The organism is Fuscovulum sp., assembly GCA_035192965.1.
Taxonomy (GTDB): Bacteria; Pseudomonadota; Alphaproteobacteria; order Rhodobacterales; family Rhodobacteraceae; genus Paragemmobacter.
This window is the reverse complement of sequence record CP136571.1, coordinates 650021-705914: the sequence shown is the minus strand read 5'-3', so window position 1 is coordinate 705914 and position 55894 is coordinate 650021. Positions and strand designations below refer to the sequence as shown.

58 protein-coding genes and 1 other RNA gene (2 of these 59 cut by a window edge) are annotated in these 55894 nt (G+C 64.2%); 24 read left to right on the top strand and 35 right to left on the bottom strand.

Translation table 11 applies throughout. From position 1 onward, the window contains the following. From RSE12_03490 to RSE12_03470, 5 genes are all read right to left on the bottom strand, one after another. Positions 1-856: the 5' portion of an ABC transporter ATP-binding protein gene (locus tag RSE12_03490; GenBank protein ID WRH63410.1), read on the bottom strand. Its footprint begins 740 nt before the window's first position; only the first 856 of its 1596 coding nucleotides appear in the window; it begins with the start codon at positions 854-856; the stop codon falls past the left edge of the window. Then, entirely contained in the window at positions 853-1965 is a 1113-nt protein-coding gene (locus tag RSE12_03485; GenBank protein ID WRH64728.1) for an ABC transporter permease, read from the bottom strand. The genes RSE12_03490 and RSE12_03485 overlap by 4 nt, the downstream gene beginning before the upstream one ends. Before the next feature lie 14 nt (positions 1966-1979). Next, the gene (locus RSE12_03480; protein WRH63409.1) at positions 1980-3128 is read right to left on the bottom strand and encodes a microcin C ABC transporter permease YejB; all 1149 of its coding nucleotides are present in this window, start codon (positions 3126-3128) and stop codon (positions 1980-1982) included. Between the two features lie 49 nt (positions 3129-3177). Further along, positions 3178-5040 (bottom strand): extracellular solute-binding protein, encoded by a 1863-nt coding sequence (locus tag RSE12_03475; GenBank protein ID WRH64727.1) that lies wholly within the window; start codon positions 5038-5040, stop codon positions 3178-3180. A 259-nt stretch (positions 5041-5299) separates the two neighbouring features. Next, positions 5300-5824, bottom strand: a complete 525-nt coding sequence (locus RSE12_03470; protein ID WRH63408.1) for a cytochrome c family protein — start codon at positions 5822-5824, stop codon at positions 5300-5302. Between the two features lie 125 nt (positions 5825-5949). Between RSE12_03470 and RSE12_03465 the strand changes: the two genes are divergently transcribed. Further along, the gene (locus RSE12_03465) at positions 5950-6783 is read left to right on the top strand and encodes a prephenate dehydratase (protein WRH63407.1); all 834 of its coding nucleotides are present in this window, start codon (positions 5950-5952) and stop codon (positions 6781-6783) included. Here the strand turns inward: RSE12_03465 and RSE12_03460 are convergent. Together RSE12_03460 and nudC are read right to left on the bottom strand one after the other, a co-directional pair. Further along, positions 6780-7253: an SRPBCC family protein gene (locus RSE12_03460; protein WRH63406.1), complete on the bottom strand. Its 474-nt coding sequence runs from the start codon at positions 7251-7253 to the stop codon at positions 6780-6782. The two genes, RSE12_03465 and RSE12_03460, sit on opposite strands and share 4 nt — an antisense overlap. A gap of 85 nt (positions 7254-7338) precedes the next feature. Then, on the bottom strand, positions 7339-8292 hold the full coding sequence (gene nudC, locus RSE12_03455) for an NAD(+) diphosphatase (protein ID WRH63405.1): 954 nt from the start codon (positions 8290-8292) through the stop codon (positions 7339-7341). Positions 8293-8502: 210 nt separating this feature from the next. Here nudC and RSE12_03450 point away from each other — a divergent pair, with 210 nt between their 5' ends. From RSE12_03450 to ffs, 3 genes are all read left to right on the top strand, one after another. Next, positions 8503-10299, top strand: a complete 1797-nt coding sequence (locus RSE12_03450; GenBank protein WRH63404.1) for a bifunctional 2',3'-cyclic-nucleotide 2'-phosphodiesterase/3'-nucleotidase — start codon at positions 8503-8505, stop codon at positions 10297-10299. Between the two features lie 35 nt (positions 10300-10334). Further along, on the top strand, positions 10335-10961 hold the full coding sequence (locus RSE12_03445) for an HAD family phosphatase (GenBank protein WRH63403.1): 627 nt from the start codon (positions 10335-10337) through the stop codon (positions 10959-10961). 76 nt (positions 10962-11037) lie between these two features. After that, positions 11038-11136, top strand: an RNA gene (gene ffs / locus RSE12_03440) — signal recognition particle sRNA small type. Positions 11137-11303: 167 nt separating this feature from the next. Here ffs and RSE12_03435 read toward each other — a convergent pair. Then, positions 11304-11708 carry a hypothetical protein gene (locus RSE12_03435; protein WRH63402.1) on the bottom strand — a complete coding sequence of 135 codons (405 nt, stop codon included), beginning with the start codon at positions 11706-11708 and terminating at the stop codon, positions 11304-11306. Between RSE12_03435 and RSE12_03430 the strand changes: the two genes are divergently transcribed. Continuing rightward, positions 11686-15912 (top strand): Hint domain-containing protein, encoded by a 4227-nt coding sequence (locus tag RSE12_03430; GenBank protein WRH63401.1) that lies wholly within the window; start codon positions 11686-11688, stop codon positions 15910-15912. The genes RSE12_03435 and RSE12_03430 overlap by 23 nt on opposite strands. Positions 15913-16023: 111 nt before the next feature. Here RSE12_03430 and RSE12_03425 read toward each other — a convergent pair whose 3' ends face one another. From RSE12_03425 to RSE12_03405, 5 genes are all read right to left on the bottom strand, one after another. Then, a complete protein-coding gene (locus RSE12_03425) occupies positions 16024-17529 on the bottom strand; it encodes a tripartite tricarboxylate transporter permease (protein ID WRH63400.1) in 1506 nt (501 codons plus the stop codon). A 10-nt stretch (positions 17530-17539) separates the two neighbouring features. After that, positions 17540-18007, bottom strand: coding sequence for a tripartite tricarboxylate transporter TctB family protein (locus RSE12_03420; GenBank protein WRH63399.1), 468 nt, complete (start codon positions 18005-18007; stop codon positions 17540-17542). A 62-nt stretch (positions 18008-18069) separates the two neighbouring features. Next, the gene (locus RSE12_03415) at positions 18070-19047 is read right to left on the bottom strand and encodes a tripartite tricarboxylate transporter substrate-binding protein (GenBank protein ID WRH63398.1); all 978 of its coding nucleotides are present in this window, start codon (positions 19045-19047) and stop codon (positions 18070-18072) included. 205 nt (positions 19048-19252) lie between these two features. Further along, a complete protein-coding gene (locus tag RSE12_03410) occupies positions 19253-20596 on the bottom strand; it encodes a sigma-54 dependent transcriptional regulator (protein ID WRH63397.1) in 1344 nt (447 codons plus the stop codon). Then, entirely contained in the window at positions 20593-22428 is a 1836-nt protein-coding gene (locus RSE12_03405) for an ATP-binding protein (protein ID WRH63396.1), read from the bottom strand. Before RSE12_03405 ends, RSE12_03410 begins: the two co-directional genes overlap by 4 nt. Positions 22429-22588: 160 nt before the next feature. On the opposite strand from RSE12_03405, the gene RSE12_03400 reads away from it, so the two are divergent. The 4 genes from RSE12_03400 to recR all read left to right on the top strand — a co-directional run bounded on the left by RSE12_03400 (position 22589) and on the right by recR (position 25780). After that, positions 22589-24358, top strand: coding sequence for a DNA polymerase III subunit gamma/tau (locus tag RSE12_03400; GenBank protein WRH63395.1), 1770 nt, complete (start codon positions 22589-22591; stop codon positions 24356-24358). Continuing rightward, positions 24334-24732, top strand: coding sequence for a hypothetical protein (locus RSE12_03395; protein ID WRH63394.1), 399 nt, complete (start codon positions 24334-24336; stop codon positions 24730-24732). Before RSE12_03400 ends, RSE12_03395 begins: the two co-directional genes overlap by 25 nt. Before the next feature lie 81 nt (positions 24733-24813). Beyond that, positions 24814-25167 carry a YbaB/EbfC family nucleoid-associated protein gene (locus RSE12_03390; GenBank protein WRH63393.1) on the top strand — a complete coding sequence of 118 codons (354 nt, stop codon included), beginning with the start codon at positions 24814-24816 and terminating at the stop codon, positions 25165-25167. 1 nt (position 25168) lies between these two features. Next, positions 25169-25780 (top strand): recombination mediator RecR, encoded by a 612-nt coding sequence (gene recR / locus RSE12_03385; protein ID WRH63392.1) that lies wholly within the window; start codon positions 25169-25171, stop codon positions 25778-25780. 69 nt (positions 25781-25849) lie between these two features. Here recR and RSE12_03380 read toward each other — a convergent pair whose 3' ends face one another. Then, the gene (locus tag RSE12_03380; protein ID WRH63391.1) at positions 25850-26599 is read right to left on the bottom strand and encodes a cell cycle transcriptional regulator TrcR; all 750 of its coding nucleotides are present in this window, start codon (positions 26597-26599) and stop codon (positions 25850-25852) included. 124 nt (positions 26600-26723) lie between these two features. Between RSE12_03380 and RSE12_03375 the strand changes: the two genes are divergently transcribed. Next, positions 26724-27371: a ribonuclease T2 gene (locus tag RSE12_03375; protein WRH63390.1), complete on the top strand. Its 648-nt coding sequence runs from the start codon at positions 26724-26726 to the stop codon at positions 27369-27371. A gap of 79 nt (positions 27372-27450) precedes the next feature. Then, positions 27451-27906 (top strand): host attachment protein, encoded by a 456-nt coding sequence (locus RSE12_03370; protein ID WRH63389.1) that lies wholly within the window; start codon positions 27451-27453, stop codon positions 27904-27906. A 1-nt stretch (position 27907) separates the two neighbouring features. Here RSE12_03370 and RSE12_03365 read toward each other — a convergent pair whose 3' ends face one another. Continuing rightward, positions 27908-28897 carry an NAD(P)H-quinone oxidoreductase gene (locus RSE12_03365; GenBank protein ID WRH63388.1) on the bottom strand — a complete coding sequence of 330 codons (990 nt, stop codon included), beginning with the start codon at positions 28895-28897 and terminating at the stop codon, positions 27908-27910. A 24-nt stretch (positions 28898-28921) separates the two neighbouring features. Beyond that, entirely contained in the window at positions 28922-29620 is a 699-nt protein-coding gene (locus RSE12_03360) for a COQ9 family protein (protein ID WRH63387.1), read from the bottom strand. A gap of 108 nt (positions 29621-29728) precedes the next feature. On the opposite strand from RSE12_03360, the gene rpsU reads away from it, so the two are divergent. Continuing rightward, complete coding sequence (gene rpsU, locus RSE12_03355) at positions 29729-29935, top strand: 30S ribosomal protein S21 (GenBank protein ID WRH63386.1); 207 nt, start codon at positions 29729-29731, stop codon at positions 29933-29935. 402 nt (positions 29936-30337) lie between these two features. Here the strand turns inward: rpsU and RSE12_03350 are convergent, their stop codons facing one another. Then, complete coding sequence (locus tag RSE12_03350; GenBank protein ID WRH63385.1) at positions 30338-30799, bottom strand: Lrp/AsnC family transcriptional regulator; 462 nt, start codon at positions 30797-30799, stop codon at positions 30338-30340. A gap of 158 nt (positions 30800-30957) precedes the next feature. Between RSE12_03350 and ald the strand changes: the two genes are divergently transcribed. Then, positions 30958-32076 (top strand): alanine dehydrogenase, encoded by a 1119-nt coding sequence (gene ald / locus RSE12_03345; GenBank protein WRH63384.1) that lies wholly within the window; start codon positions 30958-30960, stop codon positions 32074-32076. A 55-nt stretch (positions 32077-32131) separates the two neighbouring features. On the opposite strand, the gene mscL is transcribed toward ald, so the two are convergent. The 4 genes from mscL to mobA all read right to left on the bottom strand — a co-directional run bounded on the left by mscL (position 32132) and on the right by mobA (position 35240). Beyond that, positions 32132-32542: a large conductance mechanosensitive channel protein MscL gene (mscL, locus tag RSE12_03340; GenBank protein WRH63383.1), complete on the bottom strand. Its 411-nt coding sequence runs from the start codon at positions 32540-32542 to the stop codon at positions 32132-32134. 177 nt (positions 32543-32719) lie between these two features. Next, complete coding sequence (locus RSE12_03335) at positions 32720-33298, bottom strand: GNAT family N-acetyltransferase (GenBank protein ID WRH64726.1); 579 nt, start codon at positions 33296-33298, stop codon at positions 32720-32722. Continuing rightward, the gene (gene mobB / locus RSE12_03330; protein ID WRH63382.1) at positions 33298-34653 is read right to left on the bottom strand and encodes a molybdopterin-guanine dinucleotide biosynthesis protein B; all 1356 of its coding nucleotides are present in this window, start codon (positions 34651-34653) and stop codon (positions 33298-33300) included. Before mobB ends, RSE12_03335 begins: the two co-directional genes overlap by 1 nt. After that, positions 34650-35240: a molybdenum cofactor guanylyltransferase MobA gene (gene mobA / locus RSE12_03325; protein ID WRH63381.1), complete on the bottom strand. Its 591-nt coding sequence runs from the start codon at positions 35238-35240 to the stop codon at positions 34650-34652. The genes mobB and mobA overlap by 4 nt, the downstream gene beginning before the upstream one ends. A 69-nt stretch (positions 35241-35309) precedes the next feature. On the opposite strand from mobA, the gene RSE12_03320 reads away from it, so the two are divergent. Then, a complete protein-coding gene (locus RSE12_03320) occupies positions 35310-36011 on the top strand; it encodes an AzlC family ABC transporter permease (GenBank protein WRH64725.1) in 702 nt (233 codons plus the stop codon). Continuing rightward, on the top strand, positions 36008-36334 hold the full coding sequence (locus RSE12_03315; protein WRH63380.1) for an AzlD domain-containing protein: 327 nt from the start codon (positions 36008-36010) through the stop codon (positions 36332-36334). The genes RSE12_03320 and RSE12_03315 overlap by 4 nt, the downstream gene beginning before the upstream one ends. A gap of 22 nt (positions 36335-36356) precedes the next feature. Here RSE12_03315 and RSE12_03310 read toward each other — a convergent pair whose 3' ends face one another. The 4 genes from RSE12_03310 to RSE12_03295 form a co-directional block, all read right to left on the bottom strand. Then, complete coding sequence (locus tag RSE12_03310) at positions 36357-36965, bottom strand: hypothetical protein (GenBank protein ID WRH63379.1); 609 nt, start codon at positions 36963-36965, stop codon at positions 36357-36359. Positions 36966-37007: 42 nt separating this feature from the next. Beyond that, a complete protein-coding gene (locus tag RSE12_03305; GenBank protein WRH63378.1) occupies positions 37008-37154 on the bottom strand; it encodes an aa3-type cytochrome c oxidase subunit IV in 147 nt (48 codons plus the stop codon). Positions 37155-37260: 106 nt separating this feature from the next. Further along, complete coding sequence (locus RSE12_03300; GenBank protein WRH63377.1) at positions 37261-38313, bottom strand: MBL fold metallo-hydrolase; 1053 nt, start codon at positions 38311-38313, stop codon at positions 37261-37263. Continuing rightward, positions 38310-40013, bottom strand: a complete 1704-nt coding sequence (locus RSE12_03295) for an acyl-CoA dehydrogenase (protein WRH63376.1) — start codon at positions 40011-40013, stop codon at positions 38310-38312. The genes RSE12_03300 and RSE12_03295 overlap by 4 nt, the downstream gene beginning before the upstream one ends. A 157-nt stretch (positions 40014-40170) precedes the next feature. Between RSE12_03295 and RSE12_03290 the strand changes: the two genes are divergently transcribed. Beyond that, positions 40171-41124, top strand: coding sequence for an L-threonylcarbamoyladenylate synthase (locus tag RSE12_03290; GenBank protein ID WRH63375.1), 954 nt, complete (start codon positions 40171-40173; stop codon positions 41122-41124). A gap of 75 nt (positions 41125-41199) precedes the next feature. Here the strand turns inward: RSE12_03290 and RSE12_03285 are convergent, their stop codons facing one another. After that, positions 41200-42222 (bottom strand): hypothetical protein, encoded by a 1023-nt coding sequence (locus tag RSE12_03285; protein ID WRH63374.1) that lies wholly within the window; start codon positions 42220-42222, stop codon positions 41200-41202. Between the two features lie 29 nt (positions 42223-42251). Then, entirely contained in the window at positions 42252-42722 is a 471-nt protein-coding gene (gene greA / locus RSE12_03280; GenBank protein WRH63373.1) for a transcription elongation factor GreA, read from the bottom strand. A 308-nt stretch (positions 42723-43030) separates the two neighbouring features. Here greA and RSE12_03275 point away from each other — a divergent pair, with 308 nt between their 5' ends. The 3 genes from RSE12_03275 to RSE12_03265 all read left to right on the top strand — a co-directional run bounded on the left by RSE12_03275 (position 43031) and on the right by RSE12_03265 (position 47349). Next, entirely contained in the window at positions 43031-44680 is a 1650-nt protein-coding gene (locus tag RSE12_03275) for an electron transfer flavoprotein-ubiquinone oxidoreductase (GenBank protein ID WRH63372.1), read from the top strand. Positions 44681-44810: 130 nt separating this feature from the next. Continuing rightward, entirely contained in the window at positions 44811-46520 is a 1710-nt protein-coding gene (locus RSE12_03270) for a tetratricopeptide repeat protein (GenBank protein WRH63371.1), read from the top strand. Further along, a complete protein-coding gene (locus tag RSE12_03265) occupies positions 46507-47349 on the top strand; it encodes a 4-(cytidine 5'-diphospho)-2-C-methyl-D-erythritol kinase (GenBank protein WRH63370.1) in 843 nt (280 codons plus the stop codon). The genes RSE12_03270 and RSE12_03265 overlap by 14 nt, the downstream gene beginning before the upstream one ends. Here the strand turns inward: RSE12_03265 and RSE12_03260 are convergent. The 3 genes from RSE12_03260 to RSE12_03250 all read right to left on the bottom strand — a co-directional run bounded on the left by RSE12_03260 (position 47334) and on the right by RSE12_03250 (position 49185). Further along, positions 47334-47660: a hypothetical protein gene (locus tag RSE12_03260; protein WRH63369.1), complete on the bottom strand. Its 327-nt coding sequence runs from the start codon at positions 47658-47660 to the stop codon at positions 47334-47336. The genes RSE12_03265 and RSE12_03260 overlap by 16 nt on opposite strands. 81 nt (positions 47661-47741) lie before the next feature. After that, the gene (locus tag RSE12_03255) at positions 47742-48086 is read right to left on the bottom strand and encodes a hypothetical protein (GenBank protein WRH63368.1); all 345 of its coding nucleotides are present in this window, start codon (positions 48084-48086) and stop codon (positions 47742-47744) included. 97 nt (positions 48087-48183) lie between these two features. Continuing rightward, complete coding sequence (locus RSE12_03250) at positions 48184-49185, bottom strand: polyprenyl synthetase family protein (protein ID WRH63367.1); 1002 nt, start codon at positions 49183-49185, stop codon at positions 48184-48186. 55 nt (positions 49186-49240) lie between these two features. Here RSE12_03250 and RSE12_03245 point away from each other — a divergent pair, with 55 nt between their 5' ends. From RSE12_03245 to RSE12_03235, 3 genes are all read left to right on the top strand, one after another. Further along, positions 49241-49459, top strand: coding sequence for a DUF2007 domain-containing protein (locus tag RSE12_03245; protein ID WRH63366.1), 219 nt, complete (start codon positions 49241-49243; stop codon positions 49457-49459). 10 nt (positions 49460-49469) lie between these two features. Then, complete coding sequence (locus tag RSE12_03240; GenBank protein WRH63365.1) at positions 49470-50243, top strand: methyltransferase; 774 nt, start codon at positions 49470-49472, stop codon at positions 50241-50243. A 92-nt stretch (positions 50244-50335) separates the two neighbouring features. Beyond that, entirely contained in the window at positions 50336-50503 is a 168-nt protein-coding gene (locus RSE12_03235) for a DUF465 domain-containing protein (GenBank protein WRH63364.1), read from the top strand. Positions 50504-50507: 4 nt separating this feature from the next. On the opposite strand, the gene RSE12_03230 is transcribed toward RSE12_03235, so the two are convergent. From RSE12_03230 to RSE12_03215, 4 genes are all read right to left on the bottom strand, one after another. Continuing rightward, positions 50508-51377: an EamA family transporter gene (locus RSE12_03230; GenBank protein WRH63363.1), complete on the bottom strand. Its 870-nt coding sequence runs from the start codon at positions 51375-51377 to the stop codon at positions 50508-50510. A gap of 136 nt (positions 51378-51513) precedes the next feature. Then, positions 51514-52239 carry an acetoacetyl-CoA reductase gene (gene phbB, locus RSE12_03225; GenBank protein ID WRH63362.1) on the bottom strand — a complete coding sequence of 242 codons (726 nt, stop codon included), beginning with the start codon at positions 52237-52239 and terminating at the stop codon, positions 51514-51516. A 120-nt stretch (positions 52240-52359) separates the two neighbouring features. Continuing rightward, positions 52360-53535 (bottom strand): acetyl-CoA C-acetyltransferase, encoded by a 1176-nt coding sequence (locus tag RSE12_03220; protein WRH63361.1) that lies wholly within the window; start codon positions 53533-53535, stop codon positions 52360-52362. Between the two features lie 117 nt (positions 53536-53652). Continuing rightward, positions 53653-54501, bottom strand: a complete 849-nt coding sequence (locus tag RSE12_03215) for an EAL domain-containing protein (protein WRH63360.1) — start codon at positions 54499-54501, stop codon at positions 53653-53655. 78 nt (positions 54502-54579) lie between these two features. On the opposite strand from RSE12_03215, the gene RSE12_03210 reads away from it, so the two are divergent. Then, entirely contained in the window at positions 54580-55179 is a 600-nt protein-coding gene (locus tag RSE12_03210; GenBank protein ID WRH63359.1) for a DNA-3-methyladenine glycosylase I, read from the top strand. Between the two features lie 144 nt (positions 55180-55323). Here the strand turns inward: RSE12_03210 and RSE12_03205 are convergent, their stop codons facing one another. Further along, positions 55324-55869, bottom strand: coding sequence for a TlpA disulfide reductase family protein (locus tag RSE12_03205; protein WRH63358.1), 546 nt, complete (start codon positions 55867-55869; stop codon positions 55324-55326). 22 nt (positions 55870-55891) lie between these two features. Here RSE12_03205 and argH point away from each other — a divergent pair, with 22 nt between their 5' ends. After that, positions 55892-55894, top strand: partial view of an argininosuccinate lyase gene (gene argH / locus RSE12_03200; protein ID WRH63357.1) — the 5' end (the start) only. It continues 1401 nt past the right edge of the window; the window shows 3 of its 1404 coding nt (coding positions 1-3); its start codon is at positions 55892-55894; its stop codon lies off the right edge, out of view.

Genomic DNA, 55894 nt, shown 5'->3' with positions numbered 1-55894 from the left:
GCTGAATCGGGAACCACACCCGCAGGTTTTCCGTCCGCACCACTTCGGGCGCGTCTGTGGCAATCGGCTCAGGCATCCCCTTCGGCTCTGCCGCCAGCAGCTTGCGGGTATAGGGATGCTGGGGGTTGGCGAAAATCTCGGCCGCCGGGCCCTGTTCCACAATCTCGCCGCCCTGCATCACGCAAACCCGGTCCGCGATCCGCCGCACGATCCCAAGATCATGGGTGATGAACAAAAGGCTCAGCCCTTCCCGCGCCTTCAGTTCGGCCAGCAGGTCCAATATCTGCGCCTGAATCGTCACGTCCAGCGCCGTGGTCGGTTCATCCGCGATCAGCAGTTCCGGCCCGTTGGCCAGCGCCATCGCAATCATCACCCGCTGCCGCTGCCCACCTGACAGCTGATGCGGATAGGCCCCCAGCCGGCTTTCGCCATCGGCAATGCCCACCTTGTGTAGCAGTTCCACGATCCGCGCCCGCGCCGCATCGCCCGACAGGCCCTGATGCAAGGCAAGGCTCTCGCCCAACTGCCGTTCGATCGTGTGCAGCGGGTTCAGGCTCGTCATCGGTTCCTGAAAGATGAAACTGATGTCATTGCCCCGCACGCGGCGCAGGTCCGGCTCACTCGCCCCCACCATCTCGCGGCCCAGGTATCGGATGGACCCCTCCACCGCCGCGCTGTCAGGCAGCAGCGATACGGTGGACAGCGCGGTCACGGATTTCCCCGATCCGCTCTCCCCCACCAATGCCACCGTCTCACCTTTGCCGACGGTGAAACTGACACCCTTCACCGCCTCGATCACGCGCCCGTCCTGACGGAAGCGCACAGTCAGCCCCTCAACCTCCAGCACCGTGGTCATCGGAAGGTTTTCCTCGGGTCAAAGGCATCGCGCACACCTTCAAAGATGAACACAAGCAGGCTCAGCATGATGGCAAAGGTGAAAAACGCGGTGAAGCCAAGCCAGGGCGCCTGCAAATTCTGCTTTGCCTGTTGCGTCAGCTCGCCCAAGGACGGCGCGCTTTCGGGCAGGCCAAAGCCAAGGAAATCCAGCGTGGCAAGGCTGCCGATAGTGCCAGTGATGATGAAGGGCAGCATGGTCAGCGTGGCCACCATCGCATTGGGCAGCACGTGACGGAACATGATCACCGCATCCGGCACGCCCAAGGCACGCGCCGCGCGGACATATTCGAAATTCCGCGCCCGCAGGAACTCTGCCCGCACCACGCCCACCAGCGCCGTCCAGCCGAACAGCACCATCAGCCCGACCAACAGCCAGAAATCCATGGTAAAGATCGCGGCCACAATAATGATGATGTACAGACTTGGCGTTGCGCCCCAAATCTCGATCACGCGCTGAAAGATCAGGTCGGTCAGCCCACCGAAATAGCCTTGCACCGCCCCGGCTGTGATACCCACCACCGATGTGATCAGCGTCACGATCAGCGCGAAACTCACCGAAAGCCGGAAGCCATAGATCACCCGCGCCAGCACATCCCGCGCCGTGTCATCGGTGCCCAGCCAGTGGTTGGCATCCGGGGCCGAAGGGGCCGACCCTTCCAGATCGTTGATCGTGTTATAGCTATAGGGGATCGGCGGCCAGACGATCCAGCCCTGTACGAACTCCGGGTCCGCTGCCGCGCGGCTGCCATCTTCCACCTGCGCGATCACGCCTTCCGGATCATCCCAACAATCCAGACTTCCGCCCGACTGGATCAGGCATTTCACCTCGATATCGGTATATTTCGCCTCGGTCCGGAAATCCCCGCCAAAGGCGGTTTCGGGATAGAACTTCAAGAACGGCGTATGCAACTCGCCCCGGTAACTTACCAACAGCGGGCGGTCATTGGCGATCACCTCGGCGCATAGCGTGATGCCATAGAGCACAAGGAAAATCCAAAGCGACCAGAACGCCCGGCGGTTGGCCGTAAAGTTGCGCCAGCGACGCTGGTTCAGCGGGGACAGCTTCAAGAACATGGCGGCCATCATGTCCTCCGCGTGCCAAAGTCGATGCGCGGGTCGATCCAGACATACATCAGGTCTGAAATGATCCCCATCACCAACCCGATCAGCCCGAAAAAGAACAGCGTGCCGAAGATCACCGGATAATCCCGTTCCACCGCCGCGCGGAACCCAAGCTGCCCCAGACCATCCAGCGAAAAGATCGTCTCGATGATCAGGCTGCCACCAAAGAAGACAGACACGAACAGCGCCGGAAAGCCCGCGATCACGATCAGCATCGCATTGCGGAACACATGGCCGTACAGAACGCGGCTTTCCTTCAACCCCTTGGCGCGGGCGGTCATCACGTATTGCTTCTTGATCTCGTCCAGAAAGCTGTTCTTCGTCAGCAGCGTCAGTGTGGCAAAGCTGGAAATCGTTGACGCGATCACCGGCAGGGTGATGTGCCACAGATAATCCAGCGCCTTCCCGAACAGGCTCAACTGTTCGAAATTGTCACTCGTCAGCCCGCGCAAGGGAAAGATCTTGTAATACGATCCCCCCGCAAACAGCACCAACAGCAGGATGGCGAACAGGAAACCGGGAATGGCATAGCCCACGATGATCGCGCCGCTGGTCCATGTGTCAAAGGGCGTGCCATCGCGCACCGCCTTGCGGATGCCCAGCGGAATGGAAATCAGATAGGCGATAAGCGTGGACCACAGGCCCAGCGTGATGGAAACCGGCATCTTTTCCAGCACCAGATCGACCACCTCGATAGACCGGAAATAGCTCTCGCCAAAGTCGAACCGCATATAGTTCCACATCATGATGAAGAACCGTTCGGTGGTGGGGATCACTTCCTTGCGGCATTCCGGGGCGGTCACCGATGGCTCGCCCGTGAACCCGTCATCGCACACGATGCGGGCAAAGCCGAACTGCACCTCCAGCGCCGCCAGAAACTCGGGCGGCAGGCCCCGCGCGCCGATATAGCCATCGTCGCGCCCCTGATCGACCCCGGCATCACCGCCGCCCGACACGCTTTCCAGCGCGTCGCCATCGCCTTCCAGCCGGGCGGCGACCTGTTCAATCGGCCCCCCCGGCACGAATTGCGTCAGGGAAAAGTTGATGACCATGATCCCGATCAGCGTCGGGATGATCAGCAGAAGTCGCCTCAGGATATAGGCGCCCATCAGCGCTGCCCGCCTTTCGTCACCGCGATGCTCACCGTCACGTCACCCGTCACTTCAACGCGCCGGATGCCCGCAACGCCTCGGCCTTGTCGGCGTTGTACCACCAGAAATCAAGCTCGCCCAAGGCATAAGGGGGCAGGTTCTCGGGATGTTCGAAGATGTCGTAATAGGCAAGGGTGTGGGTGGATTTGTACCACTGCGGCACCCAGAACCGTTCGGCGCGCAACACCCGGTCCAGCGCCTTGGTCGCGACGCGCAGGCTGTCATTCGACTCCGCCGCCATGACCACATCCACCAACCGGTCCACAGCCGGCGATTTCAGCCCCATCTGGTTGAACGAAGACACATCTGCCGTTTCCGACCCGTAATACTGCTTCAATTCAGCGCCCGAGATGTAATCAGACCGCGCATTGCCGGTGATGATGTCGAAATCATACTGCGGCGGGCGCGTCCGCGATTCCATCTGCGCATTGTCGATGGATGTCATCTTGGCATCGATCCCGATGGCCTTCAGGTTTTCGACATAGGGGTTGAACACCCGGTCAAAGCTCGGGCTATCGTTCAGGAATTCAACCGTCAGCACCTCGCCCGCCGCGTTGCGGCGCAGCCCGTCATCGCCCACAGTCCAACCCCCCTCATCCAGCAGGGCAGATGCCTTGCGCACATTTCCCCGGTCCAGCTGCCGGTCCCCTGATGCCGGCGCCATCACCGGCTCATCCGTCAGAATGCTTGCCGGAAGCAGTCCCTCATCCACCAGCGGCTGAAGGATCGCCACCTCTTCCGGCGTCGGCACCCCCGTCGCGGCAAGCTCGGTGTTCTCCCAAACCGAATGGATGCGGTCATAAAGCCCATAGAACAGCGTCGAATTCGACCATTCGAAATTGAACATCAACCCGATCGCCTCGCGCACGCGGGGATCCTGGAACTTTTCGCGCCGCAAATTGAACAGGAACGCCTGACCGCTGGCCTTGGCCCCTGACGGCAATTCCACCTTCTTCACCGCACCATCCGCAATGGCCGGGAAATCGTAACCCGTGGCCCATGTGATCGAAGATGCCTCGTTGCGGAAGGTATAGTTGCCCGCCTTGAACCCCTCGAACGCGGCCTGATAGTCGCCGTAATATTCGATGCGGATCGTGTCGAAATTCCCGCGCCCGCGATTGATGGGCAGGTCATTGCCCCAATAGTCCGGGTTGCGCTTCCAGACGATGTTCTTGCCCACATCCATCCGGTCCAGCACATATTGCCCGGTCCCCAAGAAGGGCGTCAGGCTGCTTTCTTCCATGTTCAGGTTGTTCGCCTCATAGTGCGCCTTTGACATGATCGGCAGGCCGCCCACCGATGCGGGCAGGTCGCGGGTGGGAATGTCGGGCTTGAAGGTGAACTTCACCTTGTTCGGCCCCAGCACCTCGGCGCTTTCGACCTGCTGGCCAAAGATGGTGCGGAAATCAGTCAGCCCCTTGGTCAGGAACAGGTTGTAGGAAAACACCACGTCTTCCGCTGTCATCGGCGTGCCATCGGAAAAGGTCACATCCGGACGCAGGTTGAAGATGACCCAAGAGCGATCTTCCGGATATTCCATGGTCTCGCACAGCAGGCAGTAGACAGTGCCGATCTCATCCGAGGTGCCGGTCAGAATTGCCTCATAAGGGGCCGAAGACAGCGCCGCCGCGCGGCCCTTTACCGAATAGGGGTTAAGCGAATCATAGCCGCCCGCCGTCCAGATCGAAATCTCGCCGCCCTTGGGCGCGTCGGGGTTCACGTAATCCAGATGCGGGAAATCGGCGGGGTATTTCGGCGGGTCGCCAAAAGTGGTGATGGCGTGGCTGACGATGACACCGTCCTGCGCGCGGGCCGCAACCGCCCATCCGGCCAGCGCCAGCACGGCAAAGCCGGCCCCGACCCATCGCATCGCGCCCTGATGCACCTGCGTCCGCGCCCCAGCCCGTGCCCGAGCCTTTGCCCCAATCCCTGCGCCCGTCCGTCCGACCATGCCCATCTCCCCTGCCACGGCGGCTGTCCCGCCCGTCTTGTTCAGATTTAAGCTAAATCGCATCCTGTCGAGGCCACAAGTTGCGTTTGCGTGAAACAAAGACACATGGCGCTCACAGGCATGAAAAAAGGGCCACTTCCGGCGGGAAGCGGCCCTTTTGTGATCTGTTGGTCAAGGATTACTGCACGGTCGCCAGATAGGCGATCAGGTTTGCCCGCTCATCGACCTTGGGCAGGCCAGCAAAAGACATCTTGGTTCCCGGCATGTACCCCTTGGGGTTTTCAAGGAAGCCGTTCAGGTTTTCAGGCGACCATACCTCTGCGGTCAACGCAGCCAACGCATCCGAATAGGCATAACCGGCAGAGGTCCCCTTCTGCTTGTCAACGATCCCGTTCAAGTGGGGGCCAACCCCATCAGACCCATCCAGCTTGTGGCAGGATTTGCACTTGGCAAAGACCTTTTCACCAGCGGCCACATCGGCCGCAGCATACAACGTCGCGAAATCGGGGGCGTCCGCTGCAACTTCGGACGACGCTTCGTCGGACCCGGTGTCGATGGAATAGGCCTGCGCGATTTCTTCGCCGCCATGGCTGTCATGGCCGACATGATAAAGCGAATCCCCCGCCCACGCCGCAAGCAGATAGACCAGCAGCGACCCGCACACCGCGCCCGTTGCTTTGGTAATCGTCATCGTGTCGAACATGTCGCGCCTTCCCTTGGCCGTCGTATCGCGCGGTATCTATCCGCTTCCCCCATAGGGTTTCAAGGTATACTAGCGCGACCAATCGCCCCTGTTGCGGGGTTTTTTGTTGACGGAGCCTCCCGGACATGACCGGACGCATCGCTTTCCAAGGGGAACTTGGGGCTTATTCGCATCAGGCCTGCACGCAGGCACGCCCCGACCTGCAGGCCGTGCCATGCCAGACCTTTGAAGATGTGGTCGAACTCGCCCGCTCCGGCGAGGTGGATCTGGGCATGCTGGCGGTCGAAAACTCGACCTATGGCCGCGTGGCAGATGTCCACAGCCTGCTTCCCAAAGCCGGTCTGCATATCGTGGACGAGGCGTTCGTCCGCGTGCATGTCAACCTGCTGGGCGTGCGCGGCGCGACGCTCGACCAGATCACCGAGGCGCATGGCCATGTGGTGATCATCCCCCAATGCGCGGGCTTTCTGAAAGAACACGGCATCAAGGGCAAGGTCAGCACCGACAACGCCCGCGCCGCGCGCGAAGTGGCCGAACTGGGCGATCCGTCCCGCGCTGCACTGGCCAGCGAGCTTGCCGCCGAAATCTACGGGCTGGATGTGGTTGCCCGCCATATCGAGGATCAGGCCAACAACACCACCCGCTTTCTGGTGATGTCGCGCGACCTGAACCCCGCGCGTCGGGGTGGGGGCAAGATGATGACGACCTTCACTTTCCGCGTCCGCAACATCCCCGCCGCGCTCTACAAGGCGCTGGGGGGCTTTGCCACCAACGGCGTGAACATGACAAAGCTGGAAAGCTACATGGTGGGCGGCAGTTTCACCGCGACCGAATTCTATGCCGATATCGAAGGCCATCCCGAAGATGCCAACGTCAAACTCGCCTTTGACGAGCTGCGCTATTTCACGACGTCCTTCAACGTTCTGGGCGTCTACCCGGCCGATCCGCAGCGCGGTTAAAGCGTCGGCTGCCCGGCAAAACGCGCCTCAATGTCCTTGGCGATGCCCTGAAGCCGCGCGTCATACTTTCGTTGCACGCGGTTCTTGGTCAGTTTCATCGATTGGATAAACAGGCGCGCGGCAAGGGTGCGCGGCTTCAGATCCACCTGCATCAGCATCCGCGTGCGCTTTGCCGACAGTTCCACCAATTCGATGTTCATGTTGCCTTGTACTGATGGGCCATCGAAATCCAGCGCAAGGTTCAGGTTGGTCACCATTTTGGTCAGGCGCACCTGCAACTGCCGCTCGCGCCCACGCCAGGCAAAGCGCGCCTGCCAGGTCATGCCGGGGCCGGGATTGCGCAGCTTGTCCGTGCGATGCACATCGGCGCCGCGCCGCATCGCGGCCCGTTCCCACGCTTCGAAATCCGAAAGCGCAGCAAACACAAAGGCGACGGGCGCCCCGATATCCGTCCGACCGCTAAGCTTCATTCCAGTCCTGACCTGCCATTGGCACCCACCACTTTACATACACCGATAGTTCTACACCGGGTCGCCTTATCTGCTGAAGGTGGGGCTAATCAAGCCTGTCGGCAAGCCAGTTCGCAATCAGGAAATGCGCAATGGCACCGCGACGGGCTGGTCTGATACGCGGGTGCCGCCCTGCCATCACAGTAACCATCTCTTCGCGGGTAACCCAAAGTGCATCCTCCAGCTCTTCGGGATCGATCGTGATGGCCTCGCTTGTCGCCTCGCCCGCGCAGCCGAACATCAGGCTGGCCGGAAAGGGCCAGGGCTGGCTGGCCAGATAGCGCACCGCGCCCACCTGCACCCCGGCCTCTTCCAGCACCTCGCGGCGGACGGCGGCCTCCAGCGTTTCGCCGGGTTCGACGAACCCCGCCAGAAGCGAATACATGCCCTCGGGCCAGACAGCATTGCGCCCGACCAGCACGCTGTTGCCTCGGGTGATCAGCATGATCACCACCGGATCGGTTCGCGGAAAATGCGACGCGCCACAGGCCGGGCACACCCGTTGCCAGCCACCCTGCGCCATCTCGGTTCGCGCCCCGCAGGCGGCGCAGAACCCGTGGCTGCGGTGCCAATGCAACAACGCCTTGGCGGTCGCCGCCAGTTCAGCATCACGCGGCGACAGTGCCGCCATCACACCGCGCAGTTCCAGAAAGGAAAACCGGTCATCCAGCGCCGGGTGGCGCTGCTCGGACGTATCCAGAAACCCCTGTTCCACACCTGCGGCCCCCGCCTCAGGCGACCAATGCGACGTATCGCAGGCAAAAACGGCCTGACCGTCATCAAGACCCAGAAAAACCGGCGCCCCCGCCCCGGCCAGAACCGGGCTATCCGCCGTAACCCATCCCAGGCTTTCCCCGCCATCACACAGCGGCTTGCCCCGCCAGACCGGCATGACACAGCCCGAGGCCAGCAGCGCCGCAAGTTTCGCCGGGTCACCGCGCAGCGCGGCGGCGCGATCCAGGGCCGATCCGCCAAAGGTCACCGTTTCTGCAATCCGCATCCGTCCCTCCGCGCCACCCGGCCATCGCCGCTGTCTTGCCATGCCGGAAAGACCAACGCAAACGCAGCTCCGGTCCGGGCATCAGGGTGTAAACTTTGCTTGCGGAAAAACACGCAATGGTTGTAAACAAGTTCTTACAAAGCCAGATCGCCAGCCATTCGCTTTGCGTAACGATTCCCGGGGGGTGCGCCCTTGCCAACGCTTGTGGCAATGCTCAGATTGCTTGCGACATCAGATCTGCATGCGCATGCCTTCGGCTGGGACTATCACGCCGACAAGCCGCAGGCAGGACTGGGTCTGTCAGACCTCGCACATTTGATCGATCTGGCGCGGGCGGAATGCCCCAACACCCTGCTTCTGGACAATGGCGATTTCCTGCAAGGCAGCCCGTTGGGCGATTGGGCCGCCGAACAGGGCGAAGACACGCCCCATCCGATGATTTCGGCGATGAACGCGCTTGGCTATGATGCGGCGACACTGGGCAATCACGAATTCAGCCATGGACTGCCCTTGTTGCGCCGCGCCATGGCCGATGCGCATTTCCCCTTTGTTTCGGCCAATCTGCAGCCGCTGGATGATGGCCCTTTCGCCCGACGCTCCATCCTGATCGACCGCAACCTAACCGACGGCAAAGGCAAAAGCAGGCCGATCCGCATCGGGATCACCGGAATTGCCCCGCCGCAGACGGTGGTCTGGGAAGCAGGGCAGATCGAAGGGCAGGTGGTGGCACTCGATGCCGTCCCAGCCGCGACCGAGGCGGTCAGCGCCCTGCGGCGCGATGGGGCGGATGTGGTGATCCTGCTGGCCCATACCGGCATGGGGTCCGCAGTGGCCGAGCGTGGGATGGAAAACATGGCGCTGCCGCTGGCACGGCTGTCGGGGGCGGATGCGATGATCATGGGCCATACCCATCTGGTCTTCCCCGATCCGGACACGCAGGCGCAGGGCGACAGCGGACCGCAGCTTCACGGCAAACCCGCTGTCATGCCCGGTTTCTTCGGGTCGCATCTGGGCCGGATCGACATCACCCTGCGCCATGATGGCGTCGGTTGGTCTTTGTCAGGCAGCCGGGCCGATCTTCTGCCCGCGCGCGCTGTGTCCGCACCGCATCTGGGCCTGGAATCCGTTTGCGGGGCGGCGCATCAGGCCGCGCGCAACTGGCTTGGCACCCGTATCGGCGAAACAGACAGGCCGCTGCACAGCTATTTCTCACGCATCGCACCTTGCAACATCATGCGGCTGGTCGCCGCCGCGCAGGCCCGGCACTTGCGGCAACGCCTCGCTGGCACCTCGTTTGCCGATCTGCCCATTCTGTCTGCCACCGCGCCCTTTCGCGCCGGGGGGCGGGGCGGGGCCGCGAACTTTACCGACATCGCCCAAGGCCCGCTGGAGCTGCGACACGCGGCGGACATCTATCCCTTTCCCAACAGCATCGTCGCACTTTTGCTGACGGGCGAGGAGTTGGGTGATTGGTTGGAACGGGCTGCCATCCAGTTCACCACCGTCGATTCCGGGAAGCCGGACCTGCCTCTGGTCAATGCTGAAAGCCCCAGTTTCGACTTCGATCTGATCGCCGGCCTGTCCTTTCAGTTCGATCTGACCCAGCCGCCGCGTTTTGATGCGCGGGGGCAGTGCATCAATCCTGACGCCCGCCGGATATGTAAGCTGCGCCTGAACGGGCACCGCATCACCGCTGCGGATCGCTTCATCCTGGCCACCAACAGCTATCGCGCGGCGGGAAGTGGCGGCTTTCCCGGCTGTCAGCCCGACCGTATCCTGCTAGATGACAAGACCTCTACCCGATCCGCGCTGATCGCCTTTCTCACCTCGGAACCGGACAAGATGGCCCCTGCCCCCTATGACTGGTCCTTTGCGCCGATCGGGGCCAGCGCGACCTTTGAAACAGCGGCAGCAGGCGAACATCTGCTGCCCCACATCGCCAGCCTCCGGCCTGAACCGCTGGAAGGTGGGGCACCGGGCTACCGGCGCTTCCGTCTGCATCTGTGATCGGGTAGGACAGGGCTCATCCTGCGGAGCGGCCCATGTTCGACGCGATCTTCTTCGACCTTGACGGAACCCTTGTGGATACGGAAAGCCTTGCGCTCACCTCCGGGCTCTGGGCCTTTGCCGAAGTGGGCCATCCGGTCGATGCCACCTTCATGCACGGCCTTGTGGGCAAGGCCGAACCGCAGACGGCAGAGATCATCCTGCAAGCCCTGCCCAAGATCGACCTTGCCGCCTTCCGCGCCGCCTGGCGCATCGGTTTCGATGCAGAATTGAACAATGGCCTCGCGCTGAAATCGGGGGCGGCAGAACTGCTGGCGATGCTGGATCATCCGCTGGGCCTTGTCACTTCGACCGGGCGGGATGGGGCGCATCACAAGCTGGGCCTTGCCGGGCTGTCGCACCATTTCCGGACTGTCGTGACCTTTGATGATGTGACGGAACCCAAACCCGCGCCCGAACCCTATCTGCTGGCCGCCGCGCGGCTGGGTGTCGATCCGGCGCGCTGCCTGGTGTTCGAAGACAGCGATGTGGGGGCCGAAGCCGCACATCGCGCGGGATGCACCGTGGTACAGGTGCCCGATGTCGCCCCGACCGAGGGGCGCTTTGCCCGCCATCTCGCCGCCGATCTTCTGGCTGGTGCGCGGGCGGCCGGGATCATCTGACCCGATCCGAACCGCCCCAATGCAACCCCCTCCGCAAGTGCTTGCGAATCCGGGGGGGCGGGCCTATATCGACGGGCGAGAGGTTGGCGCGGGCGAGCGCCTCGCCAACCCGGTCAGGACCGGAAGGTAGCAGCCGTAACGAGCCCCGCTTGGGTCGTTGTCCAGCCTCTCACCTTTCTCCCCTTGTTTCTCCCAGATGAAAGAAACCCCTTTCCGGCAAGGGGCTATAGGACATGCGCTGCTTCAGTTCATGGCCCCGGGCGGCATGACCGTTGTTCAGAATGGTCTGGTCAAATGGAGCAGTCGGATCGTCGGCCCGGAAGCGGCACCGCACAGGGGGTGCTACGAACCGCGCAGTCTTGGCCCTTCCAACTTATCGAACGCGCGGAAGAAGGCCGTCAGCATCATCCGCAGCGCCGGTATCGCCCAGAGGTGATTTCCAGCGGTGCCGTTTGAGTGTTTTCTGCGCTTCTGGCGGGTGATGGGCGCCAAAGCAGGCAAAAGCGGACAATCCAGCCCAAAAAACTCAAGCCCCTCCCCTAATCTCATGGAATTTGCCGCCGTAAGGGATCGGTAAGCCGACCATGATAGGCCGGTCGCGTAACCATTCAGATGCAAACCCGGCAGTGAACAGATCCCGAAACGGCCTTCGTTGGTGAACAGAAGCGCCGCGATATCCCCAGCCTGCTGTTCCTGACGGCATAACAAACGTGAGCTTACTGGTATGGCGACAAGTTTCGAAGTCATCTTCCTCGGCACGCTGCCCCGGATCGACACGACACAGGGCAACGAGATCGCGGAGAACGCGGTCGGTGTGCTTGGAACCTATGGCAGCGCCGCCAACCCGCTGAACAGCAATGTGCGGCTCCTCACGGCCAACATTCTGACCGAAGATTCCAACCTAACCTATGACACCGACAACGGCGGCGGCTTTGACAGTTTCCGGATCAATGGCGCGGCGGCGCAGAACTTCGATGCCGTGGCCACCTATAACGCGGTCATCACCTATCTCGACGGCACGACCGCCACGATCACGGCAACGGTGTTTCAGGATGTGTCCGGCAACACCTACCTCGCCCCGGAAGAGACGAACAATGCCGACCAGGTCGCGCTGACCTCTGCGCCGATCCTGTCGCTCAGCCTCAACAGTGTGGTCGTCAACAGTGGCGATCTGCTGGCCGACCGCGTCGCGGGGGATTTCAAGACCGCCGTCGATGGCACAGTGGGCAATGACAACATGGCCCTCGGCGCGGGCTTTACCGATGCACAGGGCGAACAGATCACCACCGGCAGTGACTATATCATCGGCGGGGATGGCAACGACACGATCAATGCCGATGCCGGAAATGACACCGTTCTTGGCGGGGCGGGCGATGATCTGATCGATGACTGGGCTGGCAACGATCTTGTATATGCAGGTGCCGGGGCAGACCGGATCGAACTGAGCAACGGCAACGACACCATCTTCATGGACGATGGCAATGACACCGTCACGCTCTGGGACAACCCCGGCAACAACAGTCTCGATGGCGGCAGTGGCAATGACCTGCTGAATTTCAACAACTGGCAAAGCAGCACCGGCACGACTGTCACCGTGGGCCCCACTGGAGCGGGCAGTTTCAGCCACTTTTCGGGCGGCACGACCGGCACCTTTACCGGGTTCGAAACGATTTCCGGCACCGCCTTCGACGATCAGATGACCGCCTCGACCAATACCACCGGCATTGCCCTGTCTGGCGAAGGCGGCAATGACCAGCTGATCGGCGGCAGCGGTCTGGACCAGATCGATGGCGGGGCGGGCATCGACACGCTTTATGGCAATGGCGGATCCGACAGCATCACCGGTGGTGCGGGCAATGACCGCATCTTTGGCGACAATACCGATTCTGAACCGGTCACGGTCAGCAACGGCAATTTCGGCACCAACACCAACGACGGCTGGACGGTCAGCGGCGGCGGCAACACCTTTGTCTATTACGAGGCGATGGCATTTAACGCCAACAACACCGGCTATACCGGGGTCGTTCAGCAAACCATCGCCATTCAGGTTGGCCAGACCTACCAACTGTCGCTGACTGCGCGCGAGGTTGGCACCGGTTTCGGCAACCACACGCTGGTGGCCGAGGTTCTGAATGCGAACGGCCAAGTGATTGGCACCCAGACTGTCGTTGTCAACAACGGCACCAGCCAGACCATCAACCTGACCTTCACCGCGCAGACCCCGAACGTCACGCTCCGGTTCACCAACCCGACATCGACGGCCACCAACGAAACCGATCTGATGATCGACGACGTCACCGTAACGGCGCAAACCCCCTTGGCCGATGGAAATGACACGATCGATGCCGGCGACGGCGACGATTTCGTCGATACCGGCGGCGGCAATGACAGCGTCAGCGCCGGCAGCGGCAATGACATCATCTTCGATGATGAGGGCAATGACACTGTAGATGGTGGTGCGGGCAACGACACTATCCATGGCGGCGGTGGCAGCGACTCCATCACTGGAGGCGATGGCAACGACCGCATCTTCGGCGACAACGGGGCAGCAGCCCCTGTAACTGTGACCAACGGCACCTTTGCCACCGGAACAACGGCAGGCTGGACAACCAGCGGAACCGGTACCTTCGTCAGCAATCAGGCGCTTGCCTTCAACGCAGGCAACGCAGGCTTTGGCGGCGTTGGTCAGCAAACCATTGTCACCGAGGCAGGCTTTGATTACCGGCTGTCGTTCAACGCCTTTGAGAACGGCGCCGGATTGGCCAACCACACCCTGTTGGTCGAGGTTGTCGATGCCAACGGTGTGGTGATCGGCAGCCAGACCATCGTGGTTACGGATGGATCGAACCTGACCGGAGCGGTCACATTTACCGCCACCACCGCCAACACGACATTACGCTTTACCAACCCGACATCGACCGGAACCACCTCTACCGATGTGCTGATCGACAATGTCACCGTCACCGCTCTGACCATGCCACCCAAGACGGGCAGTGACACGATCAACGCGGGCGAAGGGTCGGATTTCGTCGATGCAGGCGGCGGCGACGACCTTGTGATCGTTGATGGAACCTTTTCGGGCGACGACACGCTTGATGGCGGGGCGGGCAACGACACGCTTTCCCTTGATCCCGGCGACAACCGCAACCTGTCCGTGAACATGGCCACGGGTGTTGTGGATGATGGCCTTGCGGGCACGCAACAATTCACCAATTTCGAAAGTGTCGTCACCGGCGATGGCAGCGACAGCGTAACCGGAACGTCTGCCGCCGACGTGATCAGCACGCAGCGCGGCAATGACACCGTTCTGGGGGGCGGCGGAAGTGACATCCTTTTCGGCGGCGCCGGAAGCGACCGTCTTGAAGGCGGCGATGGCGATGACCGGCTGGAAGGCGGGGATGGCGACGACACGCTGATCGCAGGCAACAATACCGGGTCGGGCGACACCCTTCTTGGTGGGGTGGGCGACGACTATCTTGTCGACAGTTTCGGAAACGCGGTGCTGGATGGCGGCGCAGGAACCGATGTTTTCGAAATCGGCTACGGCAATGCGACCGTGATCGGCGGCGAAGATCCCGGAAACACGGATTTTGACCTGATCGACTTTCGGCCTGCGAATGTTGCGGTCAACATCGTCTTTGATGGCGACGAAAGCGGTACGTACACCGACAGCAGCGGCAATATCGGCCAGTTCAGCCAGATCGAGGCGTTCATCCTGACCGATCAGGCCGATACGGTCGATGCAAGCGCCGATACCAGGGGCGTTGTGCTGATCGGCAATGCCGGTGCCGACAGTCTGATCGGCAGCCAGGGCGATGATTTCATCGAAGGCGGCGTCGGCAACAACATCATTTCGGGTGGCACGGGCCGTGACACGCTCATCGGTGGCGCTGGTGCCGATACCCTCACGGGCGGGGCGGGGCCGGATACCTTTGTGGTTGATGGCGGCGGCGACATCATCACCGATTTCGACACAAGCAGAGGCATTCAAGGCGGCGGCGCACCCGACCAGACCGACAATGATTTCGTCGACCTGACCGACTACTACAACGAAACGACGCTTGCAGCCTGGAACGCGGCGAATCCCGGCAACACATTCCGCCGCCCGATCGATTGGCTGCGCGCCGATCATGCCGATGACGGGGCATTGGCCGAGGTGGGCGGGCTTCAGATCCGTCGCGCGGATGGCCAGCCCGTCACCGCCGATCAGCTTGGGTTCGAAAACACCGGGGTAATCTGTTTCGCGAAAGGCACCCTGATCGCGACGCCCGGCGGGGACACCCCGGTCGAGGATCTGCGCCTTGGCGATCTTGTCCTGACTGTTGACCATGGCGCGCAGGCGCTTGTGTGGACAGGGGCCACAGCGCAGGATTGGTCGCGCGACCCGCATCCTGCAAAACCGGTCCTCATCAAGGCTGGCAGCCTTGGTCAAGGCATACCGACCCGTGACCTGATGATCTCGCCGCAGCACCGGGTGCTTTTGTCGGGACCGAACGACCCTGTTGGGGTATTCGTTCCGGCAAAAAGCTTGGTGGGTCTGCCGGGCGTGTTGCAGATGTCCGGCTGCCGTTCGGTCGTTTACCATCACATCATGCTGGAACAGCATCAGGTACTGATCTCGAACGGCACGCCGACCGAAAGTTTCTATCCCGGCGAAACGGCGTTGAAGATGATGGCACCCGCCCTCTGCGCCGCGGTCCTGGATGTCTTGCTGCAGGTGACCCAAGGCGCAGGGCTTTCTCTTTACCCGCTGGCCCGCAAAGCCCTGAGTGTGCAGGGGGCACGGCATGCCTTTGGCGCCAAAACCGCCGCGATGGGCGGCGCTTGTGGGCACAGGGGCAAATCATCTGCCGAAACTGCCCGGAAACCGCGTCTTGCAGTGCCCGGCACCCCTGCCATCGGCTTGCAGCGCGCACCTGCACAGGACGCGCCCGCCCAACGGCGTCACTGATACCCGGCCTGCCCCGCCCACGCAGGACGATGTGGCGGAACAAGCAGGCCGCGATAGGTCTTGCGTGATTTGCGCATTGCCGCGTCCTGTGCCGGACGCGGCAGCACAGGTTCAGTCGCCTTCGACGAACACCTCATCGCGCTTCTTGCGGATAGAGGGCAGCAGCACCACCACCAGCACCAGCACGGTCAGTACCAGCAGCGTCAGGCTGATCGGGCGGGTCAGAAACACCGTGGCATCCCCCCGGCCCAAAATCATGGCACGGCGCAGGTTTTCCTCCAGCATCGGCCCCAGCACGAAGCCCAGCAGAAGGGGTGCCGGTTCGCAGCGCAGCTTGATCAGCACATACCCCATCAGCCCGAAAAACGCGACGGCATAGAGGTCATAGACGTTGGAGTTGACGCTGTAGACCCCGATGGAACAGAAGGCCATGATGATGGGAAAGAGGATGTGGTACGGCACTTTCAACAGCCGCACCCACAGCCCGATCAGCGGCAGGTTCAGCACCACCAGCATCAGGTTGCCGATCCACATGCTGGCGATCACGCCCCAGAACAGCGCCGGTTGTTCGCTGGCCACATTCGGCCCAGGCACGATGCCCTGAATGATCATCGCCCCCACCATCAGCGCCATCACCGGGTTTGCCGGAATGCCCAGCGTCAGCAGCGGGATGAACGATGTCTGCGCCCCGGCATTGTTGGCCGATTCCGGACCGGCCACGCCTTCGATTGCGCCGTGGCCAAACTCCTCGGGCGTTTTGGACATGCGCTTTTCCACGGTATAGCTGGCGAATGCCGCCAGCACCGCGCCGCCACCGGGCAGGATACCCAGCAGCGACCCGATCCCCGTGCCGCGCAGCACTGGCCCCACGATCTTGCGCAAATCTTCGCGGCTGGGAAAGAGACCCGCCAGTTTGGTGCCCAGAACCGTGCGGTCCTGATCGCCTTCAAGGTTGCGCAGGATCTCGGCGATGCCGAACACGCCCACGGCCAGCGCCACGAAGTTCAGCCCATCCGCATATTCCGTGATGCCCATCGTGAATCGTGGCGCGCCGGTATAGATGTCGGTGCCCACCAGCCCCAGCAGCAGGCCCAGCACTGTCATCGCAAGCGCCTTGAGGATGGACCCATGTGCCAGCGCGATGGCCGACACGAGGCCCAGCACCATCAGGCTGAAATACTCGGCCGCGCCGAATTTCAGCGCGATCACCGTCAGCGGCGGGGCAAAGATCGCCACCAGCAGCGTGGCCACCGTCCCGGCAAAGAACGATCCCAGCGCCGCCACGGCCAGCGCCGTGCCAGCCTTGCCCTTGCGCGCCATCTGATAGCCGTCGATGGCCGTCACGGCCGAAGAGCTTTCGCCCGGCATGTTGATCAGGATGGCCGTCGTCGACCCGCCATACTGCGCGCCGTAATAGATGCCCGCCAGCATGATCAGCGATGACACCGGCTCCAACTGAAAGGTGATGGGCAGCAGCATGGCGATGGTCGCCGTGGCGCCAATGCCCGGCAGCACCCCGATCAGCGTGCCAAGAATAACGCCGATCAGGCAGAACAGCAGGTTTTCGGGCGATGCTGCCGTGGCAAAGCCAAGGCTCAGATTGGATATCAGGTCCATGCGTGCCCCCTTAGAACGGCAGCCACGGGCCAAAGCGCCGGAATGGCAACCCCAGCGCATAGGAAAAGACCAGTGTCGAGAACACCGTCACCGCGACCGCCAAAAGGAGCGCATAGACAGGCCGCATCTTCAGCGATGCCAAACCCGCGATCAGCGTGGTCACAAAGATCGACGGCACGAACCCAAGCCCCCGCACTGTCAGGCCGAAAAAGATCGGCGCAGGCAGGATGAACAAAAGCCCCCGCCAGGCGATACCGCCGATGGACGGGCTGTCCTTGCCGGCCTTGATCGCGTTGAACAGGATAAGCCCGCCGAAGATCACCAGCACAACGGCCAGCACCAGCGGAAAATACCCCGGCCCCATGCGAAACGCCGTGCCGATTTCCAGCCCCAGCGCCTGGATGCCAAAGAACAGACCGAACAGGATGAACAGCACGCCTGCGGCGGCATCTGTCCGGTCGATGGTATAGCTTGTCATGGCGTATTCCCCCCGCCCGAAAGGACCGGGGCCGCAGGATCACCCCGCGGCCCCTGCCTGCCTTAGTCTGCGTAGACGCCTGCGGTTTCGATGATCGGCTTCCAGCGCGCGATCTCGGCTTCCAGCTTGGCCTTCAGCGCCTCAGGCGTGGCATCTGCGGCGGGCGAGGGCGCGGTGCCCAGGTCAGCCAGTTTCGCAGCGATATCCGGATCGGCCAGCGCAACCTGAAGCGATTGGGTCAGCCGTGCCGTTGCCTCGGCGGGCGTGCCTTTGGGTGCGTAAAGCCCGTGCCAGACCGACACTTCCATATTGGCAAAGCCGCCTTCGGCCACAGTCGGCAGATCGGGGAAGATGTCCAGACGCGCCGGGGTTGTCACCGCATAGGCCTTGATCGTACCACCCTTGATCTGTTCGGTGGTGTTGGTGGTCTGGTCGCACATGATGTCAATCTGCCCGCCCAGAAGTTCGGTCATCGCGGGGCCGGTGCCTTTGTAAGGCACGGTCACGATGGGGGCTTCGACCGCCTGCATGAACAGCATCCCGCACAGATGCGACGCCGCCCCGATCCCGGCATTGGCCATGGTGATCGTGTCGGCGTTTTCCTTCACATAGCTGATCATCGATGCGAAATCGGCCGGTTCGAAATCGGCCCGGGCAACGATGGTCATCGGCACTTCGGTGACCAGACCGACATAGTCGAAGGCTTCGGTCGGGCTATAGGCAAGGTTGCGATAGAGCGTGGCGCTGGTCGCCATGCCGATGTGATGTAGCAGGATGGTATAGCCATCCGCCTCCGCCGTGGCGGCCTGCCCGGCGCCCAGCGTGCCGCCCGCACCGCCGACGTTTTCAACGATGACCTGCTGGCCCAGATCGGCCGACATCTTTTCGGCGATCAGGCGGCCCACCGTATCGGTCGGCCCACCGGCGGCGAAGGGCACGATCATGGTGATCTGCCGTTCCGGATAGGTCTGCGCAAGGCTGGCGGATGCAGTCAGGATTGCGCCGGCGGCGATGCCGGCGACCGATTTGGTCAATGCCATGGTGTCCTCCCAAACGTGGCTATGTCAGCCGCGCAGCGCTCCTCAGGCCGCACGGTCGCTGACACAAGGGCGCGAAGGGCGGGCCGGGGCAAATGCAACGGTCCCATGACAGCGTGCTTTTTACAGGGCAAAGGCCGGGAATGGGTGGAAACCGAAACATCGCCGCCAAAGCCATGGGTGGATTTTCACCCATCGGTGGCGCGGGTCAGCCTTCGGCCTCATCTCCCTCAAGGATCAGCTTCCGGTCCAGCCCGTGTTTCTGCATCTTTTCGTACAGGGTCTTGCGGCTGATCCCCAGCGATTCATAGACCCGCCGCAGGTGCCCGCCATGCGCCGCGATGGCCCCGGCGATCACGCTGCGTTCGAACCCGGCCACCCGATCGGCCAGACGAGGGCTTTCCTCTCCGTCGCTTTCCATCCAGTCCAGCCCAAGGACATAGCGGTCGGCGGCATTGCGCAATTCGCGCACATTGCCGGGCCAATCGCGCCCCGCAAGATCGGCCAGAAGTTCCGGCGATGGGACGCGATCTTCGACCCCGTGCCGCGCGGCGGCCTCGCGCGCCAATTGCAGGAAGAGGGTCGGCACATCCTCGCGCCGGGCCGATACCGGCGGCACCCGCAGGATTGCCACGTTCAGGCGATAGAACAGGTCCGCGCGGAACCGCCCCGCCGCCACCTCGCCCGCCAGATCGACCTTGCTTGTCGCGATGAAACGCACATCCAGCGCGACCGGATCGTTCGACCCAAGCCGCGTGATCACCCGTTCCTGCAAAACGCGCAGCAGTTTGGCCTGCAATTCCAGCGGCATCGACCCGATCTCATCCAACAGGATCGTGCCGCCGCGCGCATGTTCGAACCGGCCAAAGCGCGGGCGCAGGGCGCCGGGAAAGGCCCCCGCCTCATGGCCGAACAATTCGCTTTCGATCAACGCCTCGGGCAGGGCCGCGCAGTTGATGGCGATGAAGGGCTTGCCCGCACGCGGCGACAGGTCATGCATAGCCCGCGCCACCACCTCTTTGCCCACGCCGGTTGGCCCGGTGATCAGGGTGTCCGCCTCGCTTGGCCCGATGCTGCGCAACAGGCGGCGCAGGTCGGTCATCGCCACGCTGCGCCCGGGAAGCCGCGCCTCGATATCATCGCGCTGGCCTGCCACCGCACGCAAACGGCGGTTTTCCACGACCAGCGCGCGCAGTTCCAACGCGCGGCGCAGCACGGCAACCAGATCCTGCGCGGCAAAGGGCTTTTCCAGAAAATCATAGGCCCCGCGCCGCATCGCCTCGACCGCGAGGCTGACTTCGGCATGACCGGTAATCAGGATCACGGGCAGGTCGCGGTCTACCTCGGCCAGACGTTGCAGCAGCGTCATGCCATCCATGCCCGGCATGCGGATATCGCTGACCACCACGCCGTTCAGCCCCGGCCCGGCCAGCGCCAGCGCCTCTTCGGCCGAGGCGAAAGCGCGCACCGGCAGCCCCGCCAGATCCAGCGCCTGTTCGGTGGATCGGCGCATCTGCGCGTCATCGTCGATCAGCAGCACGGTCTGCATCATTCCGCCGCCATCTCGCGCAGGTCGGCAGATTGAAGGACAATCTCGAACACCGCGCCACCATCGGAATGGTTCGCGACCCGCAGGTCACCACCAAAATCCTTCATGATGTTGTAGCTGATCGACAGGCCCAGCCCAAGGCCGGACCCCACCGTCTTGGTGCTGAAGAACGGATCGAAAATCCGGTCGGCAATAGCGGCAGGCACCCCCGGCCCCCGGTCGCGGATGGCGATGACCACCCCCCCGCCTTCGGCCCGCGCGGATAGGTCGATCCGGCGGTCGGGCAGGGTTTCCACCGCATCGGCGGCATTGCTCAGGACATTGACCAGAACCTGCTGCAACCGCACCGCCCCACCGCGCACGGCGGGCAGATCGTCGGGAATTTCGAGACTGACAGACGCACCCGCCGCCTCTAGCCGCGCATCCACGATCTGCATTGCCCCCGCGATGACATCCGGCACGGCCAGCACCTTCAGCACCTCATCCGGTTTGCGGGCCACATTGCGCAGATGCCGCGCAATGGTGGCCATGCGGTCGATCAGCGAAAGGATCTGGCCGATGTTTTCGCGTGCGCGGCCCGTCTCGCCCCGGTCGATCAGCAAGGCCGCGCTGTCGGCATAGTTGCGGGCCGCCGCCAGCGGCTGGTTGATCTCATGGCTCAGCGCGGCCGACATCTGCCCCAGCGCGGCCAGTTTGCCCGCCTGCACAAGATCGGCCTGCGTGCGGCGCAGTTCCTGTTCGGTCAGTCGCCGTTCGGCCACCTCTGTTTCGATCTGGCGATTGACCCGCATCAGATCGGCGGTCCGTTCCTGCACCAGAACCTCCAGCCCGGTCTGGGCGGCGGCCTGCATGGCGATGCGTTCAGCCAGCCGGGCGCGGCGCTGCGCCACCACCACCGCCAGCGACAAGGCCACGGCAAGGGCAAGGACAAAGGCCGCCATGGCCAGCCGCGCCTGCCCGCGCAGATAAGCCGTATCCAGCAGGACATGCACTGTCCATCCTGCTTCGGGCATGGCTTGGGCGGCCACCAGATATTCATGTTCCAACCCGTCTTCGGCCATCAGGCGCATCAGGGGGAAGTCCCCCTCTGCGCCGGATTGAAAGACCAGTTCTTCAAGCTGCGCTTCGGCATAGCGGCGCGACGCGGTGGTGCGTTCCAGCCGGTCGGGGGTCAGGGGCAGCAATCCCTTGTAGCGCCAGCCCGGATCGGTGGACATGAAGACGATGCCTTCGGGATCGCTCACGATGATGCGGTATTCCCAGGTGCGCCAGCTGGCCTCGATATCATCCACCCCGATCTTCAGCGCGACGACACCTGCCACCGCCCCCTGCGTATCGCGAATGGGGGCGCCAAAGTAATAGCCCCGGACGCCGGACGTGGTGCCAAGGGCGAAGAAGCGCCCCTTACGGCCTGCGGCTGCTTCGGTGAAATAGGGGCGATAGGCAAAGTTCTGACCGATGAAACTGTCGGGTTGGTCGAAATTCGACGCTGCGATGGTGTTGCCCTGCAAATCGATCACATAAAGATCCGACGATTGGACCACCGCGTTCTTGCCCTTGAGCCAGCGATTCATCGCCATGCGCTGCGCCGGATCCGACGGCCGGGTCACAAGGGCCAGGATATCGGGGCTGTCTGCCAGCAGTTCGGGCAAAGCCTCATACCGGCGCAGGTGACCTTCCAATGCGCTGGCGGCCAGGCGCAGGGTGGTTTCCGCGCGACCGTTGCCTTCTGTGAAATAGCTTTTTGTCACCGCCCGGGCGACCAGCACGGTCATGGCAAGGCAGATCAGCCCAACCGCCCCCCAGACCAGAATTCTGCGCCGTCGCCGTGCCATGCCGCCCCGTCCTGCCTTCGCCCGATCATGGGACATAGTTGCCGGGCTGTATAGCAGGATGGCGCAGCCGGGAATGCCGGCGGAATGAGGGCGGGGCGGACGGGCGAACTTGCCCATCATGGCCGTCTCGCACTACTGTGGGCGGGATCAAGGAGTCACCATGTCCGACACCCCCGACAAGGCCTATCAGGTTCTTGCCCGCAAATACCGGCCCGAAACCTTTGCCGATCTGGTGGGGCAAGAGGCGATGGTGCGCACGCTGAAGAATGCCTTCGCGGCAGACCGGATCGCGCATGCCTTTGTGATGACGGGCATTCGTGGGACGGGCAAGACAACCACCGCGCGGATCATTGCAAAGGGGCTGAACTGTGTGGGCCCCGATGGCACCGGCGGGCCGACAACGGAACCCTGCGGGCTGTGTGAGCCATGCCGCGCTATTGCCGAAGGCCGCCATGTCGATGTGATGGAGATGGACGCCGCATCGCGCACCGGGGTTGGCGATATCCGCGAAATCATCGACTCGGTCCATTATCGGGCGGCAAGCGCACGCTACAAGATCTATATCATCGACGAGGTTCACATGCTGTCGAACAGCGCGTTCAACGCGCTGCTCAAGACGCTGGAGGAACCGCCCGCGCATGTGAAGTTCATCTTCGCCACGACGGAAATTCGCAAGGTGCCCGTCACCGTCCTGTCGCGGTGCCAGCGGTTCGATCTGAAGCGGATCGAACCCGAGGTGATGATGGGCCTCTTGCGCCGCATCGCGGGGGCCGAGGGCGCGCAGATTACCGATGGCGCACTGGCGCTGATCACCCGCGCGGCGGAAGGGTCGGCGCGGGATGCCACATCGCTGCTGGATCAGGCGATTTCCAATGGCGCGGGCGAGGTGACGGCGGATCAGCTGCGCGCGATGCTGGGGCTGGCGGATCGGGGGCGCGTGCTGGACCTGTTCGATCTGATCGTGACGGGCGATGCAGCGGGGGCCTTGGCGGAACTGGCCGGGCAATATGCCGATGGGGCGGACCCGATGGCCGTGCTGCGCGATCTGGCCGAGATCACGCATTGGATTTCCGTGATCAAGATCACGCCCGCGGCTGCCGAGGATCCCACGACCCCGCCGGATGAACGGGCGCGCGGCACCGACATGGCCACCCGCCTGCCGATGCGGGTGCTGACGCGGATGTGGCAGATGCTGCTGAAAACGCTGGAAGAGGTGGCGCTGGCCCCCAATGCCATGATGGCCGCCGAGATGGCGGTGATCCGGCTGACGCATGTGGCCGACCTGCCCGATCCTGAAACGCTGATCCGCAAGCTGCAATCCGGCCCGCAACCGGGGCCTGCCCCCGGCGGGGCGGGCGGCGCGCCTGCGGGTGGCGGGGGGCGCATGGTACATGCGCCCGCGATGCAGATGGCCCCTTCGGCACCTGCGCGCGGCCCTGTGATGCAGGGTGGAAGCGGGGGCGCGCAGGCGCTGGCCGTGGCCGAAGGCACGTTGCAGGTGTTCGTCAGCTTTGATCAGGTGGTCGAACTGATCCGTGAAAAGCGCGACATGAAGCTGCTGTATGAGGTGGAGACGGGCATTCGCCTTGTGCGCTATTCGCCCGGCCGGATCGAGTTTCAGCCCACCGGCGACGCCCGCCCCGACCTTGCCGCGCAATTGGGGCAGAGGTTGCAGATGTGGACCGGCGCGCGCTGGGGCGTGTCTGTCGTCAGCGAAGGCGGTGCCCCGACGATTGCCGAACAGCGCGATCAGGCGCGGCTGGCCGCCGAGGCCGAGGCGATGACAAACCCACTGGTGCAGGCGGTGATGGCGGCCTTTCCTGGCGCCAAGATCGCCGAAATCAGAACCCCCGCCGCACTGGCCGCCGCAGCCGAGGCAGAGGCCCTGCCGGAAGTCGAGGATGAATGGGATCCCTTCGAAGACGGCTGATCGCGCTGTCCCTGCTGGTGCCGCAGACGGCATGGGCCGAGGTCTGCGATAAAACCCGGCCCGGCTGGACCCTTGATCAGGGGCCGGTCACAGGTGGTGCGGAAACGCTGTATATCCTTGCCTCGCCTGTCGGGCTGGGCCTTGTGGCGCTGATCGCGTTGGCGCTGGTCTTTCCGCGCCGCTGGCTGGCGCTGCTGGCGGCGCTGCCTGCGCTGGCGCTGGCGGGGTTGTTGGTGGTCAGCCGCCAGTCCGACATGGCCGCGCTCGCGCTGGAGGAAGGCTGCATCGGATCGGCCATCCCAGTGGTGGTGCTGCTAGTCTTGGCGGCGGCGGTGGTTCTGGTGCGCGGGTTTCAGGCGCGGCGGGCCAAGTAACCGGGGCGGGTAGGCGGACTTGCCCCAGCCTGCGGCGCACCCTATCACTGAACGGCGCAGGCGGGATGCAGGAGAGATGCGATGCTAAAGGGGTTGGGCGGTCTGGGTGGACTTGGCGATATGGCCAAGATGATGAAGGCCGCGCAGGACATGCAGACGAAAATGGCCGAGATGCAGGCCGAAATGGCCAGCACCATCGTGATGGGCGAAGCCGGGGCCGGGCTGGTGAAGGCGCGCGCCACCGCCAAGGGCGAGGTGACGGGGCTGGACATTGATCCGTCGATCCTTGTGGCATCGGAGAAAGAGGTCGTGGAAGACCTGATCATCGCCGCCATCAAGGATGCGCAGGCCAAGGGTCAGCAGAAGATGGCCGATGAGATGCGCCGCATGACCGAGGCGCTGGGTCTGCCCGCCGATATGAAACTGCCGTTCTGACATGGCATCAGGCGGCGGCGATGGCCCGCGCGAGATCGAGGCGCTGATCGAATTGATGGCGCGGCTGCCGGGGCTAGGCCCCCGGTCGGCGCGGCGGGCTGTGCTGGTGCTGCTGAAGCGGCGCGGCGCGCTGATGGCCCCTCTGGCGCAGGCCATGGCGCAGGTGGCGATTTCCGCCCGTGATTGCAGGGTTTGCGGCAATATCGGCACGGCGGATGTTTGCGGCATTTGCAGCGATGACCGCCGCGCAACGGGCGAGATTTGCGTGGTCGAGGATGTGGCAGATCTTTGGGCGCTGGAACGGTCTGGCGTGTTCAAAGGGCGCTATCACGTGCTGGGCGGGACATTGTCGGCACTCGATGCCGTCGGGCCCGAGGAATTGCGCCTGCCAGACCTGATCGCCCGCGTCCAGGCCGAAGGCATCCGCGAGGTGATCCTTGCGCTGAATGCCACGGTGGATGGGCAGACGACGGCGCATTACATCGCCGATGCGCTGGCCCCATCGGGCGTGGCGGTCACCTCGCTTGCGCAGGGTGTGCCCATCGGGGGCGAGCTGGATTATCTGGACGACGGTACGCTTGGCGCGGCACTCAGGGCGCGCAAGACGTTCTAGGGTAAAGCGGGGCCTGACCCGGACTGGGCGCGATGCGCCCCGACCGGCAGGCCCCGGCTTTGGACGGAATCAGCGACGCGGTGCGTCGTCCTCTTCGTCATCCTCGTCATCATCGGTCTGCGGCAGGTTGAAGAAGCTTTCCGCATCCGAGAAATCGGCAGGCTTTTCTTCACGCTCGGTCCGGGTGAAGGCGTCCATATCGGTGGGCACCTTGGCATCGGTCGACATGCCCAGCGACTGTTCGGTCGACACGAGCTTACGGCGTTCGTCATCCGACATCACAACGCCATCGGCGGCGCGCTTGCGGGCGGCGGCCTGAACGGCGGCGTCCAGTTCGGTCTGGCGGCACAGGCCAAGCGCGACCGGATCAATCGGAGTGATGTTGTTGATGTTCCAATGGCTGCGGTCACGGATCGACATGATCGTGGGCTTCGTGGTGCCCACCAGTTTGCCGATGGCCCCATCCGACAGTTCCGGGTGGAATTTCACCAGCCACAGAATCGCCGCCGGACGATCCTGACGTTTGGACAGCGGGGTGTAGCGCGGGCCGCGGCGCTTTTCTTCGCCCTGCGCGGCCTGATTGTGCTTCAGCTTCAACCGATACATCGGATCGGCCTGACCGCGTTCAATCTCGATCGCGTCAAGCTGGTTGTTGGCGATGGGATCGAACCCCTTCACGCCGGTGGCCACATCGCCATCGGCGATGCCCTGCACTTCCAACTCGTGCATGTCGCAGAAATCTGCGATCTGCTTGAAGGACAGCGTGGTGTTGTCGACAAGCCAGACGGCGGTGGCCTTGGCCATAAGCGGCTTTGTCATCGGATCGCTCCTTGCAATATCTCTCTCGGGCCGGGAAATCGGCTGCGACCGGGGTCGCCATTCCGCGATTTCGGGGAAGTTCACGGGCGGATATAGTGAGTTTTGACGACAGAGGAAAGCAAAAATGCGTTTGATTGTTCTGGCCCTGACGGCCCTGCTCACCGGCCTTCTTGCAGCCCATCCGGCGCGGGCCGAAGGGGAACGTGCCGGGGATTTCGATTATTACGTGATGGCGCTGTCCTGGTCGGCCAACTGGTGCGCGCTGGAGGGTGATGCGCGCGACGATCCGCAATGCGATGCCGGGCGCGGGACGCCCTTTGTGCTGCACGGGCTGTGGCCCCAATATGAGGAAGGCTGGCCCAGCTTTTGCCGCACGGTGGAGCGTGATCCGCCCCGCAGCCTGACCGCGCAGCAAGCCGATCTGTTCGGCGGTGCGGGCGCGGCGTTCTATCAATGGAAGAAGCACGGGCGGTGCGCGGGTCTGTCGGCGGCAGCCTATTTCCGCACGGCGCGCGAGGCGTTTCAAAGCGTGACCGTCCCGGAGGTGTTCACCCGGCTGCGGCAGGATATTCGCCTGCCCGCCGATGTGGTGGAAGAGGCGTTCCTTGAGGCCAATCCCGGCCTGTCGCCCGAAGATGTGCTGGTGACCTGCCGCGACGGAATGGTGCAGGAGGTGCGCATCTGCCTGACGCGCGATCTGGACCTGCGGGGCTGCAATGCCGATGTGGGGCGCGTGTGCAGGGGAACCGTGGCGATGGAGGCGGTGCGCTGAAACTTGCGCCAGATCAGGGCGGCGGCTTGGCTGAAGGTGTCTGATGTCAGGCGGGGACTCACCCGCGAAAGGACATGACATGGCACTTCTGGCAAAGGGAACATGGGCGGTTGTGATGGATGAAGAACGCGTCATCATCCTGGAAAACACCGGGACAGTGGACCGCCCCCATCTGACCGAGGTGGAGCGGATCGCAGCGGAACCGCTGGCCCCCTATAGCGACAGGCCGGGGCGGGTTTACGATATGGGCAAGGACCAGCGGTCCGCGATGGAACAGCCCGACCTTGACCGCATCGCAGGCGCGCGATTGGCTGCAAATCTGGTGGCGCATCTGAAACAGGTGGCCGGGACGCGGCCCATCCTTATCGCCGCCCCGCCACAGGTTCTGGGCGCGGTGCGGGCGGAACTGGCGCGGCAGGATGCGCTGTCGGGGCCGGGCAAGCTGCACCTGCTGGGCAGCTTTGCCAAGACCTTGACCGGGATGCCGGTGGCCAAATTGCCGCCAATCCTGCAAGCCGCGCTGGACGAGGTCTAGGTCACTCGACCTTCAGCACGATCTTGCCCACATGGCCGCTGCTTTCCATCCGGGCATGGGCGGCGGCGGCGTCGTTCAGCGCGTATTCGCTGTCCATCACGGGGCGGAATTTTCCGGCGGCGATCATCGGCCAGACATGCGCCTCGACCTCGGCCGCAATACGCGATTTGGCAAGGTCGCTTTGCGGGCGCAGGGTCGATCCGGTGATGGTCAGGCGGCGCATCATCACCTCGGCGAAGTTCAGCTCGATCTTGGGACCTTGCAGAAAGGCGATCTGCACCAGCCGCCCTTCTGTTGCCAGCGCCTTGACGTTGCGGGGCAGGTAGCTGCCGCCGACCATATCAAGGATCAGCTGCGCGCCGCCCTCATCATGCATCATGGCGACGAAATCGCCGCTGCGGTAGTTCAGCGCCTTTTCCGCCCCCAACCCTTCGCAGGCTGCGCATTTGTCATCCGATCCGGCAGTGGTGAAGACGCGGGCGCCCAAGGCTTTGGCGATCTGGATGGCGGTGGTGCCGATGCCGGATGATCCGCCATGAACAAGGAAGCGCTCGCCCGCCTTGAGGCCCCCGCGCATCACCACATTGGACCAGACGGTAAAGCAGGTTTCCGGCAGGCAGGCGGCCTCTTTCATCGACAGGCCGTCGGGGATGGGCAGCGCATGGGTTTCCTGCGTGGCGACATATTCGGCATAGCCGCCGCCCGGCAGCAGGGCGCAGACCTTGTCGCCGATGGACCAGCGCGTGACGCCGGGGCCGATTTCCACCACGGTTCCCGATGCCTCCAACCCCGGCAGGGGCGAGGCGTTGGCGGGGGGCGCATAGGACCCGGCGCGTTGCAGCGCGTCGGGGCGGTTCACCCCGGCATAGGCCACACGAATGATGATCTGGCCATGGCCCGGAACCGGAACCGGGCGGGTGCAGGGTTGCAGGACATCGGGACCGCCGGGTTCGGTGATCTCGATCGCGCGCATCGTGTGGGAAAGTTCCATATGCGTCTGTTCCTGTCGGCCGCGTCAGCGGAAGGGGTTCCTGAACCGGCCGGGCAGATCATCGGGGACTGTCGGCGCGCGCCATTTCTCCATCACCTTGGCGGGGCCTGCAAGCAGCGCTTTGCCCAGCGGGTTTTCCCGGACCTTGGCCTTGATCGTTTCGATCTGCATCACATCGCCGATGCGGCGATCCAGAAAATCCCAGGTGCCCTGATGACCCAGGCTGTCATCGCCCAGCCAGTACAGGACGGTGGAGCCGTAGACCGCCGACAGCGTGGCGCGTTTCGTGTACCAGTTCACATCGCGCGAGGTGTCGCCCAGCGCGTTCCAGATTGCATCGGCGGTGCCCCAGATCAGCTTTGCGCCCTCGGCCGCGTGTTGCGGCAGGGCGAAAAGGGTGGTGCCACGGCGGACAAGTTCGCGATCCTCGATCCCTTCCAGCCGGGTGCGGACGGCAAAGGTCACGCGGTCGCGAAAGCGCATCTGGGACAGGTCGGTCGCGGCAAGGGTTTCGGCCATCCGCTGGTCGCCGCGTTTGTGGAAGGCAACCGCCAGATCAATGCCGCCGCGCGGGAACAGGGCGCGGGCCAACCCTTCGGCCACGCCCGAATCGGCGATGGCCGCGCGCAGGGTGGTTTCCGACCAGCCGTCAAAGGGCACGTGCAGCAAAGCGGCCTCCAACACCAGATCGCGGGCGTTTTCCGGGGTGTTCTGCGGTTCCATGGTCGTCTCCTTTGGGGCGCTCAGTGGACAGGGGCGGTTTCCTTTGTTATAGGGCGCGCGCCTGCACACTGTAGTGCAACTCTAACTTAGGAAGGTGGTGACAACCACATGCAGGTCAGCGTCCGCGACAATAACGTCGAACAGGCCCTCCGGGCCCTCAAGAAAAAGCTCCAGCGCGAAGGCGTGTTCCGCGAAATGAAGCTCAAGCAGCATTTCGAGAAACCCTCCGTCAAAAAAGCGCGCGAGCAAGCCGAAGCCGTTCGTCGTGCGAGGAAACTCGCCCGTAAAAAGCTTCAGCGTGAGGGCGGCCTCTAAGCCGTTCAGCGACACTGGGGGAACATCTGTATGATGGCCCCGCCCGATCAACCCCCGTCCGCAAGGCCGGGGGTTTTTCATTGTCGGATCAGCGGGTTAGCGGGGATTGGGGCGCGTTTTGCGCGTTCAGCACCCCGTGCAGCCGCCAGTGCAGCAAAGTGTATGCACGCAGCGAACGGTGGGTTAGGGGGCGCGGCGGGTTTTGTTAAGGAATTTGCTGGGAGGGTAGAAGGTGCGGGTGGACGGTGGCAGGGATTGATTGGCGCGGGGTTAACCGGGCGGGCGGGGGGCGATTTCTGACGCAGAAATCGTGGCGAAATATGACGCAGATTTCGGGGCGCACGCGCGCGGGGTGCGAAATCTGTGTCAGATTTCGGCGCGGAATTTGCGTCAAATTCCGCTCTACACCGCCAGCGCCGTTGTCTTGACCACCGTGCGCAGCGCGAAGGACGAGTGCATCTGTCGCACGCCCGGCAGGCGCGACAGGTATTGGCGGTGGATGCGGGCGAAATCTTCGGTGTCTTCAGCCATGATCTTGATAAGGTAATCCGCCTGCCCCGCCATAAGGTGACATTCAAGGATGTCAGGGATCTTTGCGACCTCACGCTCGAACGCGTCCAGCAATTCGTCAGCCTGACCTTGCAGGGTGATTTCCACGAAAACCGTCGTGGGCCTTCCCAGGCGGCGGGCATCAAGAAGGGCCACGTAGCCCGCAATGAAGCCTTCCTCCTCCAACCGCTGGGTGCGGCGATGGCAGGCCGACGGGGAAAGGTTCACCCGTTCCGACAATTCGGCATTGGTGATGCGGCCTTCCTTCTGCAACACGGTCAGGATGCGGCGGTCGGTTGCGTCGAGTTCTGACATTGTGGCGGATTCTTTCGCGAAACCTGCATGGATCGCAGAAATCTACCGCGCGGCTGGCCGCAGGTCATCCAGAAATCACAGTTTTTGCGGCGGATGTGATCAACACTTCTTTCACAACGGGCCGCCCGTCGCGGCAGGCCCGACAGGGAGGATGAAAGATGAAGATTGGTTGCCCGAAAGAGATCAAGCCACAGGAATTCCGCGTTGGGATGACGCCCAATGCCGCGCGCGAGGCGGTGGCGCATGGGCATGATGTGCTGGTGGAGACGCAGGCCGGGGTGGGCGCAGGGTTCACGGACGCGGATTACATCGCCGCCGGGGCGCGGATCGCGGCAACGGCGGAAGAGGTCTTTGCCCAATCCGAAATGATCGTGAAGGTCAAAGAGCCGCAGGCGGTAGAGCGGGCGCGGCTGCGCGCGGGGCAGGTGTTGTTCACCTATCTGCATCTGGCCCCCGATCCGGCGCAGACGCATGACCTGCTGGCATCGGGCGTGACCGCGATTGCCTATGAAACGGTGACCGATGATCGCGGCGGGTTGCCGCTGCTGGCCCCGATGTCCGAGGTGGCGGGGCGGCTTGCGCCGCAGGTGGGGGCCTGGACGCTGCAAAAGGCCAATGGCGGGCGTGGCGTGCTGATGGGTGGGGTGCCGGGTGTGCTGCCTGCCAAGGTGCTGGTGATCGGGGGCGGGGTGGTGGGCACCCATGCCGCCAAGATCAGCGCGGGGATGGGGGCGGATGTTACCGTTCTGGACCGGTCGGTGAACCGGTTGCGCTATCTGGATGATGTGTTCGGCGGGCAGTTCAAATGCGGCTATGCCGATGCGGCCACAACGATCGAACTCGCGCGGCAGGCCGACATGATCATCGGCGCGGTGCTGATCCCCGGTGCGGCGGCGCCCAAGCTGATTTCGCGCGCGCAGCTGGCCGAGCTGAAGCCCGGCGCGGCGCTGGTGGATGTGGCGATCGATCAGGGTGGGTGTTTCGAGACCTCGCGCGCGACCACGCATCAGGACCCGATCTATGAGGTGGACGGGATCATGCATTACTGCGTGGCCAATATGCCCGGCGCGGTGGCGCGGACATCGACGCTGGCCTTGGGCAATGCGACGATGCCCTTCATGCTGGCCTTGGCCGACAAGGGATGGAAACGCGCCTGCGCCGAGGACAAGCATCTGCTGGCGGGGCTGAACACCCATGCGGGCAAGCTGACCTATGCGGCGGTGGGGGCGGCGCTGGGCCTGCCCACGATCACGCCGACCGAGGCGCTGGCACTCTGAACGGAAAAGGCCGCGGGGGGTATTCCCCGCGGCCTTTGTCTGTCTGTCGCCTGACTTACTTTTTCAGGGAGTCGCGGATTTCCATCAGGATATCCAGCTCGCTCGGGCCGGCAGGCGCGGCGGGGGCTTCTGCCTTTTTCGGCATCAGCTTGTTCATCGCCTTGACCAGCACGAACACCACCCAGCCGATGATGACGAAGTTGATCAGCGCGGTGACGAAAGCACCATAGGCAAAGACCGCTGCGCCGGATTCCTTTGCTGCTGCCAGCGATGCCGGGCTGGTGCCGGACAGATCGATGAACATATCCGAGAAGTTGATGCCGCCCAGGATCAGGCCGATGATCGGGTTGATCAGATCCCCGACAAGGCTGTTCACGATGGCGGTGAAGGCCGCACCGATGATGATACCTACGGCGAGGTCCATCACGTTGCCTCTCAGCAGAAAGGTCTTGAACTCATTCAGCATTCCACGGTTCCCACTAATTTTTGTTGTGTGTCACAAACCCCGTCCCGGGGGCCGTTTGCCACTGTTTTTCAATGGCTCGGCAAATATGCAGAAAATTTGATGGATTTCACTCGGAAACTGAAACGGTGGCCCCATGGTCGGGCGCGCTGTTGCAGGATCGTCGCCAAAAGGCGGGGGTCAGATCGGGCGCACCATAGAATGTGCCGCGCGAAAACCGAAGATCAGGCGCAGGGGACCGATGGGTTCGGTCCGGTCGACAACGAAACCGCGGCGTTCGTACAGGGCCCGCGCACGGGCGTTGGTATCGACCACATCCAGCCGCACGGCGCTGTATCCGCGGGCGCGGCCTTCCGCGACGATGGCCTCAAGCAGCAAGGTGCCGACGCCCTGCCCGCGCACCGCATCGCTGACGCACAGGCCATCCAGAAGAAATCGGCTGTTGTCAGCCTCATTCCCCAAAAGGCGCAAGAGTTGCGCGCGCCAGCGCCCGCCGACGGGGCCATAGATGGCGCGGAGGTCGGTCTCGGACCCGCCGGCAAAGCTGCCCTGTTCGGATTTGAACCCTGCCAGCCCGACAAGGTTGCCGTTGCTGTCAAAGGCCGTCAGGCAATGGTCAGCGCGCATGACGCGTTCAAGGAAGGCCAGTGCCCGTTCATCCGGCCCCAGCACACGGCCAAGCTTGCCGCCAAAAGCCTGCCAATACAGGACGGCGGCCTGTGGGCGCAGATATTCGGGAAGGCCCAGTTCGATGCGGATCATGGCATTTGCCCCGCAGCAGCAAGCAAGGCCGCCGCGTGGCCCGCGCCAAGGATCCAGCCTTCCTCGGCGATTTCGGGCAGATTTGGCGGGGTGAGAAGGGGCGCTAGGCCGCCTTGCGCCGAAAGCCGAAACAGCGCGCGGGCAAGAAGCGTGACCTGCGCGGCATCCTTGATGCCGGGGGTCTGCGCCACCAGCGGGGCAAGGAGCGAGGGATAAACCTCGGCCAGTACGACGCGGGCAGCGGGGACAGGATCAAAAGGCCAGACGGCGGTGCCGGGGGTTTGCGACAGGCGGTGGATCATGGGCAGCCCCATCAGCGCCTGTGACCCGACAGAGCCGGTGGTGAAGAGTTTCCACACGGGCTGCGCGCGGGGGACATGGGTTTCCGCCGCCCGGCGTTCGGGCAGGCCGAGGGCGGGGTAGTCCACGGCCTTGCGTTCCGGCAGATGCGGCAGGTTCAGTCCGGCGGGACGGCCCCAGAAGGGGCCGCCGCCGATGCCTGCATTGATCGCATCGGCCACGGCAAAGCGGTTGTTGCGGTTGGCGTCATCGGTGATGTGATCGGCCAGCCAGCGCCAGATGGCGCGGGGGTCTGCCTGCCCGGTCAGGCGGGCGGCAAATCCGGTGGGATAGCCCATCGGGAAATCGAAACCCACCAGCAGGCGGCGGTTGGCGGCCTGTTCCGTGGCGATAAGGGTAGCCAGATGCGCCTCTGCCTCGGCCCGTGTCCGGAAATACTGCGCGGTTTCGCCCTGCGCGGTGGCGGTGCCGATCCAGATGGCATCGGCCGAAGGTTTGGCGGGTGAGGGCCCGTTGGTGGCGGACCAGTCGACAATGGCGACGGTGTCGAAACGGGGGGAGGCAAGGCCGGTTTCCGCAAGGATGAAATCGGCAACGGCGGCGGTGTCGTTCAGGTCCAGCACCGGCACCGTCAGGGCAAGGCCGGTTGCATCGGTGGCCACGGCGCGGATCAGGGGATCGCCGGGCTGAATCATGTCCTGCCCGGTCTCGCTGCGCCAGACCTCGATTTTCTGGTGGCTGTCGCGCTTGTATCCTTCGACCAGCACCAGATCGACGGGGGCCAAGCGGGCCAGCACGGCGGCAAGGTCTGGTTCCGGGCCGCGATGTTCCACCATCAGGGCGAAACGGTCTTTTGAGGCCAGTACCACCTCACGCGCGCCGGCCTGACGGTGGCGAAAGGTGTCTTTGCCGGGCTGATCAAGGTCTACCGCGTGATGGACATGCTTGACAGTCGAGACGGAAAAGCCGCGCCCAGTGATCTCGGCCACCAGCCGTTCCATCAGGCTGGTCTTGCCCGAATTCTTCCACCCGATGACGCCGTAAACCTTCATCCCATGCCCCCGATGCGGGTGGCGGCGGCGGCAAGGTCTTCTGGCGTGTTAAGGTTGGCAAAGGCCCCGTCATCGGGAAAATCGGCGCGGGCGGCGTTCTGGGCATCGGCAAAGCTGCGGACGCGGGGTTTTTCGCCACTGGCAAGGAAAGCGCGCAGGGGGTCGCGCAGGGCAACAGGCCACAGGCCGAAGGTCGGATGGTCATTCCCACCCGAGCGGGCAAGCGCGCAGCCAAGGGTGGATTCCCCGGCAAGGATCAGGCGCGGCACCAGATCAGGCGGCAGGAAAGGTGCATCAACGGGGGCCGACACCACGGCGGTCGCGCCCAGTGGCGCGGCCCAGTCCAGCGCCGACAGGATGCCCGACAGCGGCCCCTCAGATCGCAGATCGGCCAGCACGGGCAGGCGCAGGGCGGCGAAACGGGCGGCATCGCCATTCGCGCTAATGGCCAGACGTTCCACCTGCGGTTCCAGCCGGTCGGTGACATGGGCGATCAGCGGCCGCCCGGCAAGGGCAAGCATGGCCTTATCGGCCCCGCCCATCCGCCGGCCCTGCCCGCCTGCAAGGATCACCCCGAATATCCGCACGATGCGCCCTTCCGCTTTGCTGACCAATGGCCTAAGCCGAAGCTCATGCAAGGTAAAGCGCAGGCGCGCATGTCACCCACCCGCAAGGCTTTTCTTCGTGGCCTGTTTGCCGCTCTGCCGATGACGATTGTCGTCGGCCCCTTTGCGTTGCTGTTCGGGGTGGTGGCGACAGAGGCCGGGCTGAACGTGTTTGAAACCATGCTGTTTTCCGTGTCGGTCTTTGCAGGCGCATCGCAATTCGCCGCCTTGCAGACGATGCAGGAGAATGCGCCGGTGCTGGTGGTGCTGGCCACGGCTTTGGCGGTGAACCTGCGGATGGTGATGTATTCGGTCACGCTGGCCCCGCATTTCGGCACGCTGCCGCTGCGGTCGAGGGCGCTGATGGCCTATTTTCTGGTGGATCAGAGCTTTGCCACCACAGTGGCCGAGATTGACCGCAACCCCACCATGACGGCCGCGGAAAAGCACGCGGTGTTCTTTGGCGCGGTGGTGGCAGTGGCGCCGCTGTGGTTTCTGGCATCGCTGGCGGGCGGGATGATCGGGCAGGCGATACCGCCCGAATATGCGCTGGATTTCGCGCTGCCGATCACCTTTCTGGCGATGGTCGCACCGATGCTGCGCAGTCTGCCGCATCTGGTGGCGGCGGGGGTGTCGATCCTGTTGTCGCTGCTGCTGGCGGGTTTGCCCTGGGGCACAGGGCTGCTGATCGCGGCAGGGGTGGCGATGGCCGCCGGCGCCATGCTGGAACAGCGGCTGGAGCGGCGGGGATGATCGACAAATCCACCTTCTGGATCGTCATGCCCGCGCTGGCGCTGGGAACCTATGCCATTCGGTTCTCATTTCTGGGGACGCTGGGCACAAGGCCCCTGCCCGTCTGGCTGACGCGGGCGCTGCGCTATACGGCAGTGGCAGTGCTGCCCGCGCTGGTGGCCCCCGGTGTGCTGTGGCCGCCCGCGACGGGGGGTGAGACAGATCCCGCGCGGCTGGCGGCGGCGCTGGTGACGCTGGCAGTGGGGATGGCCACGCGCAGCACCATGGCCGCCATCCTGGCGGGCGGTGCCACGCTCTATGCGCTGCTGGCGACAGTCGGTTAAATCGGTGGGTTAGATCTGCGGGTTAGATCGGCGCTTCGCCCGCCTGCACCAGCAACACGCCGTGGTTCTTGTCGGCATCCTCATCACGGATCACGCGGGTGGTGACGCCGGGGATCTTGGCGAAATCATCCATGATCTTGTTGGGATACCAGCTGGACCGCACGTTTTCGAACCCCGGCACGCCGCGCAGGATTTCCGTCACCGACTTGGCGCATTGCGCCTTTGGCACCGCGCCATAGGCCTTGGCCCGCTGGGCCACCAGCGCAGCCACGCCGGGCGATACGATGACCGTCTGTTCCACCACGCGGAAGGTTTCGCGGGCGTGATAGTCGATGTAGAAATTCACGATGCGCGGGGTGATGCCGTAATGCACATCATTGCGTTCCGGGATGCGCGGATGCTGCCAGGTTCCGGCCGGATCGAACATGATACGCTCTGTCCCGTTGATCATCAGCCCGCTATGCGCCCCGGCATTGGAGCGGTTGTTGATCACCGTGAACAGGGTGATCGACGGCGGGCCATCATGCACATAGCGCGCGGCCTGAACCCGCTCTTCCGGTGCCCAGACAGGCTCTGCCCCGCAGGCCGCAAGGGTCAGAAGCGCGAGAAGGGAAAGAAAAGCGCGCAGCATGGGATGATCCAATAAGTTGGGCTGAAAATCCGTCAGGTCCGGTCAGGCGTTGGCAAGCGCCATGAAGATCAGGATCGCGATGATGATCACCACGCCCCATTGCGTGAACTTGAGGAAACCGGCGAAGGTCTTTTCCTGCGCGCGGATATCCATGCTGCCGGGTTTGAAGTCGCTCTTGTGATCGGCCATTTCGGTTCCCTTTCTTCGTCTTTCCGGCGAGATAGCCGATTCATGTATCCATGTCACGCCTTACGGCGCAGCAAGGGGTGCCGGATTGCCGCACAAGCGGGGGTGTTCAGCCCGGAAGGCGCTGCCAAAGCCACGCGCCTTGTGCGTTCAGCCTGCGAAAGACGCGCCCACGCTGCAACAGGCAGTTCAGATGCGCCACCGATTCGACCAGCGCCATGCCGAATTCCGGCCCGTCGATCTGGCGCTTGAACAGCGGCAGAAAGCAGTCGGCGGCGACCTGCGGGGTGGCAAGGTGATCCATCAGGCGGGCCAGCGCGGATTCGTGGTTTTCGGCCATCTGGCGCAGGCGCAGGGGCAGCCCGGTAAAGGGCAGTTTGTGGCCGGGCAGGACAAGCTGATCGTCCGTTGCAAAGGCGGAAAGGCGGGTGCAGCTGTCCAGCCATTCGGAAAGCGGGTCTGCATCGGGTTCGGTCGGATAGACACCGATATTGGCAGAGATGCCCGGCAGAAGCTGATCCCCGCCAAGGATCAGCGCGTCGTCCATCGACCAGAGCGTGGCATGTTCCGGCGCATGGCCATCGCCGCAGCGCACGCGCCAGCGGCGACCTGCGGCGGTGATCGTGTCGCCGTCCTTGATCCGGGTGAAACCGGGGGGAAGCGGGGCCACGACATCAGCAAAATTAAAGGGCCGGGTGGTGGCATAGCTGTGCAGCCGCGCCTCGGATACCCCGGCGCGGCGCTGAAACTCCACCGCTTGCGGCAGGGGCAGCGCGTGTTCATCCAGCACCAGCATCCGGGCATAAAGCCAGCTTGTCCGCGTCGTGACCAGTTCCGCGCCCTGCGCCTGAAACCACCCGGCAAGGCCGATGTGATCGGGGTGGTAATGGGTGACGATCACCCGTTTCACAGGCCGCCCGGCAAGCGGGCCCTCCAGCAGGCGCTGCCAGATCGCGCGGGCGCGGTTCGAGGCAAAGCCGGTATCAACGATGGTCCAGCCATCGCCATCGTCCAGCGCATAGACATTCACATGATCCAGCGCCATGGGCAGTGGCAGCCGCAGCCACAGGATCCCGGGGGCGACCTCTGTTGCCTCACCCTCGGCCGGGGGGGTGGCAAAGGGGTGGCGGATGCCAGACTCGCTTTCGGGGGCGTCTTTCACGCCGCCAGATCCTCGGGCGACAGGGCGTAAAGCTGCGCCGCGCCTTCGCGCGCTTCGGCCAGCAGGGCCGTGTGTTCGGGCAACAGGCGGCGGATCGCCACGCGGGCCAGCGCAGAGCGTGCGCCGCCGGTGGCATGGGCAGCGCGAAGATGCGCGTCTGCGCCCAGCAGCAGGGCAAAGGCCCGCAGATAGGGCGCGGCCCCGGCGAAGCGGTCGGTCATGTCCTGGCGCAGCAGGGCATCGGTGGCGTCGCGCAAGGCTTCGGCGGCCTGCCAGACTTCGCCGGCCAGATCAGGATGCGAGGCGCGGGCGGCTTCGGATCCGGCCTGCACCTCATCAATCAGGGCCATCGCGGCACTGCCGCCATCGGCCATCTTGCGGGCGACAAGATCCATCGCCTGAATGCCGTTGGTGCCTTCGTAAATCGTGGTCACGCGCACATCGCGGGCGAATTGCGCGGCGCCTGTGTCTTCGATCACGCCCATACCGCCATGAATCTGGATGCCCAGATGCGCCACCTCATTGCCGGTATCGGTGCCATAGGCCTTGGCGATAGGGGTCAGCAGGGCGGCGCGGGCATGCCATTCGGGGGCATCGGTGGCGCGGGCCATGTCGATGGCCACGGCGCAAGACAGCGCGATGGCCCGGGCCGAGAAGACCTGTGCCCGCATCCGCGCCAGCATCCGGCGCACATCGGCATGATCGGTGATCGGCGCGCGGCCCGTGGGGGTGCGGCCCTGAACGCGGCCTTCGGCATAGGCCAGCGCGTGCTGGAAGGCAGCCTCGGCGATGCCAACGCCCTGCACCGCCACACCAAGCCGGGCGTTGTTCATCATGGTGAACATTGCGGCCAGGCCCTTATGCGGTTCCCCCACAAGCCACCCCTGCGCGCCATCATATTGCATCACGCAGGTCGGGCTGCCGTGCAGGCCCAGCTTGTGTTCAAGGCCGACGACCGAAAGGCTGTTGCGCGGCCCCGGATTACCATCCGCATCGGGCAGGAATTTCGGCACCAGAAACAGGCTGATCCCTGCCGAACCCGGCGCGCCATCGGGCAGGCGGGCCAGCACCAGATGGCAGATGTTCGGCATGAAATCCGCATCCCCCCAGCTGATGTAAATCTTCTGCCCGGTGATGGCATAGCTGCCATCGCCACGCGGTTCGGCACGGGTGCGCAGCGCGCCGACGTCAGACCCGGCCTGCGGTTCCGTCAGGTTCATCGTGCCGCCCCATTCGCCCGAGGTGAGCTTGGGCAGATACATCGCGCGGATCGCGTCTGATCCGTGATGTTCCAGCGCCTCGATCTGGCCTTGGGTCAGCAGGGGATTGATCTGAAGTGCAAGGCAGGCCCCCGACATCATCTCATTCACCGCCGTGGCCAGCGTCATGGGCAGGCCCATGCCGCCATTGTCGGGCGCGGCGGCCATGCCGACCCAGCCGCCTTGTGCAATCGCGCGGTAGCCTTCGGCGAAGCCGGGTGGGGTGCGGACGACGCCGTTTTCCAGCCTTGCGCCCTGCTTGTCGCCCGTGCGGTTCAGCGGCGCCAGCACGCTTTCCGCCAGACGCCCGGCCTCGGCCAGCACGGCGGTGGCGGTGTCCACGCCGGCATCCGCAAAACGCGGGGTGGCGGCGACGCGCCCATACCCCAGCACATGGGTGAGCAGCAGGTCGTAATCGGCAAGGGGGGCGCGGTAGGGCATGGGTCGATCCTCTGACATGCCGGGGGCCGGGCTGCGGCACAGGCGGGACGCTTGGCAAAGCGGGCCGTGACGGGTAATGGCTCCTGACCCGCAAAGGTTTACAGACCGTTTGCCCCTTCTCAACCCCTACGCAGCGTCACGCGCGAGGTCATGGGCCATGATTGCCACCGAAGACCTGACCGATAGCCCCCAAGGGATTGCACGCGCAGCAGAAATCCTGCGCACGGGGGGGCTTGTCGCCTTTCCGACCGAGACGGTCTATGGGCTGGGCGGGGATGCGCGGTCGGATCGTGCCGTGGCGCGGATTTTCGATGCCAAGGGGCGGCCAAGGTTCAACCCGCTGATCGTGCATGTGCCGGATGTGGCAACCGCACGGCAGTTTGCGCGCTTTGATGACCGGGCCGAGGCGGTGGCGGCGGCGTTCTGGCCGGGGCCGTTGACATTGGTGCTGCCGGTGGTCGCAGAGACGGGGCTGTCACCGCTGGTGACGGCGGGGCTGGAGACGGTGGCGATCCGGGTGCCCGCGCATCCGGTGGCGCAGGCGCTGCTGCGGGCGTTCGGCGGGCCGCTGGCCGCGCCTTCGGCCAACCCGTCGGGGAAGGTTTCACCGACGCGGGCGGATCACGTGCGGGCGGGGCTGGCGGGGCGGATCGAGGGTATTCTGGACGGTGGGGCTTGTGCAGTGGGGTTGGAATCCACCATCCTTGGGCTGGACGGCCCGCCCAGCCTGCTGCGCCCCGGCGGGGTACCGGTTGAGGCGCTGGAAGCGGCGTTGGGGGTGGCCCTGCTGGCGGGGGGGGATGCCGCGCGGCCAAATGCGCCGGGACAATTGGCCAGCCACTATGCCCCCAGTGCGCTGGTGCGGTTGGGCGTGACGGTGCCGGAGCCGGGCGAGGTCTGGGTGGGGTTCGGCCCCTGCCCTGCTGCTGCGCTGACCCTATCGGAACGCGGCGATCTGGTGGAGGCGGCGGCCGCGCTATTCCACGTGCTGCGCGCGGCGGATGTGCTGGCAGGGGCAGGCGGGCGCATCGCCTTTGCCCCGGTGCCGGAGGTGGGGCTGGGGCGGGCGATCAATGATCGCCTTCGGAGAGCCGCGGCGCCGCGGGGCTAACAAATTTCTTCGAAGAAATTTGCAAAAATCTTCGAAGATTTTTGTTTGGCTTGCCTTGGCAATCCAAAGCGCGGTTCAGTCGAAGGTCCCTGTCACGCGACCGAACAGCATGAAGGCCCGCGCCGTGCGCGTGTCGGCCAGTTCGGCAAGATCGGTGTCAGAGGCGTTCTTCTCGAACTCCTGAAACGTCTTGTCGAAGGTGCGCAGGAAATGGTGGCCCGCATCCCGAAAGACCGGGTCTTCGCGCATCCTTGCCCCGGTCAGCGCAAGGCTGGACCGATCCCGGATGCCGCCCAGCGCGGCGATGGCGCGGCCGCGTTCGCCTTGGGCGAATTTGCGCCACAGCTCCGGCCGGGCGCGTTCCGGGGTCAGGTCATCCATATAGATGCCTTCCTGGCTGAGCAGCGTCAGCACATCCTGTGCGGCGCGGATCAGTTTGGCGGTGGTGCGATCCTCCAGCGCAAGGCGAAGGGCGCGAAACCCTTCGCGGTCATCGGGGTTTTCGGGAAAGTTCAGCGCGCGGATGAAATCGCCGATCGACGGGGGGGCGCGCAGATCCTCGGCCGGGGTGCCAAGCGCGAGGGCGGGCTGTTCATCCTGCGGCGCGGGGCGGGGCGGCGGCACCAGCGCCGCCTTGCGATCCGCCGACGGCACGGTCAGGCCGGGATCGCGCCGCGTCTGGAATGAGGCGAGAACGCCCGCCGTTTCGCGGGCAACCTGTGCCACCTCTTCCAGGCGCTGTTCCACGCCCGGCTTGATCGCGGCCTGTGTCTGCTGGCTGAGGAGATAGGCGTTGCGCATGGCATCCACCGTGGCCTGAAGTCGCGCGGCCTCGGCCCGCAGCACGCGGACGGATCGCAGCGTGGTCACGGCGGCCCAGATCAGCGCGAGCGGCAGGAACACGGCAAGCAACGTCATCACCAGGCCCAGCAGGCCACCCGATGTTCCATCGGGCGCCATCAGCGCATAGGCGATGACCGCCACCACCCAGACCAGCGCCAGCAGACCCGCGACCAGTTCGGTCGGGCCGAAGGGCGGGGCCTCTTCGGCGCGCAGGAATAGGCCCAAGGGTTCCGGTTTATCGTGGTCTTCCGGCATACTGTCCCCGAATTGCCTGTCCGTGGTGTTCAGACGTAGCGGATGCTGAGGATCTCATAGCTTTTCTGGCCGCCGGGGGTTTTCACCTCGACGCTGTCGCCTTCATCCTTGCCGATCATGGCGCGGGCAAGGGGGGAACGGATGTTCAGCAGGCCGCGTTCGATATCGGCCTCGGCCTCGCCCACGATCTGATAGGTCTTTTCCTCGTCGGTGTCTTCGTCGACGACGGTGATCGTCGCGCCGAACTTGACCGAGCCGGACAGTTTCGACGGATCAATCACTTCGGCCAGCGACAGCATCGCCTCAAGCTCCTTGATGCGGCCTTCGATGAAGGACTGCTTTTCACGGGCGGCGTGGTATTCGGCGTTCTCCGACAGGTCGCCATGTTCGCGGGCCTCGGCAATCGCGCGGATCACGGCGGGGCGCTCGATGGATTTCAGCACCTTCAACTCTTCGTCCAGCGCGGTGAAACCTGCGCGCGTCATCGGAATCTTTTCCATCGGTCCCTACATAACAAAAGGAAGGCCACGGCCCCCCTTACGGGGACTGTGGCGCGACACGTCCTGCGATATCTTGTCCCAACTGAACCGACCAAGGCGGCAAATGCAAGGCCTTGCCCGCGAAAGCACCAAAAGCCGGGGGATATGGCCGCAAACCCTGCCCCGATGCCGCCCAGATGCCGCATTGCGACATCGTGATGCCGCGTTACGATTGACCCCCGCGCTTTGCATGGGCTAGGGGATGGGCCGCGCGTCCCGCAACAATATTGCGCGGGGCCAGTGGGAAATGCGGTGAGGGAGCAGGCAGCATGGCTGACATCGTCCGTGAGTCGATGGAATATGACGTTGTGATCGTGGGCGCGGGCCCGGCGGGCCTGTCGGCGGCGATCCGGCTGAAACAGTTGGATGCCAACCTGTCGGTCGTCGTGCTGGAAAAAGGGTCCGAGGTCGGGGCGCATATCCTTTCAGGCGCCGTGCTGGATCCTTCGGGACTGGATGCACTGATCCCGGATTGGCGTGACCGGGGCGCACCGATCAAGACCGAGGTGGTGGAGGACAATTTCTTTATCCTCGGCCCCGCAGGGCAGGTGCGGATTCCGAACTTCCCGATGCCGCCACTGATGAACAACCACGGCAATTACATCGTCTCGATGGCCAATGTCTGCCGCTGGATGGCGGGTCAGGCCGAGGAACTGGGCGTCGAGATTTTTCCGGGCATGTCGGCCAGCGCCCTGGTCTATGACGGCGACCGGGTAAAGGGCGTGGTGGCGGGCGAATTCGGGCTGGACCCGGAAACCGGCGCGCCGGGGCCGAATTATGAGCCGGGCATGGAACTGCACGGCAAATATGTCTTCCTGTCGGAAGGCGTGCGCGGGTCGCTGTCGAAAGAGGTGATCGCGAAATACGATCTGTCCAAAGGTCATTGCCCGCAGAAATTCGGCCTTGGCATGAAGGAGATCTGGGAGATTGATCCGGCCAAGCACAAGCTGGGCACCGTGACGCATACGATGGGCTGGCCACTGGGCAGCAATGCCGGCGGCGGATCGTTCATCTATCACCTTGAGAACAATCAGGTTTACGTGGGCTTTGTGGTTCACCTGAACTATGAAAACCCGCATCTGTACCCGTACATGGAATTCCAGCGGTTCAAGCATCACCCGATGGTGGCCGACCTGCTGAAGGGCGGAAAACGCGTGGCCTATGGCGCGCGGGCCATCAGCGAGGGCGGCTGGCAGTCGATCCCCAAGATGGTGGCGCCGGGCGTGGCGCTGCTGGGTTGTTCGGCGGGGCTGGTGAACGTGCCGCGCATCAAGGGCAACCACAATGCCATGCTGTCGGGCAAGGCTGCGGCCGAGGCCGCCCATGCCGCGATCACGGCAGGCCGGGCGGGCGATGAGTTGACCGCCTATGAATCCGCCGTGCGGTCTGGGCCGATTGGCAAAGACCTGAAACGCGTGCGGAACGTAAAACCGCTTTGGTCGAAATACGGGCTGGTGGCATCGCTGATGGGCGGCGGGCTGGACATGTGGGCCAATACCATCGGGCTGACGGTGTTCGGCACGCTGAAGCATGGCAAATCGGATGCGGCGGCGACGGGCTTGGCCAAGAATTTCAAGCCGATCGATTATCCCAAACCCGATGGCGTGCTGTCCTTCGACCGGCTGACCAACGTGGCCTACAGCTTCACCAATCATGACGAAGCGCAGCCTGCGCATCTGAAGCTGAAGGATCCCAGCATCCCGATTTCGGTGAACCTGCCCAAATACGCGGAACCGGCGCAGCGCTATTGCCCGGCGGGGGTGTATGAAGTGGTATCCGAGGCAGGCAAGGACCCGCGCTTCGTGATCAACTTCCAGAACTGCGTCCATTGCAAGACTTGCGATATCAAGGACCCGTCGCAGAACATCAACTGGACCACGCCGCAGGGTGGTGGCGGGCCGAATTACCCGAACATGTGACGCAACGCCTGACATTTGCGTGTGAATCAGCAGGAAACGGCGGGCCGGGGTGGGGAAACCATCCCGGCCCGATTGCCTATGTGGCAGGCCGAGGCTAGCTTGCACTTACCCCTGTTGGAGTAGCTTGCCGATGCCGCCACGCCATAGCCCCCTTGTTGCCTTTGCCCTTGCCCTTGCGCTGGCCTTTCCGGCTGCCGCGCAGGAAACGGAAGGGGCGGCGGGGGCCTATCTGGCCGCGCAGGTGGCCGCATCCGAGAATGACTTTCGCGAGGCCGCGCGCTGGTATGACCGGCTGATCCAGATCGGCGTCAATGACGCGGCCACGCTGGAAGGCGCGGTTATCGCGCATCTTAGCCTTGGTGATTTCGAAAGGGCGGCAGACCTGTCGCGGCAATTGGTGCAGCAGGGCGGACGCAGCCAGACAGCCTATATCGCGCTGCTGACGGATCAGGCCAAGCGCGGGGATTTCGCGGCACTGATCGCCGATACGCTGGCGGGGCGCTCCATCGGGCGGCTGCTGGATGATCTGGTCATGGCCTGGGCCGCGCTGGGCGACGGGCGGATGTCCGATGCTGTGGCCGGGTTTGACAAGCTGGCCACCTCACCGGGGTTGGAGGCGTTCGGTCTGTATCACAAGGCGCTGGCGCTGGCCTCGGTCGGGGATTTCGAAAGCGCGGACAACATCCTGTCGGGGCGCGAGGCGGGGCAGATCGCCCTGATGCGGCGCGGGGCGATTGCCCATGCGCAAATCCTCAGCCAACTGGAACGCAACCCGGACGCGCTGGCACTGCTTGAACAGGCCTTTGGCACCGAGGCGGACCCCGAGATCGACGCGCTGCGCGCGCGGCTGACGGCGGGGGAACCCGTGCCCTATGACATGGTCACCAATCCGGTGGATGGGATCGCCGAGGTGTTCTTTACCCTGTCCACCGCCCTGCGCGGCGAGGCCGAGGATGGCTATACGCTGATCTATGCCCGCGCGGCGGCCTATCTGCGCCCCGACCATTCCGAAGCAACCCTGCTGGCGGCAGGGCTTTTGGAAAGCCTGGGGCAGCACGCGCTTGCAGGGGAAACCTATGGCAAGATTGCGCCGGACGATCCCACCTATCACGTGGCCGAAATCGGCCGCGCCAATACGCTGATCGCCGAAGACAAGACCGATGCCGCGCTGGAGGTGTTGCAGGCCCTGACCCGCAGCCACGGCCAGTTCATCGAGGTGCAGGCCGCGCTGGCCGATGCGCTGCGTCGGCAGGAACGCTTTGCCGATGCGATCCCGGTCTATACGCAGGCCATCGACTTGGTCCCGGAACCAGTACAACGGCATTGGACGCTGTTCTATTCGCGCGGCATCAGCAATGAACGCGCGGGCAACTGGCCCGAGGCCGAGGCCGACTTCCGCCGCGCGCTGGAATTGAACCCCGATCAGCCGCAGGTGTTGAACTACCTTGGCTACAGCTTTGTGGATCGGGGCGAAAATCTGGATGAGGCGCTGGGAATGATCGAGCGCGCCGTCGCAGCACAGCCCGAGGCCGGGTACATCATCGACTCTCTCGCCTGGGCGCTGTTCCGGCTTGGCCGCTATACCGAGGCGGTTGAGCCGATGGAACGCGCGGCCCTGCTGGAACCGGTCGATCCGGTGGTGACGGATCATCTGGGCGATGTCTATTGGGCGGTCGGGCGCAAGCTGGAGGCGCGGTTCCAATGGCACCGCGCGCTGTCCTTCGAACCCGAAGAGGATGAGGCCATCCGCATCCGGCGCAAGCTGGAGGTGGGGCTGGATGCCGTATTGGCGGAAGAAGGCGCAAAGCCCCTGACCGAAGTGGCGAATGGCGGCAACTGAATTCGCCCCGGCGAAGATCAACCTGACGCTGCACGTCACCGGGCGGCGGGCGGATGGCTATCATCTGCTGGATTCACTGGTGGTCTTTGCCGGCGTGGGGGATCAGGTCAGCGGAACGCTGGCTGATCCCCCGTCGCTTACGGTGACCGGGCCTATGGCGGCAGGGCTTTCGGGCGAGGGTGACAATCTGGTGCTGCGCGCGGCCCGCGCGATGGGGGTATCGGCGCAGATCGTGCTGGAAAAGCATCTGCCGGTGTCATCGGGCATCGGCGGCGGATCGGCGGATGCCGCTGCCACCCTGCGCCTGTTGGCGCGGATGGCGGGGCGACCCCTGCCTGCGGCGGCAGAGGTGCTGGCCCTTGGCGCCGATGTGCCGGTCTGCCTGTCCAGCCGCACACAGCGGATGGGCGGGATCGGCGAGGTGCTGGCCCCCCTGCCCGCCTTGCCCCCGGTCTGGCTGGTGCTGGCCAATCCCGGCGTCGCGGTGTCGACGCCTGCGATCTTTCGCACGCTGGCGCGGGCCGACAATCCGCCCATGCCGCGCGATCTGCCGCGCCTGACCTCCGCCGCCGAACTGGCGGCCTTTGCCGCCATGCAGCGCAATGATCTGGAGGCGCCGGCGATGGCGCTGCAACCGGTGATCGGGCAGGTCCGGCAGGCGCTGACGTCACAGCCCGGCTGCCTGTTTGCCCGGATGTCGGGATCGGGGGCCACCTGTTTCGGGCTGTTTGCCGATCCGCTTTCGGCAAACGCGGCGGCGCGGGCGCTGCGGGCGGCAGAGCCGGGCTGGTGGGTGGCGGATGCCGCCCTGCATCAGCCCCAATCGTGACGAAAGCGAACCTCGGTCCCGTCTGACCGGCGCAGCGCACGGGCTACGAATTCGGGGGGAAAGCCTTCCTCCAGCGCGCCCAGAACGGTGACCTCTTCCCCCACCTGAACCGGCAGGTCATTGGGGCCGACATAGACGGTGACCGCGCCGGTTTCATCCTTCATGCGAAAGGCATCGGCATCGGTGATGCGCATCACCTTGCCCGTCAGGGTGACGGGCTGGCCGCGCGGGGCCTTGGTGATAGGAACGGGCGCGGCAAAGGCGGCAGAGGCCGACAGAAGAACGGCGGCCATCGCGGCAGAACGGATCATCGTCATCTCCCTGTTGCGGTCTTGTTTCAGGGAAAGGTGGGAAAGTCGCCGCACCCCTGCAAGGGGCGCGGCGGCCTTGGATCATTCATATTGATGACTGAAGGTCACTTTGCTGCCATCCGCGCGTACCGCATCGCGGGCATAGACCTCCATCCGTCCGAATTCGCGATCCACGATCCCGTTCACCGTGATCTGTTCGCCAAGGTCAAAGGGCACGATGCCGGGGCCGATATAGACGGTGACAGACCCGCTTGCATCGGTGATGCGGAATTCATCCTCATCTGTGATGCGTTCGACGGTGCCGCTGATCGTGGCTGTGCTGCCATAGCGCAGGTCCGAGATCAGAGTAGTTTCGGCCAAGGTTGTTTCGGCCAAGGCGGGCCCGGCGATGATGGCAAGGCCGGCAGCCCAAAGAAGACGTCGCATCAAACCCTCCTGTTCTGTGCATGTGGCACACAGATCGGAAGGGGGTCACGGCTGCACAATCCGGCTGACGCAAAGGTTATGGGGCGTTATCCCGGCGTCAGTTGATCCGCGCCACGACGTAATCGGCAAGGTCCGACAGCATGTCGCGCAACGGATGTTCCGGCAGGATGTCCAGCGACCGGCGCGCCGTTTCTGCCCACATCAGCGCCTGATCCCGCGCGGCGGCCATCGCGCCATGGCGGGCCATCAAGGCCATCGCATGGGCAAGGTCGCCGTCGCGCTGATCGCCCTTTTCAATGACGCGCTGCCAGAAGGCGCGTTCCTCGGCATCGGCCTGCGCCACAGCCTTGATCAGCGGCAGGGTCAGCTTGCGTTCGCGGAAATCATCGCCCGTGTTCTTGCCGATAGCGGCATCGGTGCCGCCGTAATCCAGCAGGTCATCCACAATCTGGAACGCGATCCCCAGCGCATCGCCATAGGCGCGCAGAGCCTGTACCTGCGGCTCGGACGCGGCGGCGATCACGCCGCCCACTTCCATCGCGGCGGCAAACAGCGCGGCGGTCTTGCCGCGCACGACCTGCAGATAGATGCCTTCCGTCGTGGCCAGATCCTGCGCGGCGGTGAGTTGCAGCACCTCGCCCTCGGCGATCACGGCAGAGGCATTGGCAAGGATATCCATCACCCGCAGCGATTCCGTTTCCACCATCAGCTGGAAGCTGCGCGCAAAAAGGTAATCGCCCACAAGGACCGATGATTTGTTGTCCCACAACAGGTTGGCGGTCGGCCGCCCCCGGCGGCGTTCGCTTTCGTCGACCACATCATCATGCAACAGCGTGGCGGTGTGGATGAATTCCACGGTTGCGGCCAGCTTCACATGGTGGTCGCCCTGATAGCCGCACATCCGCGCGGCGGCGAGCGTCAGCATCGGGCGCAGACGTTTTCCCCCGGCCTCGACCAGATGGGCCGTCACCTCGGGGATGCGGGGCGCGTGTTCGCTGGCCATGCGGGTGCGGATCAGGGCGTTCACCGCCGCCATGTCAGCCGCCAGCCATGCGGCAAGCCGGTCATGCGGTTTCTGCGCTGCCTCGTCCAAACCCATGCCCCCGATCCCCCCGCCTCTCGACAATTCGGGGCTGTGCCCCTTTACTCATCACATGAGAGAGCTTTTGCGCAGCACCGACCCGACGATCATCGCCTTTGCCACTGCCCTGCTCGACGGCGAGGGTATAGACGTGTTTGATCTGGACGTCCACATGAGCATCCTTGACGGAAGCCTTGGCATATTGCCGCGCCGCTTGATGGTGCGCGATGCCGATCTGTTCATGGCCCGCAGCGTGTTGCGCGACAATGGCATTCCGACGGGATTGGAATGATGGGGCTGGAATGACGGCCTTTGCCGATGACGCGCTGACGGATGACAAGTTCCTGATGGGCCGGTTGCGGCTGTTGCAGCCGATCCGGGGCTATCGTGCGGCCACCGATCCGGTGCTGCTGGCCGCCGCCTGCCCTGCGGTGACGGGGGAAAGCGTGCTGGATCTGGGCTGCGGGGTGGGGGCGGCGGCGCTGTGCCTTGGGGTGCGGGTGCCGGGTGTGGTGCTGGCCGGGCTGGAGGTGCAGCCCCCCTATGCCGATCTGGCGCGGCGCAATGCAGAGCGGAACGGGGTCGCGATGGAGGTGGTGACGGGCGATCTGACCGACATGCCCCGCGTGTTGCGCCGGGATTTCGACCATGTCATTGCCAACCCGCCCTACTACCCGCCGGGCGGCACGCCGTCGCCCATTGCCGAGCGGGACCGGGCGCTGCGGGTCGAGGTGCCGATTGCCGCCTGGGTCGCCGCCGCGGGGGCGCGGCTGCGGCCAGGCGGCTGGCTGACCATGATCTTCGCCACCCCCTGCCTGCCCGAGGCATTGGCCGCTCTGGCACCCAAGCTGGGCAGCGGCATGGTGCTGCCGCTGGAGCCGCGGCAGGGCCGCGAAGCACCCCGCGTGATCCTGCGGGCGCGCAAAGGGGGCCGCGCGCCGTTCCGTCTGCTGCCGCCCTTCACCCTGCACCAAGGGGCGGCGCATGATGGGGACCGCGAAAACTATACCCCCTTTGCCAATGCGGTTTTGCGGGAAGCTGCCGATTTGTCGGCAGCCTTTGGCCGGGTTGGGTAAACCTGTCCGTAAGTCTGGCCCGAATGTCCGTGACACGACTCAGCGGTTGTGTTGCACTTCATGGATTGGAACCAGTCATGAGGAGGACGAATATGACCATCGCTTCGCATCTGCAGGAACTGCGCCGCAAGCATGAGCACCTCTCTGAAACGGTCGAGCGTGAACAGCGTAGCCCCGGCTCGGACGCCCTGCGGATTGCCGAGTTGAAGAAGCAGAAGCTCAAGCTGAAGGAAGAAATGAACCGCCTCTCGCAGGCCTGAAGAATTACCCTTTGGCGCTGGTGCCCGTGCCCGCACGGGCGGCCAGCGCCGCGCCTGCGGTGATCAGCACTGCAGCGGCAAGGATCGTCCAGGACGCCGTGGCAATGCCCGCCACGATCAGCGCAAGTGTGGACAAAAGCGGTGCCGCATAGGACGCGACGCCCAGCAATTGGATGTCGCCCTTCTTCATCCCGATATCCCAGGTGAAAAAGGCCGCGCCCACCGGGCCGATGCCAAGCGCCAGCACGGCCAGCCAGCCCAGCATGTCCTGCGGCCACACCGTTTCCTCCACCAGCGGATGCACCAGCGCAGACAACAGCGCGGTGCCCAGACAATAGATCGTGACGCTTTCCGTGGGCACATCGCCCAGCCGTCGCGACAGGGAGGAATAGCCCGCCCATGTAATGGCGCAGAGAAAGCCCAGAAACAGGCCCAGCGGCGTGGCCGCCCCCCCGGAATCCCGGCCCAGCACGATCAGCGCGGCCCCCGCAAAGGCAATCAGCGCGCCGAGGATGACCATGGGCCGCAGCCGCTCACCCGGCAGGAAACTGGCAAACAGCACGATGAAAAGCGGCCAGAGATAGGCCATCAGCCCCGTTTCCGCCGACGGCGCGATGCGAAAGGCGGTGAAATACAGCGCATGATAGCCAAACAGGCCAATAATCCCAAAGGCATAGACCCGCCACGAGATGCCGCGCAGCCGCCCGATGCCGTTGCGCAATGTCCAGATCAGGCCCAGCGTGCCGCCAATGCCAAAGGTCAGCGCGTTCAGCAGAAAGGGCGGCACCGGGGCCGATCCGATCGTGAACAACGCCAGCAGCGCCCACATCAGAACGGCGGTAAAGCCTATGGCGGTTGCGCGTGCGCCTGTCATTCCTGTCCCTGCTCCATCAAATTTCTTCGAAGAAATTTGCAAAAATCTTCAAAGATTTTTGGTGGTTCTAAACCTTGCAACGGCAAAGAAAAAGGCCCGCGTCCTGCGCGGGCCTTTCAAATGCGGGGTCGCGCAATCAGACGACGAACTGCCCGCCATTGGCAGAAATCGTCGACCCGGTGATGAACCCGGCATCATCCGAGGCAAGGAAAACAACTGTCCGCGCAATCTCGGACGGCTCACCCAGGCGGCCCACCGGAATCTGCGGGATGATGCGTTCGTTCAGCACCTTTTCATCAATCGCCTTCACCATTTCGGTCGCGATATAGCCGGGGCAGATCGCGTTGACGGTGATGCCCGCCCGCGCGCCCTCTTGCGCCAGCGCCTTGGTGAAACCCAGATCGCCCGACTTGGCGGCGGAATAGTTCGCCTGCCCCGCCTGCCCCTTTTGCCCGTTGATCGACGAAATGTTGATCACGCGGCCGAATTTCCGATCCCGCATCCCCGACCACAGCGGATGGGTCATGTTGAACAGACCCGTCAGGTTGGTGTCGATGACTTCTTTCCACTGCTGCGGGGTCATCTTGTGGAACATCGCGTCACGGGTGATGCCCGCGTTGTTCACCAGCACGTCCACGGGGCCGACCTCGGCCTCGACCTGTGCGATGCCCGCCACGCAGGCGTCGTAATCCGCGACCGACCATTTGAAGGTGGGAATGCCCGTCTCCTTGGTGAAGGCGGCGGCCGCCTCATCGTTGCCGGCATAGTTCGCGGCCACCTTGTAGCCCGCTGCCTGCAGCGCCACCGAAATCGCGGCGCCGATTCCCCGCGAACCCCCTGTTACCAAAGCCACTCGTGCCATTCGTCCCTCCTCCTGAATTCAGACGTTCTTGAAATGGTATTACCGAAATGAACAGGGACGCGCAACAATGTTGCGCGTCCCTTTCGCACCTGCGGCATTGTTGCCGCAGCAAAACTGGAGTCAGGCGCGTTCCAGACACATGGCAACACCCATGCCGCCGCCGATGCACAGCGTGGCCAGCCCGCGCTTGGCATCGCGGCGGGCCATCTCGAACAGCAGCGTGTTCAGGATGCGCGCGCCCGAAGCGCCGATCGGGTGGCCGATGGCGATAGCCCCGCCGTTCACGTTCACGATGGACGGATCCCAGCCCATATCCTTGTTCACCGCGCAGGCCTGGGCGGCAAAGGCCTCATTCGCCTCGACCAGATCCAGATCGCCCACCTTCCAGCCGGCTTTTTCCAGCGCCTTGCGGCTGGCATGGATCGGCCCCACGCCCATGATCGACGGGTCCAGCCCCGCCGTCGCGTAAGATGCGATCCGGGCGAGCGGCGTCAGCCCGCGCCGCGCCGCCTCATCTGCCGACATCAGCACCACCGCCGCCGCGCCATCGTTCAGACCCGAGGCATTACCCGCAGTAACCGACCCTTCCTTGGTGAAGGCGGGCTTCAGCTTCTGCATTGATTCGAGCGTGGCCCCCGCGCGGATATATTCATCAGCATCCACCGTGATGTCGCCCTTGCGGGTGGAAATCAGGAAGGGGATGATCTCATCCTTGAACTTGCCGGCCTTCTGCGCGGCTTCGGCCTTGTTCTGGCTGCCCAGTGCGAATTCATCCTGCATGTCGCGCGAAATCTGCCACTGATTGGCAACGTTTTCCGCGGTCTGGCCCATGTGATAGCCGTTGAAGGCATCCCACAACCCGTCCTTGATCATCGAATCGATGAACTTCATGTCGCCCATCTTGGTGCCCGCGCGCAGATGCGCGACATGGGGCGACAGCGACATGTTCTCTTGCCCGCCCGCGACCACGATCCGCGCATCGCCCAGTTGCACATGCTGCGCGCCCAGCGCCACCGCGCGCAGGCCCGACCCGCACACCTGATTGAGCGACCATGCGCTGGCCTCTTTCGGCAGACCGGCCTTGATATGCGCCTGACGGGCGGGGTTCTGGCCCTGACCTGCGGTCAGCACCTGACCGAGGATCGTTTCCTCCACCTCGGCCTTGTCGATGCCAGCGCGGGCGACGACCGCCTCGATCACCGCAGCGCCAAGGTCATGCGCCGGGGTGTTGGCAAAGGAACCGTTGAAACTGCCTACGGCTGTCCGGCCTGCTGAAACGATGACGACATTGGTCATGGTTGATCCTCTCTCTCCCATCGGGGCGGGGTCCGCGTGACCGCGCCGCCTTGCAGCATGGCCTAGACGGGGGGGAAAACAAAAGCAACATTCTTGCGTCCGCAGATTGCCGCAGGGTCAACATTCCGCCTTTGGCGGCGCAACAGAAGGGCTGGTTCCAGCCTCCAATCCTTCGGGGATAAGCTTGGGCGCGGCAAAGTGATAGCCTTGCAAACAATCAACGCCCAGTTGGCCCAGCCAGTCCGCCTCGGCCGCCTGTTCCACGCCCTGCGCCACCAGAAGCATGTCGAATTGTCGCGCGATGGCCAGATAGGCGGCCATCAGCACCTGATTGTCGGCATGGGTGTGAATGCCCCGGCTATACTGGGCATCGACCTTCAGCAGATCAAAGGTCAGCTCGCGGAAATGGCGCAGGGCAAAGGCCCCGGCACCGAACCCGTCCAGCGCAAAGGACACGCCACTGGGCCGCAATTCGGCGATCATCCCGGCCAGCAGTTCCGGCACGGTCATCACGCTGGCCTCGGCGATTTCAAGGATCAGCCGGTCGCCGATGCCCGGATGCCGCGCCAGCCCCGCGCGCAGCAGCTTCATCCAGCGGGGCCAGCCCACCGACCGCGCCGACATGTTCACCGACAGGCGCAGTTGCGGATGCCGCACCAGCGCATCCAGCCCCATGGCCAGCGCGGCGCAATCAATTTCGCGGCCCAATTCATGCGCTTCGATCGCGGGCATGAAATCGCGGGCCGGGATCACGCGTCCGCCCGGATCCAGCACCCGCATCAGCCCTTCGTGAAAGCCGATCCTGCCCGGTTGGCCCGCCAGAACCACCGGGTGATAGGCCAGCCGCAACCGCCGCAGGCGCACCGCCTCGGCCACCAGCGCCACCGCATCGGCCGCGCTTTCCGCCATGGCAAATGACAGGGGGCTTGCCCCGTCTGCCAGACCTGCACCGCTGTCCATCCTCATCGCAACCCCCGCAAGACCCGTCGACAATCCTGCCCCTGCGCCCGTAAACATCGGGTAAAGGCATTTGGGGGAACGGCCATGCCCGATCAGCACCACACCGACAAAGGCCGCTGCCCCTGGTGCGGGACAGATCCGCTTTACGTGGCCTATCACGATGAAGAATGGGGTGTTCCGGAATACGATCCGCGCGCCTTGTGGGAAAAGCTGATCCTGGATGGCTTTCAGGCGGGCCTCAGCTGGATCACGATCCTGAAAAAGCGCGACAATTTCCGCGCCGCATTCGCCGGTTTCCGGCCTGAAACCATCGCAAGCTGGGGCGAATCGGATGTCGCGCGCCTGCTGGCCGATCCCGGCATCATCCGCCACCGGGGCAAGATCGAAGGCACCATCCGCTCCGCCCGCGCCTATCTGGCGATCGAGGAACGCGAAGGCTTCTCGCCATATCTGTGGAAGCATCTCGACGGGCGGCCCTTGCAGAACCGCCCCGCAGGCCCGCGCGATATCCCGACGGAAACGCCCCTGTCGCAGGCCATCTCAAAGCAGCTGAAAAAGGACGGCTTCACCTTCTGCGGCCCCACCATCACCTACGCCTTCCTGCAAGCCACCGGTCTGGTGAATGACCACCTGATCACTTGCCCCGCGCAGCCCCGGGTGGCGGCCTTGGCCAAGGAAGCCTGATCTTCATCTTGGCGGCAAATACCCCGGGGGGGAGGCGCGGCACGCGCCTGGGGGGCTGGCCCCCCATCCTGCCGGCACGCCGCCGCAAGGCGGCGGGACGGAAAAAAGAAATGCGCGGCGGGCGGCACGCCCGGCGCGCGCGATTCAGTTCCCGGCCATCATCGCAGCCAGAACGGTTTGCGCATGGGCGCTGTCCCATTCGGCATCGCCGATCAGGCGGGCCACTTCCTGCCCCTGCGGGTTCAGGATCACCGTCACCGGCAGGCCCATCACGCCCATGGGACGGGCAAGTTCGCTCTTCGGGTCGCGCAGGATGGGCAGGGCCTGCACGCCCGCCTCTTCATAGAAACGCTCAATCCCTTCCACCGCGTTGCGCCCCGTGGCCACGGGCAGCACCGCCAGATCGGGCATTGCCTGTTGCAGGCGCAGAAGCGACGGCATCTCCTTGCGGCAGGGCGCGCACCATGTGGCCCAGAAGTTCAGTACCACCCATTTGCCCTGCCACTGCGCCAGCGGCACCGCGGCATCATCGGCATCCAGAAACACGGCGGCAGGCAGGTCCACCGGGGCGGCATGAATCGCCAGCTTGCGCATATCGCCTTCGCGCAGCGCCTCGACATCACCCGCAAGGGCGGCATTTGCACCGATGGCCAAGGCCGTATAAAGGACGGCCAGAATTTTCCGCAGCATCTTCCCTCCGAAGGCCATCGCCATG

Coding starts and splice junctions, on each gene's coding strand:
- rpsU (WRH63386.1), top strand. CDS start 29,729: ATGCAGGTCAGCGTCCGCGACAATAACGTCGAACAGGCCCTCCGGGCC.
- RSE12_03365 (WRH63388.1), bottom strand. CDS start 28,897: ATGGAACTTTCCCACACGATGCGCGCGATCGAGATCACCGAACCCGGC.
- phbB (WRH63362.1), bottom strand. CDS start 52,239: ATGGCACGAGTGGCTTTGGTAACAGGGGGTTCGCGGGGAATCGGCGCC.
- RSE12_03220 (WRH63361.1), bottom strand. CDS start 53,535: ATGACCAATGTCGTCATCGTTTCAGCAGGCCGGACAGCCGTAGGCAGT.
- RSE12_03470 (WRH63408.1), bottom strand. CDS start 5,824: ATGTTCGACACGATGACGATTACCAAAGCAACGGGCGCGGTGTGCGGG.
- RSE12_03360 (WRH63387.1), bottom strand. CDS start 29,620: ATGGAACCGCAGAACACCCCGGAAAACGCCCGCGATCTGGTGTTGGAG.
- RSE12_03205 (WRH63358.1), bottom strand. CDS start 55,869: ATGCTGCGGAAAATTCTGGCCGTCCTTTATACGGCCTTGGCCATCGGT.
- mobB (WRH63382.1), bottom strand. CDS start 34,653: ATGAAGGTTTACGGCGTCATCGGGTGGAAGAATTCGGGCAAGACCAGC.
- RSE12_03350 (WRH63385.1), bottom strand. CDS start 30,799: ATGTCAGAACTCGACGCAACCGACCGCCGCATCCTGACCGTGTTGCAG.
- RSE12_03370 (WRH63389.1), top strand. CDS start 27,451: ATGGCACTTCTGGCAAAGGGAACATGGGCGGTTGTGATGGATGAAGAA.
- RSE12_03285 (WRH63374.1), bottom strand. CDS start 42,222: ATGCCGGAAGACCACGATAAACCGGAACCCTTGGGCCTATTCCTGCGC.
- RSE12_03405 (WRH63396.1), bottom strand. CDS start 22,428: ATGGCACGGCGACGGCGCAGAATTCTGGTCTGGGGGGCGGTTGGGCTG.
- RSE12_03215 (WRH63360.1), bottom strand. CDS start 54,501: ATGAGGATGGACAGCGGTGCAGGTCTGGCAGACGGGGCAAGCCCCCTG.
- RSE12_03420 (WRH63399.1), bottom strand. CDS start 18,007: ATGACAAGCTATACCATCGACCGGACAGATGCCGCCGCAGGCGTGCTG.
- RSE12_03450 (WRH63404.1), top strand. CDS start 8,503: ATGCTCAGATTGCTTGCGACATCAGATCTGCATGCGCATGCCTTCGGC.
- RSE12_03290 (WRH63375.1), top strand. CDS start 40,171: ATGATTGCCACCGAAGACCTGACCGATAGCCCCCAAGGGATTGCACGC.
- RSE12_03320 (WRH64725.1), top strand. CDS start 35,310: ATGTCACCCACCCGCAAGGCTTTTCTTCGTGGCCTGTTTGCCGCTCTG.
- RSE12_03310 (WRH63379.1), bottom strand. CDS start 36,965: ATGCTGCGCGCTTTTCTTTCCCTTCTCGCGCTTCTGACCCTTGCGGCC.
- RSE12_03305 (WRH63378.1), bottom strand. CDS start 37,154: ATGGCCGATCACAAGAGCGACTTCAAACCCGGCAGCATGGATATCCGC.
- RSE12_03235 (WRH63364.1), top strand. CDS start 50,336: ATGACCATCGCTTCGCATCTGCAGGAACTGCGCCGCAAGCATGAGCAC.
- RSE12_03245 (WRH63366.1), top strand. CDS start 49,241: ATGAGAGAGCTTTTGCGCAGCACCGACCCGACGATCATCGCCTTTGCC.
- RSE12_03380 (WRH63391.1), bottom strand. CDS start 26,599: ATGACAAAGCCGCTTATGGCCAAGGCCACCGCCGTCTGGCTTGTCGAC.
- RSE12_03270 (WRH63371.1), top strand. CDS start 44,811: ATGCCGCCACGCCATAGCCCCCTTGTTGCCTTTGCCCTTGCCCTTGCG.
- RSE12_03260 (WRH63369.1), bottom strand. CDS start 47,660: ATGATCCGTTCTGCCGCGATGGCCGCCGTTCTTCTGTCGGCCTCTGCC.
- nudC (WRH63405.1), bottom strand. CDS start 8,292: ATGCGGATTGCAGAAACGGTGACCTTTGGCGGATCGGCCCTGGATCGC.
- RSE12_03445 (WRH63403.1), top strand. CDS start 10,335: ATGTTCGACGCGATCTTCTTCGACCTTGACGGAACCCTTGTGGATACG.
- RSE12_03400 (WRH63395.1), top strand. CDS start 22,589: ATGTCCGACACCCCCGACAAGGCCTATCAGGTTCTTGCCCGCAAATAC.
- RSE12_03295 (WRH63376.1), bottom strand. CDS start 40,013: ATGCCCTACCGCGCCCCCCTTGCCGATTACGACCTGCTGCTCACCCAT.
- RSE12_03230 (WRH63363.1), bottom strand. CDS start 51,377: ATGACAGGCGCACGCGCAACCGCCATAGGCTTTACCGCCGTTCTGATG.
- RSE12_03375 (WRH63390.1), top strand. CDS start 26,724: ATGCGTTTGATTGTTCTGGCCCTGACGGCCCTGCTCACCGGCCTTCTT.
- RSE12_03465 (WRH63407.1), top strand. CDS start 5,950: ATGACCGGACGCATCGCTTTCCAAGGGGAACTTGGGGCTTATTCGCAT.
- RSE12_03210 (WRH63359.1), top strand. CDS start 54,580: ATGCCCGATCAGCACCACACCGACAAAGGCCGCTGCCCCTGGTGCGGG.
- RSE12_03475 (WRH64727.1), bottom strand. CDS start 5,040: ATGCGATGGGTCGGGGCCGGCTTTGCCGTGCTGGCGCTGGCCGGATGG.
- mscL (WRH63383.1), bottom strand. CDS start 32,542: ATGCTGAATGAGTTCAAGACCTTTCTGCTGAGAGGCAACGTGATGGAC.
- greA (WRH63373.1), bottom strand. CDS start 42,722: ATGGAAAAGATTCCGATGACGCGCGCAGGTTTCACCGCGCTGGACGAA.
- RSE12_03425 (WRH63400.1), bottom strand. CDS start 17,529: ATGGACCTGATATCCAATCTGAGCCTTGGCTTTGCCACGGCAGCATCG.
- RSE12_03250 (WRH63367.1), bottom strand. CDS start 49,185: ATGGGTTTGGACGAGGCAGCGCAGAAACCGCATGACCGGCTTGCCGCA.
- RSE12_03240 (WRH63365.1), top strand. CDS start 49,470: ATGACGGCCTTTGCCGATGACGCGCTGACGGATGACAAGTTCCTGATG.
- ald (WRH63384.1), top strand. CDS start 30,958: ATGAAGATTGGTTGCCCGAAAGAGATCAAGCCACAGGAATTCCGCGTT.
- RSE12_03315 (WRH63380.1), top strand. CDS start 36,008: ATGATCGACAAATCCACCTTCTGGATCGTCATGCCCGCGCTGGCGCTG.
- RSE12_03410 (WRH63397.1), bottom strand. CDS start 20,596: ATGATGCAGACCGTGCTGCTGATCGACGATGACGCGCAGATGCGCCGA.
- RSE12_03435 (WRH63402.1), bottom strand. CDS start 11,708: ATGACTTCGAAACTTGTCGCCATACCAGTAAGCTCACGTTTGTTATGC.
- RSE12_03255 (WRH63368.1), bottom strand. CDS start 48,086: ATGCGACGTCTTCTTTGGGCTGCCGGCCTTGCCATCATCGCCGGGCCC.
- RSE12_03390 (WRH63393.1), top strand. CDS start 24,814: ATGCTAAAGGGGTTGGGCGGTCTGGGTGGACTTGGCGATATGGCCAAG.
- RSE12_03275 (WRH63372.1), top strand. CDS start 43,031: ATGGCTGACATCGTCCGTGAGTCGATGGAATATGACGTTGTGATCGTG.
- RSE12_03460 (WRH63406.1), bottom strand. CDS start 7,253: ATGAAGCTTAGCGGTCGGACGGATATCGGGGCGCCCGTCGCCTTTGTG.
- RSE12_03395 (WRH63394.1), top strand. CDS start 24,334: ATGGGATCCCTTCGAAGACGGCTGATCGCGCTGTCCCTGCTGGTGCCG.
- RSE12_03415 (WRH63398.1), bottom strand. CDS start 19,047: ATGGCATTGACCAAATCGGTCGCCGGCATCGCCGCCGGCGCAATCCTG.
- RSE12_03480 (WRH63409.1), bottom strand. CDS start 3,128: ATGGGCGCCTATATCCTGAGGCGACTTCTGCTGATCATCCCGACGCTG.
- RSE12_03430 (WRH63401.1), top strand. CDS start 11,686: ATGGCGACAAGTTTCGAAGTCATCTTCCTCGGCACGCTGCCCCGGATC.
- RSE12_03265 (WRH63370.1), top strand. CDS start 46,507: ATGGCGGCAACTGAATTCGCCCCGGCGAAGATCAACCTGACGCTGCAC.
- recR (WRH63392.1), top strand. CDS start 25,169: ATGGCATCAGGCGGCGGCGATGGCCCGCGCGAGATCGAGGCGCTGATC.